Source organism: Nostoc sp. NMS4 (assembly GCF_017115095.1).
Lineage (GTDB): Bacteria > Cyanobacteriota > Cyanobacteriia > Cyanobacteriales > Nostocaceae > Nostoc.
The window spans coordinates 1-57,671 of the sequence record NZ_JABXKI010000301.1 but is presented as its reverse complement, the minus strand read 5'-3'; the positions used below and the strand labels follow the sequence as shown (position 1 = coordinate 57,671).

Genomic DNA, 57,671 nt, shown 5'->3' with positions numbered 1-57,671 from the left:
ATAAATATTTCTACACCCATTCCCAAGGCGGTTTCGTCAAAATCAAACCGGGGATGATGATGGGGATATGCTAAGCCTTTCGCGGCGTTAGCAGAACCCAAAAAGAAATAACAACCAGGAACTTCTTCTAAGAAAAATGACATATCTTCAGCAGCCATAGTTTGGCATTCTGGCACAATACCCAGAGGAGTTTCTACCACTTCTTCTGCTACAGATCGCACTAGTTCTGCTATTTTAATATCATTAATTACTGGTGGATAAAGTGACCAATATTCTAAGTCATAATTTGCACCATGACTCTGACAAATTCCAGCAATAATCTGCTCGACACGCTCCTTGAAAAAGCCTTTCAAACTAGGATTAAAATACCTGACTGTCGCACTCATTCTCGCGGTATCAGCAATCACATTGCGTTTGGTTCCAGCGTGAAGTTCACCCACTGTCACTACTGCTGAATCAATCGGATTAACATTTCGAGCGACAATGGTTTGCAAAGCATTGACGATTTGGGCAGCAACAACAACAGAGTCAACAGTTTGATGGGGTAGTGCGCCGTGTCCACCTTTGCCCAAAATTGTGCAGTTAAAGCATTCTACAGCTGCCATCAACGCTCCAGCCCGCACACCCACAGTTCCCAAAGGTAAATTATTCCACAAGTGCAAACCAATAATCGCGTCAACATCTGGATTTTTCAGAACTCCAGCTTCAATCATCGGCTTTGCGCCTCCTGGTGATTCTTCTGCTGGCTGAAAAATAATTTTCACGATCCCGGAGAAGTCTTGGCGATGCTGCTGGAGATAATAAGCTGTACCTAAAGCGATCGCTGTATGTCCATCATGTCCACAAGCGTGCATCACTCCATCATACTGGGATTTATACGGCACTTCGTTGAGTTCTTGGATTGGCAAAGCATCCATATCCGCGCGAATCGCTAAAACTTTGTCAGTGCTGAGTGCTGAGTGCTGAGTGCTGAGTTTATCACCTTTGATGGTGGCAACAATGCCAGTGTGGGCAATACTAGTTTTATGTTCAATTGCCCATTCTTGCAGCTTTTGTGATACAAACTCAGCAGTCAGTTTTTCTTGAAAACCCAACTCTGGTTGTTGATGCAATCGCCGCCGCCACTCTACTAATTGCGGTTGCAATGAGCGGATCGAAAGTCGGATGCGAGATAGGTCAACAGAAGCGGGATTGGGAAAGGTGGAAACCATTATGAAGACAAACTAGTTTAAGTACAGTTAAGTTTAACGTGACTTGGATTGAGTCTTCAGTAACAAGTTACTCAGCACTGATTGCGGTCAAAAAGCCTCTAGTAGTCTGTCCCAAAAGTTTTGAGAGGTTAGTGGTGTTCAGATCCCCGACTTCTTCAAGAAGTCGGGGATCTAGCAGCCCCGCAAAATTAATGGGACAGACCACTAGTTAATAGCTGTTAATTTTCTCTCCAGGTCAAATAAAAATCCGTGGATATACTCTTCAGTCCATTCAGCACCATAGAAGCGTTTAAACATTCCTCGTGCTGGGTCTTTTTCAGCCCGATATCGCAGGTATCGCAGTTGGGCTTGCTCAATGGCTGCTAAATTTTGGGAATCTGTTACAGCTTCGGCCTGTTCCACAAAATCGAGATAAGCTTTTAAATAGTCTTTAAAAGCGGCAAACACCTGAGTTTCTACTACAGCCGTTTCTTGGGGACGAGTCCACAGAAAAGCGGGAGAGAAAAAGGGACGTGCTTCTTCTGGGAAATCTCCTCCCCAAGAAAGATGTTGTTGATGGGCGTGGAAAATGGGCAGAATTGGTTCAGTATATTTCGCCTGATATGCTAGATCGTCTCGAAATAGGGGCTGCATATCCAAAGCAATTAGATGTCCTCCGGGCAATGTCACCAAATCTGCCCCAAAAAACGGTAAATCGTAGTTGAGGCGGGGAAAAATCACAAAATTCAGCACTTGCAGCGAATTCCCACCCTGTACATGAGCTGCACGAATTTGCCGCAATTTTGAAGTTTGAAAAGCATAACTAGTGGTGACAACCTCTTCCTGATTCTTTCCCTTGCCCACAACAGCACTCTTAGACTCAAACCCAGTGGGGATAGGATAGGGCTGTAAATCCAAACGCGATCGCATATAGGCGATCGCATAATCGAGAAATGGTTGATAAAGCGTCACTTCGGTCATCTTTTGCCGGCACCAACTGCTAACGGAACAGCATCTTCAAATAAGAATTCATGGAGGAAACGCTCTGCCCATTCATGACCAAAGTAACTGCTAAACAAACCAGATGCAGGATCGCGGTCTGCACTATATTGGTCATAGTCTTTTTGGACTTTGACAATCCTCTGGATATCTTCAGGGTCTTGGAGCGGTTCGGCATCTGCTAACATTTGCCAATACAAGTTTAAATAATCCTGAAAAGCTGCAAAGACTCGCGTTGACACTGTTTCAGGATCTGTTTTGGCAAACAATAGGTATTTAGAAAAATACTGATTGGCATCGTAAAACTTCATTTCTAAGTTTTGCGCCAAATCCGGGTATTTATCATGGAGAGATTTTAGCGGAAATATATATTTTTTTTGATAATCCTCATCCTGAAATAAAGGCTGAAAGTCTAGCACAATCAGATTTTTGACTTTACCAAAGGACAAAAAGTCAATTCCTAACAGAGGTAAATCGTAGTGATGACTGGGATAAACCACGCTGTTAAAAATTTGGGCACTCTCCCCGGCATCAATGTAGGTATAGCGAATTTTCCGCAACTCTTGACATTGGTGACACCAACTGCGAATAGTTGCTGGGTTTCTGCCGCGATCGCTAACTTTGAATTCCAAACCAGGGGGAATAACCCTACTTTGTAAATCAAATCGCTGAAATAGCTCTTTTTCTAAAAATTCCAGGAAAGGCTTATACATGGAGCATGATTTATTAACCCTTGCATGAAAATAAGTTATGGCGATCATGCACGTCTCATTTATGAGAAACAAAGCAACATTCCTTAATAGGGCGTTAGGAGTTAGGAGTTAGGAGTTTTGTTTATCTCCCTTGTCTCCCTTGTCTCCCTCATCTCCCTCATCCCCCCAGTCCCCAGTCCCCACTAACGCGTAGCACGATTACGAGCGATCATTTGCTCCAAGACTTCTTGCGAAACACAGCGACGCTCGGAACAATAAGTCATCAAGTTGATTCCGTTCATCATTCGGACTGTACTGACTCTGACACGAAAATCATCGGTAACAAACCAACAGCGTTCCTGACCTTGATTGTTGTCATAGTCAGTATCAATCGTCAGCACTCCATCATCAGCAAACCGATATCGGCTCACAACTGGAATACTCTCAACATAGCCTTGGTTGCGGATCAGTTTTCCAGAACGCCTGGTTTCGTCGGGAACATCCACCAAAATCGCAGCATTATCGGTATTTGGTAGCCTGGTATCTAGATTAGCTTGCCATGCAAAGCTAGCACCGCCTGTTGCTTTACTAGGATCTATCCCTTGGGCTTTACAAACTTCTTGGACTTTCGGATCGTTATTTTCCATGACTTTTATAATCAAATTTGACTCACCCGACTCATCCGCCGCCGAGTCAAAATGATGAACGGAGCGTTCTGTAAACCATGTTCCTTCACTCTTACGGAAGAAGTCGATCATTGTCAAAGGCGGTATTATATGCATCTGTTTTGAAACCTCTTTTATCAAATTTTGGCGTTATTAATACTGAGTGATGAGATGAAGTTCTAATTTAGCTAAAGTGTAGAATAACTCCAAAAGTGATATTTTAATCAGCTGATGACAAATAGTGAAATTCAACTTATTACAAGCGATGCCTACGGCAACGGCTTTGCCGAACGCCCCAGTCCAACTCCAGAAATCTTAACAGCCCTCAAAGCTGGAATCCCTGTGGATTCGGTAGATTTGTACCAATTCAATCTAAAGGAAGTCGATTTCCGACAAGCTAACTTGAGTAAAGCCAAGCTATTAGGAGCCGATCTCAGTGAGGTGGTCTTGAGCAATGTCGATTTGAGTGGGGCTGATTTACGAGGCGCTAATCTGCGAGGAGCCGATTTGAGTGGGGCTGATTTGCAGGGAGCCTATTTAAACCGTGCCGATCTCCAACAAGCAAATCTCAGTGGCGCAAATTTGCAAGGAGCCAAACTCCAAGTAGCGCGTTATGATTCACAAACGAAATGGCCTGAAGAGTATAACTACAAAGCTTCTGGAGCGGTAGGGCCGGGTGCTAATCTCAATGGTGCTTTTCTCAATACAGCTTCTTTACGAAATGCAGATTTACAAGGTGCTAATCTGCGTGGAGCCTATCTGAGTGGCGCTGACTTGACAGGAGCCAATTTGCAAGGTGCTTCTTTGAGTGGTGCTGATTTGACAAAAGCTTACTTGACAGGGGCTTGCTTGCGAAATGCTCGATTGACTGGAGCCGATTTGCGGGATACAGACCTGCGAGCAACTGACCTTAGTGATGCAGAGATGGAGCATCTTCTAAGTATTGCTGGGGCAGATTTTTCTCTTGCCCAAGGACTCACGGAAGCAACTAAAGCCATGCTTTCCAGTCGTCCATATTCAGAACTCGACGTTTGGAACGCCTATACCCGCACAACAACTCGTGAAAGTTTGAGTGCTTGACCAATACAGTGCTGAGTAACGTTAGCGGTAGCGGGGCGTTTAGCCCGTGCTGAGTTGTGAGTAGGAATTAAAAAGTAATTTATAGGCACTCGTCACTTTTCATAATGACTGCCAGTTCTTTTTTAGAAGCGCTAAAAATGTCGCGTATCCTTCGGAAAAACCGGGCGGATCGGGTAGAACATATTGTGGAAATTCTTTATACGATCGCCAAGGTTCCGAAGCATTATGCCGCAAATGTAAGGCACATTCTGAGGAACCTGGTAGTCGCCAAGTCATTTGACCAGTTTGGATATCAGTCACAAATGCCTCCTATTCTCGAAAAAGTTGATCTTTTCTTCAAGATTTTGGCAGATTAACCGGATATTTTGGTCAAATTTAAGGTAAAATGAAATATTAACTATTTATATGATAAGTTTTATCACAATACTGATGGCGGACAAACCCACGCCGCTATTGTGGCAACAGGTCTTCTAAAGCAGCTCCAACAACTCGGTGATCTTCATCCTGTCTGAGTTGATTCAAGGCTGCTTTAGCTTCTGGATCTTCAAATCGTTTGAGGGCATAACTAACTCGCACCCGCATCCGCCAAGATTCATCATTCACCAACGTTAGTATTTGGGATAATGCCGTAGCACTTTGACTAGAATTAGCTAGTAAGCCGAGTGCATCAACAGAGGATTCCTGAACTGTGAAATCTTCATCTTTTAAACCCTGAACGCATATATCAAATAGTTCTTCAGGGCAATCCATTTCGGCGATCGCAGCCAAAATACTCCGGCGCACCAACCAATGGTCATCCTGATAATATGCCAAAACTAGATGGGAAACTGCAACTCTCCCAAATAGCGATAAAGAATTTGCCGCCTCAGCGCGCACGTTGGGAGTATCATCAAATTTCATAATTTGCATCAAAGCCGCAAAAGATTCTGCTGATTGTTGATTACCCAAACCCCTGGCCACAAAAGAACGCACCAAAAATTCTGAGTCATGAAGTTTACTTGTTAAGAGAGGAACTGCAACTTCTGATTCATAACTATCGAGGGCAGCGATCGCCTTTAGACGATATTGAAAATCTGGATTCTTCAGTTCAGCTTGGATTTTATAGATTTCCATAAGTGCATTTGGTACAGCTATTCTTTACTTTATTTTACAGATGTCACCAAATGGCGATCGCATTCTAAGAAGATTGAATCTAATCTTTGGGCATTGGACATGAGTTATTCTCCTTGTCCCCTGCCCCCAACCCCAATGCCCCATTCGCCATTCCCCATACCCTAAATCAATGACTCAATTAAGCGAAACCGTTAAAGAATTAATCGCTAAAGCTAGAATTGTCAGCTTTGCTGAGTGGGAACAGTCCCATCCAAAAGCAGCAATTGAAATATTTCAAGCTGCGGATGATGCTTTTCGTTACCTGAATGATGAAGATTTATTGCAGATTGCAACCTTGTCACCCGATAATTCTGAGTTGATTCCTGTTGCTCAATTGTTACGCGATCGCGCAGCCGAAATCGTTGATGAAGCTAGGGAACAAGTTTTAGCAACTTATCCCGAAATTATCCAGCCTGGAGGCGGTCTTTATCCACCTGAACGCGCCCAAGCTTGCTGGCGAGATTTTTGGCATTTTCTCCGATGTATTACTTATGGCATCGCAGGAGGACACACTCAATATACAAATCCCACAGGACTGCACTATATGAATTTGCTCTATCAGGAATTACAAGTTCCATTGGATGCAATGGTTTTAGGCTTAAAAAGCATCAAGGCTGCTAGTTTGAAACGCTGCCAAAGCGATCGGCAGCAAATTCTTGCTCCTTATTTTGATCATTTAATCAGCCAACTGGCTACTTTCCAAATTCGATAACTTAAGTGGGCATGAGTAATTAAAGGTTGCTAAGTATCTAGGCATAAATAAATTTAAAGTTTGTAGTAAGGACTTTAGTCCTGATAATCCTTGCTCTGAGCGATAAATCGCTCACTACAAACTAGGAGTTTATTTTATATTTAATTATGTCTACCTACTTAGTCAGGGCTGAAGCTTTTACAAATAGACAATCTTAATAAATTTTAGATTGCGTAATATAGTTGGATTTATTCATGCCCACTTATAGAGATCGGCTTGGGTGAATCAGCACGATTAATACTCTGGCTCAAGGGAATGGGGTAATACCATTACCCATATCCCAATCGCAAATCAAATACTAAAAAAAATCTAAAACTTTTTTAAACTATTATTTAACTTAATAAATATTAATAAATATGGTTTCGGCATCGTATCAGAATATGTAAGGACAAATGATGCAAAAACTTAAAATCATCACGACTATTAAGGATTTAAAGTCTCTATGTCCTCTCCTTTGTCACCATGATGTAAAGTTTTTTAACATCTGTTGAATATCCTTCTCATAAAATTTAGTTGTTAACTGGGGGATAGTTTGAATGGCTTTTGGACCAGCATCACGATTAGGGGTCGCTCTGTTTGAAGACACCGATCCCATTGATCTGTGGCCAAGTCGCTCTAATGAGGAAGTTGAAACCGTAATTAGAACTGTCTACAAACAAGTTCTAGGCAACGCTTATGTAATGGAGAGTGAACGGCTTTCTGTTGCTGAATCCCAACTCAAACGGGGTGAAATTAGCGTTCGCGGGTTTGTGCGTCAAGTCGGGAAGTCGGAACTTTACCGTTCGCGGTTTTTTGATAGCGCCCCTCGCTATCGGGCGATTGAATTAAATTTCAGACATTTCCTTGGTCGTGCGCCATTGGATCTAGAAGAAGCGCGTACACACAGCACTACTTTGGATACGAAGGGCTTTGAGGGTGAGATTGATTCTTATCTGGATAGCGACGAATACCAAGAAATTTTTGGGGAAAACATTGTGCCTTATATTCGAGGCTACAAAACCGAAGCTATCCAGAGTTTGGTTCAGTTTACCCATTTATTCCAACTAGTACGTGGTTCCTCTAGCAGTAGCCTAAAAGGTGACTTAGCTGGCAAACAACCAAAATTAAACAGTCTGCTAATTCAAAGCACGCCTACTCCTGTGGTTTCACCTGCCAGCAAGGGGGCTGCATTCCGCAATCCAACATCTACTCCGAGGACTCGTCAAGGTGTGGGTTCTGGTGATGATGGTAAGGTATACCGAATTGAAGTCACTGGCTACAAAGCAAATGTGGTAAATAACATTTCCAAATTTCGCCGCAGTAACCAAGTCTTTTTCGTGCCATACAATAAGCTTTCACAAGAATATCAGCGAATTCACCAACAGGGCGGTGCGATCGCCAGTATTACCCCTGTCAACTAAAGAATAGAAATTGGGGATGAGAGATTAGGGATCGAGAAATAATTTCTGCTTTACTCAGTCTCTAGTCTTTAAATCCCCAGTGTTGAGCGTTCTAGGACTTACGCAAAACTACACGCGCTCAGGGGCAATATCTTGTGGTAATTATCTTCTGTGCAAGAAGCAATGCATAGTTTGCTTATCCATAAGAGTATGCATTTACATACATTGCCTTACCTGAAAAGAATCTCGGTTATTGTTTGCGTAAATCCCGATCGCTCAAAAGTTAGCCAAAGCAATTTCCGCCATCAGTTGTGATATACGAAGACATTTAACACACTTTCACAAACTAAAGTTTTACAAAAGCTAGTCAGTAGCAAAAATAACTGACAACTGATGAGAAATTCAACCTCTATAAGGGGTTGAATGCTCGGAAATTTAATTAGCGTTTTTTAGGAGATACCTCAATGTCACTTTGGGCTATTGATTCACCTAATGTTGAACTGCGTCCTAACAGCAGCGAAAGTGAATTACAAACACTAATTCGGGCAGTTTACAAACAGGTTTTGGGTAATGCTCATTTATTGGAAAGTGAGCGACTAGCCACTGCTGAATCGCAATTGCGCGATCGCAAAATCAGCGTCCGCGAATTCGTCAATACCGTTGCTAAATCAGAACTTTATCAATCCCTGTTTTTCAACTCTTCTTCTCAGTATAGGTTCATTGAACTGAACTTCAAACACCTGCTAGGTCGTCCTCCTGCCGATCAAGCAGAAATTGCCGAACACGTCCGCATCTACAACGAACAGGGCTATGATGCTGAGATCGAATCCTATATCGATAGCAACGAATATCAGCAGAATTTTGGCGAGAATATTGTTCCTTATGTTCGCAGCACCAGCTCCCAAATCGGAATTAAGAACGTTACCTTTAACCGCACCTTTAGCTTAGTGAGAGGAGTCGCTAGCAGTGATAGCGATCGCAAAGCCAAACTGATCGGCGATATCGGTTCCAATTTACCCACATCCATCAAGGCTCCTGTGGCTGGTTCTAGTGTAAACAGCACCGATAAACGCTTCTTGATTAAAGCTGTCAAAGGTGCAGGTAATCTCCGTACTCGTTTGGGGAACCTGGAATATGTAGTTAACTACAGCCAACTGTCTGGACAAGTGCAAAACATTCATCGCACAGGCGGCAAAATTATCAGTATCACTGAAGTTGCCTAAATTTGTCTAATTAGGAGGCTGGGGACTGGGGGACAAAAGAAAACTCCAAACTCTTGTAGAGACGCGATTAATCGTGTCTCTTGTGATCAAGGAGGCTAATATATAGACTAGGAGAATAACTTTCTTTTTTGCCAAGATAGCTCTTGGATTTTAAGCTACTTTTTTAAGATCACTTTTCTAATGGAAATTACTGAATTTTTTGAACTTTCAATTGGACGATGGCGATCGCAGCGTAGCGCTCATCATTTAGCATTCGCCCATTTTGAAGAAGTATTGTCTAACATTGACATTCAGTCTCTATCCACCAACGATCCAGCAGTGGTAGCAATCTGTCAATTGTATAACACTGAACCCACCAGTATCACTCACCCTTTTCGGATGACTTGGGAAGGTGAGTCAGACTGGGACGATAAACCAATCTCTGGTAGTACTGTGCTAGTACCAATTCCCGATGTCGAAAATCCTTCTAGAGGAAAACTCCTGCGGGATAAGGGGTACGCTGAAACAATCCCAGCAGTGGCTAAATATCATCTAAGTGACGACGGTATTTTTACCCTGCTAACAGAGTATGAACTCGCTGCTGCTGAGGAACGAATTTGGTTTGCTAACCCAAATCTCCGATTTCGGGTAGCGATGATTAAAACCAGTGATGGTAAAGGTGTGACAACAGCTTCTTTTTCTTCAGAAATTCGCTCTTTGTCAAGTTCAGCCAGTTAGCAATATTAGGTTAAAACATAAAAAGGATACAAGCTCGTAAATTTATTTATGGGGATTGTAATGTGTGAATTTTGAATTTTGAATTTGGAGCGAAGCGACGTGACGATAGCGCCCAGCGAATCTAGCACCAACGCTAGCGATTTGCTCACCTTAGCCTGTTGGATGGCAGGAGATTTTAGCAATTACAAGCAATCTTTTGCAAATCCGCAACTTTACGCCCACATTCACATTTATTTTCGTCCTTTACCGACTGAATTTTTTTCTGGCATCGGTTTCTATTCTGAACAAGCTTATGACCACGATTTATGGACACCCTATCGTCAAGGAGTACATCGACTAGTTGATTGCGGCGATCGCATTTACATCGAAAATTATAGCTTGAAAGACCAGATGCTTTATGCCGGTGCAGCTCGTGAACTAGATATCCTCAAAACCATCACCCCAGAAAGCATCGAACGGCGTTATCACTGTTCAATGGTTTTCCAACGAGAAGGTGATATGTTTCTAGGTAGTGTAGAACCGGGTAATCAATGTTTGATTAAACGCAATGGATGCCAGACATATCTTATCAGCGAAGTAGAAATAACCGAGCATACTTGGATAAGTCTAGATAAAGGTATGGATATTGAAACCCATAAGCAAATATGGGGATCTGCTGCTGGCCCATTACAATTTGAAAAACGACAAAGTTTTGCTGATGAATTATATGCGGTGAGCGCATTATGTTGATTCAGCTTGAATCTGTTAAAACCAAAATGTTGCCTCCACTGGCTGAAAAAAAGATGCGCTGCTGGATTCGCAGCCGCCATCTGATCTGTTCGGGTAATTTTTTTATGTTCGAGACATTAGAATATACAACCATTGAGAGATTCTCTGAATGCGTTGCTTCTTTAGGAGGGACAGTAATATCCGTTGACCCAGTTAATAAAATTTGGATGGGCGATCATCGTCAAGTAATCTTATATCAGGCAAAAGCTAGTTTACATACACCTCATCATACTTTGAAACAATACTGGATAAAATACGGTGGTTTCTACACTAGATTTGATGAGCGTGCTTGAGAGTTACTATCCTGTAGAAATTCTTCTGACAGGTGTTTACACTTCAATTCAAAATTAAGTTTTGAATTTTAAATACTCCCCAAGGGGGTTGACGGCTAATTGTTAATGTCTAATTGCTAATTTTTACTCATGATTAGCTGTTAGTTATTAATAGTTAGCCGTCTAAGTTTGTTAGAAAATGTAACTAAAAAACTCCCCAAAAGTTGATAAGTTAATATTAATAATCAGTAATTAATAAATATTAAGTAGGGGTATGTTATGGCTCATTAGTGTCAGCTTAAGCCAAAACCCTTTTAAAATATCGTTTTCAGCCTCTGGCTGGAAATGCTCGCCAGTTCGGGAGGCGGAGCCTCAATGAGGGGCATTCCCAGTCGGAGACTGGGAACGAGATAATCTGCTAAAAGCTTTTTCTAGACTGGCTTTAACCTTAAGTTGACACTAATGGTTATGGCTTTGCTATTTAGTATTGCCACCCTACTACAGAAATTTTATTTTTACTTGACAAATTAGTCACTCTTACCCACACTAACCCAACTATGCAGATATTCCTAGACGAAGAAACCAGAAGACGGCAATATCAAGCATTTCCCCAAACAGAACCCATTGAACTGTGGACTACTGCTTCAGTTGATGACATTGAAATTGTAATTAGGGCAATTTATCGGCAAGTGTTGGGTAATGCCTACATCATGGAAAGTGAGCGGCTCATAGTTCCAGAATCCCAACTCAACCAAGGTATAATCGATGTCCGTGAGTTTGTGCGTCAAGTTGCCAAATCAGAGTTGTATCGCTCCAGATTTTTTGATAACGTTTACCGCTACCGAGCAATTGAACTGAACTTTAAGCACCTGCTGGGTCGCGCTCCCGATGATTACTCTGAGACTAAACATCATAGCAGCATTCTAGATGAAGAGGGTTTTGAGGCAGATATTGATTCTTATCTTGATAGTGACGAGTATCTAGATGCCTTTGGCGAGAATATAGTACCATATTATCGGGGTTATAAAACTCAAAGGGGCAAAAAGATATTGGAATTTACCAATATGTTACAGTTGGTGCGGAGTAACTCTAGCAGTGATAAGAACTTAGCAACGAATAATGAGCCTCAACTAGTGCGATCGCTAATTACCAATGCTCCTTATGGTAGACAGAAACTCACAGATATTAGTGCATTGCTGGCTGAAATATTCAAGCCCAAGCCAGAAACTGCTACTCCAGTTAACACCTTTATTGCAACTGCTACAGCAGCCGAGCAAAGCTTGCACAAAAAGATCCAAGAGCAAGAAAGCCAGATTGCAACTTTGCAACAACAACTAGCAGACTTACGACCATTTGCCAACATCGGGACAACAAAATTTAGTAGTACTTGGCAGTCTTCCAGTTCCTCGACCAGCATAGGCGAGTACACATCTTTGCAACAGCAAGCTGACGCACAAGAAAAACAAATTGCAGCTTTGCAAGAGCAAATTGCCGATTCCCGGCGGTCTGCGACAATTGGGGAAGCCCGATTGAATAAATGGCGCAGTCGCGTTTTTAATGGCTAATTTCTCTACTGTTTCGTTGTATTGGGTGGGTTAGACAAGTTTAATTCACCCATTTTTCAATTATTTACGCCCACCTACTTAACTCATAATGAAGAATTCTAACAATATAATAAGTTTTGATAAAATTTAGCTGATCTTGGTATTTTTCAAGCTGGCTTTGGGCAAAAGACCTTGTAAGTATCTAGATACTTAGGGAATTTGCACAGGGAAAGTTAGGGTGACATGAACAACAGAGCAAGCCAAAAACATGAAAAACATCATGTAATACAATATTTCTGTATAATCAACCGAATATTGATTTTACTTGCAGAGATGTTTATGTCACACATATTTGTTGCTGGAGACATAATGCTGCGGGTGTTGCAAAATTTCCAGCGTCCCAGACTTTCCTGGCTAAGGCTTAGACACTCATCTGTGAAAACTCAAGCTGTTCTTCTACCTGACAATGAAACAGAAAGGCTCAAAGCGCTGGCAGACTACAATATTCTGGATACCCTAGCCGAACAAGCATTTGATGACCTAACTGCTCTTGCTGCCTACATTTGTAAGACTCCAATTGCTGTAATTAGCTTAATTGATAGCGATCGCCAATGGTTTAAATCTAAGGTTGGACTAAAAAGTAGCGAAACACCCAGAAATTGCTCTTTTTGCTCCCATACTATTCTTCAACCAGAGGATATATTAGTGGTTCCCAACGCCATCAAAGACGATCGCTTTAATAACAATCCCTTCGTCAGGGGTAATCTCAAAATTCGTTTTTATGCTGGTATCCCTCTAATTACACCTGATGGTCTGGCAATTGGGACATTGTGTGTTATGGATAGCGTTACTCATCACCTAAGTTACCAGCAGTTAGATGCACTGCGCCGCCTAAGTCGTCAGGCGATCGCTCAAATGGAACTTATTCAGGAAGTTCGCAACCGCAAACAAGCAGAGATAGAAGGAAGGCAGTTATCGTTAACCGATGAACTAACAGGTTTGCATAACCGACGTGCTTTTTTGCTGATGGCTGCACAGCAATTGAAAATTGCTCACCGCATGAAAGTGTCTTGCTGGGTTATGTTCATTGATTTAGATGGGCTAAAACAGGTTAACGACACCCTTGGCCATGACATGGGAGATGCCTTGATTATTAATGCAGGTAGATTACTTAAGCAAACTTTTCGCAACTCGGATATTGTCGCCCGCTTGGGTGGAGATGAGTTTATTGTTTTCATCTCTAGCTACTTTCAAGACGCTGATAGTATCCAAGCGCGTGTACAAGCAAATATCGCCAAATTTAATCAACAGCAAAACTGTAGCTACAAACTTTCGATGAGTATGGGAATAGAGCGTTACTCACCAGAAAGCAATATGTCACTAGAACAACTAATCGCCAGGTCTGACGAATTAATGTATGCCCAAAAGCGTCTCAAGCGGCAATCTCTTACGTAAAGCGGTATCCTGTCTGGGGATTCTGACTTTTCACGGAATGTGGAAAGTCAGAGTTATCTTTGTGGTCAGGACTTACGCAACTGGCACAATCGCTCTGGTGGGGCTTTGCCGCACCTTCAATATCAACCAAGGTCAGTTGACGCTCTGTCGGAGTGTTTCAGCCTTCATTATACTTTTTTCTTGGGCTTGTATTTCTAGTAGTTGGGGAATCGTCACAAATCTATAGCCTTGCGCCTTTAAAGTTGCGATCATTTCTGGTAAAGCTTTGACAGATTTTGAACGGTTTCCGCCCCCATCGTGCATCAATACGATCGCACCGGGTTTTGCATATTTAAGCACATTTTTGACTAGTCCTGGAACTTGAGGCGAATGACGTTCAGCATCTCCTGACTCTTCAGACCACATCATGACAGCGTATTTCTCGTTTTTGGCATATTCGACTAGTCCATTATTCAGAAAGCCCCCAGGAGGACGAAACAGATTAGTTTTTTCTCCAGTAGTTTGGTAAATGATCTCTGCTGTGCGATCAATTTCACTAGCAGCAGTTGCTAAGTTCATGTGACGATACCAGTGATGCCATGTATGGTTGCCGATTACGTGACCATCAACAGCCACTTGCTTGGCAACTTGGGGAAAATATTTCACCATTTCTCCAACCATGAAGAATGTGGCCTTGATATCATTTTTCTTCAAAATTTCTAAAATCTGTGCCGTATTTTTGGGGCCGGGGCCATCGTCAAAAGTTAGGGCGATGACTTTCTCGTTTGCTTTCAGTTTTGCTTGATAAACGATTGTTCCCTGAAATGCCTTTGGCACTTCATTCATCTGGTCTGTTGCTGGACTTATATTCTGTGCATCTGCACTCATCAACTTGTGATGACTAGCTTTACTACCGTCGCTTTTTGGCTTTATAATTCCCGACAAATGCTCAAATCCACTTGTGGTTAAAAGCAAACTGATACCTAAACTAGTAGCACCAGTAAGGAATGTAATAATTATTAGTTTCATTAACAATGATAATTTAGGACTGGACACATTAAATCTCCTCAAATATTGGGCATTGGGCATTGGGGACTGAAGGAGATGTGGTTCGACTTCGCTCACCAACCGGGAGATGAGGGAGATAAACAAAACTCCTAACTCCTAACTCTTGTACAAACGCGATTAATCGCGTCTCTACTTTTAACTTTTAACTCCTAACTCAGCACGAGTATTACCTTACTCGTAGGCAATTGTAAATTAAGATATTTGCTGGTAAAATAAAATACTAATAATAATGTTAATTTTTGCTATTTGTCAGCGATCGCAGTTTTTTACTATCCCTATAGAGAGGCAGAAAGCAGGAGATGGGAGGAAGGGTTTAAAGTCCTTCACCAAAATCTCCGATCTCGTATAAAAGCCTTAGCTAAATTCCAACCTCCAACCTTCTGCCTTCTTCAATCTTCGTCAAGGGCTGGGAAAGCTTCTTCAAGCTGCCACAACCGATCTTTATTTTCAACGAACCAAATACGGGTTTCTGGTGTTAATTTACTCCAAACGTCTTCAACCGGGACGTGAGGAGATGCATACTGGTAATGCTGACCGAGTGATTTGAGATTGTCCGCCACATCAACGGGAATTCCAAATTGTTCCCAGTCAACTGTGATATTTCTTCCCGAAACTCCAGCTGTGGGGTCGAAAACCAATTGTGCCGATCTGACTAAATCAGCAAAGTGTTTCGGTTTGAGTTTGGTGATCTCCTGAATTTGGAGTGATTCATTATGTTCTTGAGACATGATCGCCGCAGTGGTAAAGATTAGTGGTCTATTGAACTTACTGCCAGAGATTTTTATCCCAATATTTTTACTTTAGCGATTATGTTGCTTAATTTTCAACGATCGCGCCATTTACTTCATAACTTTCAATTTAGTGATTTGTCTATAATAGACGTATTTCCTCAGCTACTCATCTTCGATTAGAACTGTAACAGCTGCGATCGCAATCAACATTTCGTCATTTTTATCATTGAGTTCGGGAATCGCCCGCCCTTGAACTATCATCCCCCCAGATTCTACGGTAAGAGTTTTTCGACCAAATGGTAGTACAGCGAGTACCTCTTCTTCTCTAACTTGTTCGGGGTATGGTACTGCTACCTGAACCTCTATAATCATTTCATTGGGATGACTTAAACCTGCAACTTCCCAAACACCAGGTAAGGCATTATGAGCGATCGCATTTCGTACTGCCCTAGATGCTGCTACTGTTGGTTCTTGTCCATGCTGATCTATTCCCATCCCCATCTCGATAATCAAGCGTTTACGCGCCATTGCTACCTTTGGTAAATTAAATTATATATATATCTTTGACTACGAAAAAGCGGATGAATAAAATACTCCATTAAAAAATCTCCAACTTTTTAGTAGGGTGTATTACGCCGAAGTCACGCACCCTACTAAATACTAAGTATTGGAGAATTTATTTTTTTGGAATTACTTTAGACCAGACGTTGCAAGCGACTCAGACGCTCTGAGTAACTTTTCATCACCTGTAGGGCAAACACGGGTGTTTCCTGAACGGCAAAGAGAAACTCTCTTTCATCAAGGAAACCGAGTTTGGTATCCACCTTGGCAATAGCTGCGTAAGTTCTACTTTTTACTCCTACAAGTACCCCAGAACCAAAAACTTCGCCTGTTGCAATGGTTTCTACAGTCTTACCATTGACTAATATATCTACCTCTCCTTCGAGAATGCCATACATTTCATCACCAGACTGTCCTTGTTCAAAGATGACTTGACCTGCTGAAAATACTTTAGGATCGGGTTGTTTTTGAAATATACTGACTGTGACTACAGGACTTAGCATTTAGAGCAACCCCAAAATTTTTTGTTTTTAAACGAAACTTTTTGATAGCTTTAGGCAACCCAGAAAAGTATACTACTTTCTGTTGATTAACTCTCAATCTTCGCAAAATTCCTGATTAGCCCCCTAATCGTCTAAAAATCTCTGCCTGATTTCATTAGGCAAACCGCCCCTCTTCGATTCCTACGGTGTATACACAAGTCTGAAATAGCTAGATTAACCAAGGTTTTACCCCACCCTAACCGGAACCTTATCAAGGCTAAGGTGTTAATTATATATATCTATCAAAAGTATGAGATACGGATATAACAATTTCCTATATCTAGAGAAACTAAATATTTTGTATTTAATCTAAAAGTATACTTCTGACAGAGGATGTAAATAAAAATTAGATATAGTAAATTAAAATCAATATTAATTAAAGTTCCTAAACAATCCAAGCAAGTGTGCTATACACGAGCTTGGAACAGCCTAAAACTTTGTTAAAATCAGCAACACACAAACTATGAACTCTACCACCGAAAAACGTATCGCCTTGATTTCCGTCCACGGAGACCCAGCGATTGAAATAGGGAAAGAAGAAGCTGGGGGACAAAATGTTTATGTGCGCCATGTGGGTGAAGCACTAGCGCAACTAGGATGGCAAGTTGATATGTTTACCCGCAAAGTGAGTCTGGAGCAAGACTCGATTGTTCAACATAGCGAAAATTGTCGAACTATTCGTTTAAAAGCTGGCCCCCTTGAGTTTGTGCCGCGAGATGAGATTTTTGAATATCTGCCAGAATTTGTGGATAATGTTCTTAAATTTCAAGTAAAAAATGATCTTACATACGAGTTAGTTCACACTAACTATTGGCTCTCTAGTTGGGTGGGGATGGAGTTAAAGAAAATCCAAAATAGTAAACAGGTTCACACCTACCACTCATTAGGAGCAGTCAAGTACAACACGATAGAAGATATTCCTCTGATTGCAAGTCAGCGATTAGCAGTGGAAAAACAGGTGTTGGAAAATGCAGAGCGAATTGTGGCGACAAGTCCGCAAGAACAGGAACACATGCGATCGCTAGTTTCCACAAAAGGCAATATCGACATCATTCCCTGCGGTACAGATATTCAGCGATTTGGTTCAATTGCACGAGAAGCAGCCAGGGCAGAATTAGGAATTGACAAAGAAGCCAAAGTCGTATTATATGTAGGACGTTTTGACCAACGCAAAGGTATAGAAACCTTGGTGCGCGCAGTAAACGAATCTGGGCTACGCGATTCCAACAATCTCCAGCTAATAATTGGTGGTGGTAGTACTCCAGGTAATAGCGACGGGATTGAGCGCGATCGCATTGAGCAAATCGTTAACGAATTGGGGATGAACGACTTTACCATCTTTGCAGGTCGTCTGAGTCAAGATATTTTACCAACCTATTACGCAGCTGCCGATGTTTGCGTTGTTCCCAGTCACTACGAACCCTTTGGACTAGTAGCGATCGAAGCGATGGCAAGCGGTACACCAGTCGTAGCAAGTGATGTCGGCGGACTTCAGTTTACTGTAGTTAATGAAGAAACTGGTTTATTAGCTCCAGTGCAAGATGTAGATGCCTTTGCCTCTGCTATTGACCGAATTCTCTTAAATCCAGAATGGCGAGATGAATTGGGTAAAGCTGGAAGAGTGCGCGTCGAAAATAAATTTAGCTGGGATGGTGTAGCAAATCAACTGAGTGGACTTTACACCCAACTGTTGCAGCCACAACCATTAGCATCAACAACAAAAGAACTAGTGCAGTCAACCGCCGAACTAGTGCAATCAACAGCACAAGAACTAGTGCAGTCAACCACAGAACTAGTACAATCAACTGCGAAAAAGGCAGTTTTGATTGCTAAATAATGCTTTTGCATAACAGATAATGGTGAGTGAGTAACTCAGATAATATTTTGGGTTTAACAAAACAGAATTCAGGAGTCAGGTGGTAACTGAGCGTAGTCGAAGTGAGCTACAGAATTGAATTCTGTCAGACTTGTAGAGAACATCGCGTCTGAATAAACGGGTTTAAGTCTCCCACGAGAGTAATTCTGACTCCTGAATTCTGATTCAACTTTGGCAGCGTAGGCGTTGGCGTAGCCTCTCGTAGAGAAGCCCACCGTAGGCATCGTCAGAGCTTGGAAAACTCAACACCAAGAACAAACTGGATAAAAAACTAACTTATCACTTAAACGCAGAAGCTTATCTGATGATAATTTCTGTGTTTTTTTATTCGCCGCGATCGCCAAACCAAGTAACCGCTATGATAGTTGAGGTCTGTCATGCTTTAACTAAACAAAAATAAAGCTATGGCGATCGCTACCATTTGAATATTAAAAACTAATCGCTTTGCAACCAGTTGACTTTACCACTCTCACAGCTGCTTGTAGCGAAATCCGCGCTAACTGGCTACCATCACGCTTAGAACAGGTTTACCAGCGCGATCGCTACACGATTGCAATGGCATTACGCACTCTAGAACAGCGAGATTGGCTACAGGTTTCTTGGCATCCCCAAGCTGCACATATTTGTATTGGAGATCCACCACCGCGATCGCCAGATACGTTTACATTTAGCCAACAATTAATACATCAATTGGGTGGTTTAGCACTGGTAGCGATTGAAGCGATCGCACCTTGGGAGCGGGTGATTGATTTGCAATTTGCCCGTCGTCCGGGAGAAAGCGCCCTATATCATGTCTATGCAGAAATCATGGGCAAATATAGCAACGTCATTCTCACCGACGCTAACAATATAATTATCACCGCCGCCCATCAAGTCAGTCAGCAACAATCTAGTGTCCGTCCCATCCAAACCGGACAACCTTATGAAACGCCACCAAAACTAACTGGAACTGTCCCCAGTTTGAGCGAATCTCAAGAACGTTGGCAAGAACGGATAAGTTTAGTACCAGGAGCAATTAAACGGCAATTACTCAAAAGTTATAGTGGCTTGAGTGCCGCATTGCTAGAGTTAATGCTGCTAGAAGCAAATATCGCACCAGAAACATCTACCGATACTCTCAACCCCGACGACTGGCGACGGTTGTTTGAGCGTTGGCAAGAATGGCTGCAAGCCTTAGATTCCAACACATTTCAACCCGCTTGGACAAAAGATGGTTACACCGTCATGGGTTGGGGTGTAGTTGAAAAGGTCAAAAATATTCAGGAGTTACTCAACCGCTACTACAGTAACCAGATCGATCAACAGTTATTTTCGCAATTGCGCCATCAGTTGAGTCAGAAATTAAATAATATTCTGGCGAAATTACGGAATAAAGCTCAAACCTTTAAGACACGCTTGCAGCAATCAGATCAAGCCGATGAGTATCGGCAAAAAGCTGATTTATTGATGGCTCATTTGCAAAACTGGGAACCGGGGATGAAAGAAATTATCCTTGCAGATTTTGAGACAAATTTGCCAATTGCGATCGCACTCCAGCCAGATAAAAATGCCGTCCAAAATGCCCAAAGTCTTTACAAACAGCACCAAAAGCTCAAACGCGCTCGTGCTGCCGTCGAACCGCTATTATTAGAAGTGCAGACAGAAATTGAGTATTTAGAACAAGTAGAAGCTGCGATCGTTCAGATAGACACCTACCAAACAGCAGAAGATTTGCGAGCTTTAGAAGAAATCCGCGAAGAGTTGATTGGGCAAAAGTATTTAGAAGATCCAGGATATCGCAAGAGCAGCGCCAACGACCCCCCCAGCACCAACTTTCATCGTTACCTTACTCCCAGTGGTTTTGAAGTATTAATCGGTCGTAATAATCGCCAGAATGACCAATTAACCTTCCGTGTAGCGGGGGATTATGACTTATGGTTCCACGCTCAAGAAATTCCAGGGAGTCATGTCTTACTGCGTCTAGAACCGGGTGCTGTTGCAGAAGAGGCTGATTTGCAATTTGTAGCTAATCTTGCCGCCTACTACAGTCGCGCCCGTCAGAGTGAGCAAGTACCAGTAGTTTACACTCAGCTAAAACACGTCTACAAACCCAAAGGAGCCAAACCGGGAATTGCTATTTACAAACATGAGAGCATACTTTGGGGAAAACCACAATTAACAATTCAAAATTCAAAATGACGCTCTCTACTTCACCAAAACCTAAATCAGTTATTTTAGTTTTCTCCGCTTGCTTTTTTCTCTTGGTGCAAATCGATTAAATAAATCAGCTTTGAGTTGCTCATAGACATTAGCAGTTTCTTTTTCTTGGTTATGCACCTGCTTTTTCTAAATGGGAATTTACTGTGCCTTCAAGATGATGTATTTTTTGATTTTGAACATATATAACAGCTTGCTCAACTTGCTTACTGCCCAAAGAGAATATACCATATCCTTCTTGCCAAGCAAATTTTTCTGATGTCGGGCAAATATTGTGGTTGAAATGGTGAGAACTACTTCCTTTAATTTTTTTTACAAACTCTGCGATCGCTATTGTTGGCGGGATAGATACTACTAAATGTATGTGGTCTTCAATACCTCCAATGGCATGGAGTCTACAATTTAAACTATTGGATTTATTAATGATGTAATTATAAAGCTCAGTTTCTTTATCAGAGGTAATTAGAGGTTGGCGTTCTTTTGTCGCCCAAACAATATGATAATAAAGTCGCCACAGAGACATAATATTTTTTAAATTTTATATTTATTTACATAGATTTATGTTTCCCATATTGCTGGAAAAAATTATCATATTAGCAGTGTCCGTCAGCCAGTCAGCCAATCAAGAATCAGCCAGTTTACGAAGCCAGCCAGAAGCCAGTTTACGAAGCCAGCCAGAAGCCAGTTTACAAAGCCAGCCAGAAGCCAGTTTACAAAGCCAGCCAGAAGCCAGGGAATGAAATTCCCTGTCTGAAAGCTAAAGTCGTCTGAAGACGACTATGTAAAACTAGTGAACAATTAAACCAAGTTTTTTCTAGTCCTCTTCTAGAGGACTTGCACTATTAGACAGGGAATTCTATTCCCTGGCTGGCGGTCTGGTTGGTAAACGAATGAATTTGGTTAGCGGGATGGTAGGATAAATTGTTTACAAAGCGACTCTCAAAGAGCAGCCAGGGAATGAAATTCCCTGTCTGAAAGCTAAAGTCGTCTGAAGACGACTATGTAAAACTAGTGAACAATTAAACCAAGTTTTTTCTAGTCCTCTTCTAGAGGACTTGCACTATTAGACAGGGAATTCTATTCCCTCTGAATACCCCTCCTCTCAATTCGGCAAACCCTCAACCCGCATCAAATCTAATTCGTGTTCAAATATTTCATCAATTGGCAACATTTGACCATCAACAGTCATAAATTTATGATCTTTTGTTGCCCGAATTATTGAACCATCTTCCAAACAATACTCAAATACCTCTTGTTCTCCGCGATCGTGCCACTGTGCCACAGGTTGCGTGTAAATATTCCCATTATTATCAACACTATAAACACTACATTCAATACCTTTTTCGACAATTTTCCCAATCGGCATTAATCCATATTCTACTGTCAATATTTCCGTGTCATAGCTTAAACAATATTCAGCAAACTTCAACATTTGCTCAAATAATTCATCCGCAACCTTTTTCTGAACGCCATTTTTCGCCGCGCCATCCACGAACTTTTCTCGCTGCTTTTGCATCTCAGAAACTTTCTTTTTACCCATCGCCCGACGCAGCAAGTCAGCTTGTCCTAAAGAATATCCCGCCATATCTTGAGCAATTTTCATGATTTGCTCTTGATAGACCATAATTCCATAGGTTTCGTCTAATATTGGTTCTAGAATTTGGTGTTGATAATCAATATTTTCTCGCCCATGTTTGCGGTTAATAAATTTAGGGATTAGCCCCGCATCTAATGGGCCAGGTCGATAAAGTGCCAAAATTGAAGAAATATCTTCTATATTAGAAGGTTTCAAATCTCGGACGATTTGACGCATCCCAGAAGATTCTAATTGAAATATCCCTTCTAACTCACCTGCTTCTAATAATTCATAAGTTTTTTGGACATCTTTAGGTAAACTGGTATGTTCGCCTTTGGCTAATATCCTCTGGGCTTTTCTTTCATCACGAGGAATTTCATCAGGATCGACCCGATATCCTCTGGTTTCTTGAATCAAATCCACAGTTTTTTGAATCAGCGTCAGGTTCCGCAAACCCAGAAAATCCATTTTCAATAAACCCAGTGATTCCAAGTCTTCCATGAAATATTGGGTAATCACAGAACCGTCGTTATTCTTCTGTAGCGGCACAATTTCATCCAGGGGATCGGCAGAAATTACCACACCCGCCGCATGCACACCAAAGGTTTTGTTAGTTCCTTCAATTCGCATCGCCATATCAAGCCAATGGCGGACATGGGGTTCTTTATCATATTTCTCTTTAAACTCTGGTTCTGGAGTTTTATCGGAAACCATCACCTTGAGTTTAGTTGGTTTCCCCCGCACCACAGGAATTAATTTCGCCATTTTATCAGCTTCCCCGTAGGGAATATTTAATACTCTGGCGACATCTTTTAAAACTGCTTTAGAAGTTAAGCGATTAAAAGTAATAATTTGGGCAACTCTATCTGCACCATATTTTTCAGTTACATATTCAATCACTTTATCTCGTTGTTCGATACAGAAATCTGTATCAATATCAGGCATTGATTTACGTTCTGGGTTCAAAAAACGTTCAAATAGTAAGCCATGATGCACAGGGTCAATATTAGTAATTCGCATTGCATAAGCAACTAATGAACCAGCCGCCGAACCCCGACCTGGCCCCACAGGAATGTTGTTATCTCTAGCAAATTTGATGTAGTCCCATACAACTAAAAAGTATTTGGAAAAACCCATCTGCTGAATCATTTTTAGTTCGTATTCCAATCTTTCTTTATAGACGGAATCGACTTCTTGGCGAGATTTGCGATTTAAGCGTTCTAAAAGTCCACTCCATGCAACATCTTCGGCATAAGTATCAGCAGTATGACCAGAGGGAATGGGAGGTGTAGGAATCTGAGGCTCACCCATAATATGATAAGGCTCGACTTTATCCGCCACTTCTTCAGTGGTAGCGATCGCTTCGACAATCACATCATCCGGCAAATGGTCACGAAATAGCTGCTGCATCTCCTCACCAGATTTGAGATACTCTGTACCGCTATAACGCATCCGCTTATCTTCAATAATTAATTTGCCCGTTTGGATACATAGCAAAGCATCGTGGGCTTCAACGTCAAAACAAGAAATAAAATGCGAATCATTGGTAGCAACAATTTTAATCCCTAGTTCCCGCGCAATCTTTACTATTTCTACATTCACAATCCGGTCTTCTTGGGAACCGTGGTCTTGAATTTCTAAATAATAATCATCACCAAATACATCTTTATACCACTGAGCAACTTTCCGGGCGGCATCTGGTCTATTACTAAGAATCGCTTGGGGGACTTCTCCACCCAAGCAAGCACTAGTAACAATCAAGCCTTCATGATATTGTTTTAATAAATCTTTATTAATACAAGGACGAGAAAAAATTCCTTTGCCTTGAACACCTTGAAGGTGAGAAATTGTGGTTAATTTGACTAAATTTTTGTAACCTTTAGTATTTTTAGCTAAAACAACTTGATGATATTTGGGGCGGCGTTCTTGTTTTTCAATATCGCCGTTAATAATATACATTTCATTGCCGATAATCGGCTTAATATTTTGACTACGGCAGATTTTGATCAGTTCAACCGCACCATACATGACACCATGATCGGTAAGGGCGATCGCTTTCATTCCCAGTGCGATCGCTCGATCCACCAACTCTGGAAGCTGACTTGCTCCATCAAGTAAACTGTAGTCACTGTGAATATGTAAAGGCACAAAGGACATAAGCATCTCCAACCACAAGCCAAGATATCTCTAGGGGTCTACCTTGTGGTATACCCTTTCGAGCCAGATTTTGTAAACCAACGGAATCTTAGATTAACAGTTTTTAACCAAAATTAAAGCTGTTCTTTTTCGGGAATTATTACTATTATTAGTGTTGTTTTAATAATTACAGCAGTTAACCAGTATCTAGCCAATGAGTCAAACAGAGAGAACTACTTCGCCTGAAACCAAAGCTAGCCCTTGGTGGCAGCGTATCCCTCTCACGTTACAAATTCTCATCGCCTTAGTAGCAGCAGTCAGCGTCGGCATTGCCCTTGGTGCGGGGAATCCTAATCCCAGCAACGCCACTTTAATCAACAATTTAGCAATTCCGGCGGAATTGGTACTAAAGGCTCTCCGCGCCTTAGCTACACCCCTAATTTTTGCAGCCGTGCTACATACCTTGATGACTACTAACATCCCTGGTACAGCCGGACGGCGGTTAGCAGTGTTACTTTTAACTAACACTACCGTAGCTATTTTAGTGGGACTTTTGGTAGCGAATGTGCTGCGTCCCGGGACTTGGGGCAATGTAAGCACTTCAACGACTACGGCAATAACTCCTCAAAGTCTCGATCCTTGGGGAATACTCAAAGATGCTGTACCAGAAGCCGTCCTCAAGCCCTTGGTTGATAATAATGTCATCCAACTGATTGTGATTGCTCTAAGTTTTGGCATCGTTCTGCGGGCATTAAAATCTGAACAAATCGCTCAAGGCAAGAATGGATTCCAGCCGATAGAGGATGTCATCGGAATTTTATTTGAAGCAGTAGTCCGTATCCTCAACTGGGTAATTGCCTTAGTGCCGTTCGCAGTCTTTGGGATTGTAGCTAAAACTATTGCAATGCAGGGCTTTGCACCGTTTAAATCTTTGGGTGCATTCATCGTAGCGGTATTATTAGCGCTGGTATTGCAAGCGTGCTACTATCTCACCAGAGTCAAATTTGGTTCTTGGGTACACCCATTAAAATTTCTCGCTGGCGGTTCTGATGCCTTTTTGACAGCTTTCTCAACTTCTTCCTCGGCGGCAGCAATGCCTATAACTTTTGAGGTTTTGCAAACAAAAGTCGGTTTAAGGGAATCTTCTGCTGCTTTGGGGGCATTAGTTGGGGCAAATTTCAATAATGATGGTACTGCGCTTTATGAAGCAATGTCTGCGTTGTATATTTCCCAACTGATTGGGCAACATCTAAGTCTGCCACAGCAGTTAATTGTCATCCTTACGTCAATTTTTGCATCTGTCGGGGCGGCAAACATTCCCAATGCGGGACTGGTAACAATGACACTAGTATTCACTTCTGTCGGCTTACCTACCCAGTACATCGCTTTGCTAGTTACTGTAGATTGGTTTCTCGATCGCTGCCGCACTGCCATTAATGTTATGGGAGATATGACTGTCAGTGCTTTACTTGACGGCAAAAAGCCTCGTTCTATGGACGAGGCTTAGTTTGCCAGCTTTTTAGATATCTAATGCTGTTGAGGCCCTTTAGCGTCACATTCTTTAGTCCAGCAACGTTCTAAAAGTTGCAGACGCCAGATTAATACAAAGCGTTGGGGATTCAATACTAATTTAGTATCGCTACTAAATAAGGGCTGGTTCAGATACTGCCAAATAGGAAATTTAATTTTGGTGTGTTTTGGAGTCATAAGAACAAGAAAATAATATAAAAGTTTTGTCTAGCAATTGCCTGATACTGCTTTTCTAGTTAAGGCTACACTGCGGTTTTACGATTGTCCTGGTGGCAATTGCGGAATTTCGGCAAGTGGATTTATGTTGTTTCCGCTTTAATACTGAGAATTGCACGCACCATTTTTCTGATTTAGTTTCACAAGTCTTGAAGTCTATTTGTCGCTTAGACTACTATTTTTTCTTTTTCAGGGATGACTATAAGTTTGGGACATATTGGAATGACCCTTTGAATTGCTTAAGTTTTGCTGATTCAGCATAAAAAAACTGGGACGGGCAAGATGCCTATCCCAGGAAAAAAGAGAATTTTTGTCATCAAACGCCTTAGCTCTATAGCGAAGGCGATTTTGTTGTATCTAATAATGAGTGCCGGTTTTGCGATGGTTAATGGCAGTCACAGCATCAGGCTTGAGTAATTTCCCTTCGTCCACAGTTGCATACACAACCCAATGATCGCCACATTCCAGACGTTGGTTGACTGAACATTCCAAATATGCTAGCGCGTCGGTGAGGACAGTACAACCGTTATCTGCAACTGCTGTACTAAAGTTGGCAAATCGATCTTCCCCAGGCGCGAAAGATTTACGGAAATGCTTCATGTACTCTTGATGGTTGCCTTCAGGTAGAATATTTAAGGCAAACTTACCGCCTGGATACATCAAAGATTCGATCGCTCGTTCTTTAGCGATCGCAACTGTGATTCCGGGTGGGTTAAAGGTGGCTTGAGAAACCCAAGCGCCTAACATTGCGGTAGACACTTCTCCAAGTTTTGCTGTCACCACACAAACGGAACCAACAATCCGACCAACAGCCTGTTCCACTGGAGTCGCGGCTTGTTGTGGTAGGCGTACCTTTTTAGCTTTTTTCAGTGCTTGGGCAAAGTCTGTACCGAGTTCTTCACAAAATTTGAGAGTGACATCATCAGGTTTAAACTTCACCTTCAAGGTGTCAAAACCAAAGCGATATCCAGCATCCCGGAGTTTACCTTCAATTAAGTCAAAGGCTTCGCCACTCCAGCCATAGGAACCAAAAACCCCAGCGAGTTTGCTGTTGTCACCACTCGATAGCACAATCCCTAAAGCAGTATGAATGGGAGTTGGTGCATGACCACCAATGGTAGGAGAACCGATGATAAAACCCTCTGACTGTGCTAGGCTGATGCGAACTTCATCAGGTGTGGCAAATTCGCAGTTAATCGATTTTACCGCGACTCCACCTTTAGTTAGTCCCAGAGCGATCGCTTGTGCTAAAGTCGCCGTATTCCCGTAAGCTGAAGCGTAAAGTAGGGCAACGGAAATCTCGCGATCGTTGTGAGAACGGCTCCATTCTCCATAAGCTTTGGTGAGTTCGATTAAGCTGCTGCGTACCAAAGGCCCGTGACCCACAGCATACATTCTCACCTGCAAATCTGATATTTTCTCTAAAGCTGCTTGCACATGAGGAATTTGGGGAGCCATCAGGCAGTTAAAGTAGTAACGCTGGTCTTCTTTGAGCGCTTCCCAATTATCATCAAATACTTCATCACCACAGAGATGAGTTGCAAATAACTTATCTGTGTAGAGAATTTGAGTTTGCTGATCGTAGGTACAAAGTCCTTCCGGCCAACGCGGACTGGGAGTGGGCAAGAATTTCAAAACATGACCCTTGCCTAAATCCAGAGTTTCTTTCCCCCGCATTACCAAGACATTTAAATCTTGGTCTAAGAAAGCCGCACGCAAATTGTTCGCACCAGGAAGAGAACAGACAAAAGTTACCTGTGGTGCTAATTCTAAAATTGCTTTGAGGGTTGCAACTCGATTGGGGCTAAAATGACCCAGGATTATATAATCCAAACTTTGTAAATCTAAGGTCTGCCGCAATGCCTCTAAATAAATTTCGGTAAAGCTTTCTGGCGGTGGATCAATAAGTGCGGTTTTATCAGCTTCAATTAAATAGCAATTGGAGGTAGTACCTCTTTCAAGTGCATATTCAATTTCAAACCGCAGACGTGACCAACTACGCGCTCTGATAGCTTTAGTATTTGTAGCAATTGGTAAAACTTGTACGTCGCGTGGCTTGGAATTGGTCATAGCTGTTGGATAAAGTTAGGGAACAGGGAATAGGGAATAGGTTATAGGGTATAGATCATAGGAAACAGGGGATAGTTTTCTTTGCTTTCCCCTGTCACCTGTTACCTCTTGTTTCTTTCTTAGTAGTAATTACCTACTTTGCGATGGCGAACGGCTGTCAATCCATCGTTTTTGGAGACACGACCTTCTTGGACAGTGCAGTATAAAATCCAGTGGTCGCTGCATTCCATGCTGGTCTGTATTTCACATTCCATGTATGCCAAAGCATCTGCCAGAATCGGCGAACCGTTTTTTGCGGTTTGAGTTTTCACTCCTGCAAAGCGGTCAGCACCAGGATGCAAGCGCTTGAGGAAGTGTTTTTTGAGTTCTTGATAATTGCCTTCTTCCAAAACGTTGAGGACGAAGCGATCGCCTACTTGCATTAAGGAATCAATGGCGCGGTCTTTGGCAACAGCTATTGTGAATCCTAATGGTTGCAAACTCGCTTGCGTTACCCAGGATGCCAGCATTGCACTTGAGACATTATCTTTTTTCGTGGTGACTATATATAGTCCACTACTAATGCGACCCAGTGCCTTTTCCATGTTGACATCAAGGGACTTGATTTGCTTGATGTTGCGATCGCGCACTAGCAATTGTCCGATGTCTTTACCCGCTTCTTCACACAACTGGAATGTTGATGCTGTGGGAGCCTCTTTAATCCGAATGGGTGGGAAGGCTTCTTTGATGCCAGAGTCAAGAAATTGTCTGCGGAGTGTATCAATGGGTTCATCATCCCCACCGTAACATTCAAACAGCCCAAGAAATTGCTTGTTCTTGGCGACAGCTAGCACTGAACTGATACTGGCTTGGGCGGCGGCGGAAGTAGTCGGGGGCATCCCGATAATGATCCCAGCTGCTCTCCCGGCTAGTTCTTGAATTTCTTGGCTCCCAGCAGTACTCAAATCTAGTACTTCTACGCCAACGCCAGTTTTCAGAATACCTTCGGCAATTGCGTGACCAAGGCGCTCGCCATATCCATATTCTGAGACAAAAAACAAGCCAACTGTTGTTTCTGCTTTAGCTTGTTTTTGGCTCCAATTTTCGTAGCACCCGGTTAAAACATCTAAATGGTGGTATAATAGTGGGCCGTGACCATTTGCGATAATATTAATCTTTCCGAGATCGCCCATCCGCTTCATCGCATTCAGCAACGAACGAGCGTTAGGACCCATTAAGCAGTCGTAGTAAAATCTAAAGTCAGCTTCGATCGCTTCTAAATCTTCGTCAAAGGTGCGATCGTCACAAAAGTGCATCCCAAAAGCATCACAGGTGTAGAGAATTTGGGTTTTGCGGTCAAAGCTAAAGATTGTATCCGGCCAGTGCAGGTTAGGCGCACTCACGAATTCCATTTCGTGTCCTTTGCCGATATCGATGCGATCGCCAGTTTTCACAACCCGCTTGGAAAAAGGGTCGTGTACCAATCCCTCAAGGAATTGCAGCGCAACTTTTGAGGCTAAGACGGTGGCTCTAGGAGCTAACTGGAGGACATCTTCTACTAAGCCGCTATGGTCTGGCTCTGTGTGGCTAACAATTATGTAATCAATTGTTTTGGGGTTAACAAGACCTTTAAGAGTCTCTAAATACAGATCGCGAAACTTCTGGTGAGAAGTATCAATCAAAACTGTTTGTTCGCCCCTAATTAGATATGAATTATAGGTTGTGCCGTTTTGCAGTCCGAATTCGATATCAAAGCGATCGCGATCCCAATCAAGAGAGCGAATCGCCGTTGTGTTAGGGGCAATTTCTACAGTTTGTATAGTTAGCCGATGTTGAACGTTTTCTGCGTTGGCCTTGCCGGTCGTAGACATCGATACCATTATTCGTCTCCGAGCGCAAATTAACAGGTTTTTCTTCTGCCCCCATTGTCTCTATTATTTAATGTTGAAGTTGTAATGAATATCAGTTTTTGAGAAATTTAACTTGTATCAATTATTGCTGTTTTTTAGCCAAAAACATGACTCAAAAAATATCCTAAATATTAATTGATTCTTAAGGCTTACTGAGTATTTAATTTGGCTATTTATCTAGTTTGATTCTAATTCAAAAATATCATACCAATTATATTTTTTAACCAGAAAAGCATAATCTAAACAATATTGTATTGTTGGTTGATCTACTAACCCTAAATTACTTGTAATACTTGATGCTGTCAGAGTACATATTGATATGTGAAGTAGACAAATTTACTTTTTCGGCATACTCCCTTAATTAGAAAGGTGGGAAAGGTAGGAAAAGTAGGAAAAGTAGGACAAACTTTCTTAGGTTTTTAATAAGCATCACATAAGCTGTTAATATTGGTTTATCCAAGGGTATTGAATATGTTTTTGATTAAAACAAAAACATGGTGATGTAGAATATAAACTTTATGTAAAGTTGAGAAAACAGATATTTTTTTGGAGATTAATCAAGGCAACTTTCCAGAGACTAGTTTAATGAAAAGAAACTAGGCTTGTATATATTTTTTTGCTCATCTCAATGGAAACTAGCATAAAAATAATTTTTAAAGTTTCGATAAACCTCCGTAAGCATAGGAATAATCTCAGGAATTTAATGATACAGTCCTTTATTATCGACTTTAGGCATTAATCAAGATAACGCCAACAAATTTTTCTTGTCATAGTTATAAGCTACAGCTTCCGGCTACAGAATAAATTTGCCTATATAGGTTAATGGTGTCATCTCCGATCTGCCTAACTTTTTATAAAAATCCATTGTTGATGAAAAATTGCAACCTTTGATAGTATTCTCAAGCCAATACTTATCACGTAGCAATACAGGCGTAAATAGATCCAAAAAATGACAAAAATTGATTGTGTAAAGGGTTATTGTTTATGGGATGCCGATTAAAAGTCTTTCTAACAGAACAAGAAAAGCTGACTTTAGAAGAGTTGAGAAAAGCCAAAAATGTTCCTCAACGTACCAAGGATCGCGCTCAAGTTTTACTACTGAATGCTCGCGGCTTAAAAAATGAGCAAATTGCAAAAGGTTTGAACTGGGCGATTTCAACAATCCGTCAAACCCTTCATCGCTGGGAAAAGATGGGTTTAGCAGGTTTATGGGATGCTCCAGGTCGAGGAGGAAAACGCCGATATTCGGAATCAGATTTGGTTTATCTCGAAAATTGTTTAGCTCAAGAGTCAGAAACTTATAACTCTAAACAATTAGCAAAAAAACTGGCATCTGAGCGTCAAGTTAACTTGAGTGCAGATAGACTACGACGGGTACTGAAAAAAAGGGAAAGGAGTTTGGGAAGCACACGCACACAAACCCAGGAACAGCAGATAATTAGCTGAAAGGTATTAAGAACACCTGGTTGACATACTTGCGAATGATATAAATTCTAAATTCTGCTGTATGATGGCAGTTTTCTATAAAACAAAGTCCACTTACACATCAGAGTGTCAAGTGGACTTGTTAGCTATTTTTAGTGGATCCGAGCAGAGTCGAACTGCTGTCCAAATTGGGTATTGACCCCCCGCTCATTCACAGGTTTAGCCTTTCTGACCCTCAAGGCGGGAATCGTTCATTATCCCGAACGTAGGATGCTCTGATTTGATCTTAGCCAGCAAGCCAACCAGAGAACGCTTGCTAGAGCATCCGTTGGGGTTTGGTCTTCAGTCCTTAACGGAGTCAAACTAAAGACGCTCGAACCTGTAAGAGGTGTTTTAGGCTGCTACTAGAGCATCCTTACGAGCAAAGCTAACGATGTTATTCGCATTTACTTTTTGTTTGAGCCTTTGATTTCCGAGAGGAGACTCACTCTCGACCTGAATCACAGAGCAGCGTTCGCCAACCTGTCGAAACCGTGACGGACCCATGCGCTATATATATATTATAGTTTGCTGTTAGGGATATGTGTCACAGGATGACAAAGAAATATTAAACTCTTATTACTTAGGCTTAAGTGTCATGAGTCAGACTACAAGCAGAGTTCGCTGGACAATTCAAGATGTTGCAGCATTACCCGATAACGAATTGATTCGTTATGAGATTATCGATGGAGAATTGTTTATGACGCGATCGCCCCACCATAAACATCAGCACGTAATTGGATGTATCTTTTCAGTGCTAAATACTTGGTCTATAGATAGTGGTTTGGGAGAACCCTCCATTATGCCAGGACTGATTTTTTCAGACTCTGATAATGTAGCTCCCGATGTGGTGTGGGTAAGTTATGAACGGTTGGCTGAAATTCAAGATGAAGCGGGGCATTTTCACGGAGCGCCGGAACTGGTAGTGGAAGTGCTGTCAAAAGGAAAAGCAAATGTTGACCGCGATCGATTAGCTAAATTGAAATTGTATTCGGTTCAGGGAGTCAAGGAGTATTGGATTGTCGATCGCATCGCTCAAAGAATTGAAATCTATCGACGGGATAATGCTCAGTTAAAACTGGTTACAACATTACTAGTAGATGATGTGATGACATCACCATTGCTGCCTAACTTTGCCTGTGAAGTAGCACGTCTTTTTGTGTCACGAAGTTAGGGGCGATTAGATATTGATTTTGTAGTTGCTTGCGATCGCTGAATATATTTTGAATCGCTATACTTGTACAATAAACAGTACAAGAATCAAGTAAATGAAAGTTGTGTCTTTTAGCGAAGCGAGAAATAACCTCAAGGCTGTTTTAGACCGAGTGGTGGAAGATGCCGACTATACCATCATCACCAGACGGGATGCGGAGGATGCCGTAGTGATGTCGCTAGAGTTATTTGATAGTTTGCTAGAGACTGTGCATTTACTTAAGTCTCCCGCTAATGCCACCCATTTGGAGCGTTCTATTGCTCAGTTCAAGCAGGGAAAAGTGGTGGAGCGCAATTTGTTGGATGACTAGAAAGCTAGCATGGACGGATGAGGCTTGGAATGATTATTTATATTGGCAAGGGCAAGATAAGAAAACGTTAAAACGAATTAACAAGCTCATTGAGGCAACAATCCGACTACCGTTTGAGGGAATCGGAAAGCCAGAAGCGCTGAGGGAAAACCTAGTCGGCTTTTGGTCGCGGCGAATTGATGATACGAATCGGTTAGTTTATGCGGTGGATGATGAGTATTTAACAATTATTGCTTGTCGATACCACTATTCTGATTGACACCGAACTTTGCTCAGTAAAGCTGCTTTCGAGAGCGATCGCTTTACCAATCTACTATTATACTAGAAGCTGCTACAGTTTCAGGAATAGCGATCGCTCAAAACCAAAAATAGCTAATCGCTAGTTTTAAAGTTACCAGCAATTAGCTATTAGTAATAATTACCAATTGAATTCTAAGTTAGTGCTTCAGCACCGCCTACAACCTCAAGTAGTTCTTGGGTAATTGCAGCTTGTCGCGCTTTGTTGTAAGACAGGGTGAGGGTGTTAATTAGTTCACCGGCATTTTCACTGGCATTACTCATGGCTGTCATCCGCGCTGCTAGTTCACTAGCTGCCGATTCTTGCAGCGCCCGCAATAACTGGTTACTCAGATACAGGGGCAATAGAGAATCGAGAATCTGCACGGGATCTTGCTCGAAAATCATGTCAGGAGCCAATGGGCGGACTTCCTTAGTCACTTTCTCCCGTTCGACTTCAAATTTACCACCACGGGTTGTCAAGCGGAAGATTTCATCATCACCGACTTCTAGACCTTGTGGATCGAGTGGCAGTAAGGTTTGGATTACAGGACGGGAGCTAACCAAGGAAAGGAATCTGGTATAGATTAATTCGATGCGGTCAACTTCTTCGGAAAGGAACAAGGAAAGTAGTTGGTCGGCAATCTGATTGGCTTCTGCGGCGGTGGGAATTTGCTCTAAACCGGTATAGGTGGCATCAATGGGCTGATTGCGGCGTTGAAAGTACTGCGTAGCTTTGCGTCCGACGAGTACAAATTGATAGTCTAAACCTTCTGCCTTGATTTCTTTGGCACGGTTTTCTGCACGACGGATGACGTTATTATTGTAGCCGCCGCATAGACCGCGATCGCCTGAAATAACCAACAACCCAACTGACTTAACTTGGCGTTTTTTCAGTAGTGGTAGGTTTGCTTCTTCAAAGCGCAGACGGCTTTGCAAACCATATAATACTTGTGCCAAGCGATCGGCAAAGGGACGAGTTGCTAGCACTTGTTCTTGCGCCCGCCGCACTCTAGCCGCAGCTACGAGACGCATGGCTTCTGTGATTTTTTTGGTGTTTTTGACCGACTGAATGCGATCGCGTATTGCTTTTAAATTGGCCATAACTTTAAGTTCTGAGTCCTGAGTTCTGAGTCCTGAGTGGTAGAAAGTGCTGAATGCCAAGCTTCATAGGAATTGGAAATGTGAGAACTTGTAAGCATCATGCTCATGTATCTTCACTCTTGACTCCTCTTCTCACTCAGCACTCAGCACTCAGCACTCAGCACTCTATTAAGCTGTCGCTTTGAAGGTCTTCTTGTATTCAGTAAGTGCTTCCTTCAAAGCAGCTTCTTCTGCGTCACCTAATGCTTTAGATGCTTGTACTCCTTGGGCATACTGGGTTTTACCAGTCTTTAAGTACTCACGTAGACCAGAGGTGAAGTTGGTTACTTGATTTACAGGTACATCATCTAAGTAGCCATTAATCCCAGCATACAAAATTGCTACTTGCTCGTATACTGAGAGTGGCGAATTTTGTGGCTGCTTGAGGAGTTCGCGCAACCGTTGACCCCGTGCCAACTGGTCTTGAGTGGCTTTATCTAAGTCAGAAGCAAATTGAGCGAAGGCTTGCAGGTCGTCAAATTGGGCTAATTCCAATTTAATCTTACCGGCAACTTTTTTCATTGCCTTGGTTTGGGCGGCAGAACCCACGCGGGATACGGAAATACCGGGGTTTACAGCCGGACGGATACCAGCGTTAAACAAGTCAGAAGATAGGAATATCTGACCATCGGTAATGGAAATTACGTTGGTGGGGATGTATGCTGAAACGTCACCAGCTTGGGTTTCGATAATTGGTAGGGCGGTCATACTGCCTTTACCTAATTCGTCACTCAGCTTCGCGGCTCTTTCTAACAAGCGGGAGTGAATGTAGAATACATCTCCGGGGTAAGCTTCGCGTCCTGGTGGACGACGCAGCAGTAGGGACATTTGGCGATAAGCTTGGGCTTGCTTGGAAAGGTCATCATAAATTACCAGGGTAGCTTTGCCTTTGTACATGAAGTACTCAGCAATAGTTGCGCCTGTGTAGGGAGCTAGGTATTGTAGAGTTGCAGGTTCACTGGCGCTAGCGGCGACGACGATGGTGTAATCCATCGCGCCTTTTTCTTGCAATGTTTGCACGACGTTAGCAACTGTGGAAGCCTTTTGACCGATCGCAACGTAGACACAAACTACATCTTCTTCCTTTTGGTTAATGATGGTGTCGATGGCGATCGCAGTTTTACCGGTTTGGCGATCGCCAATAATCAATTCCCGTTGACCACGACCGATGGGAATCATTGAGTCAATAGCTGTGATACCCGTTTGCATGGGTTCGTGTACAGACCGACGGGCAATGATACCGGGTGCTGGAGATTCAATTAAACGACTTTCTGAAGACTTGATGTCTCCCTTACCATCGATAGGACGACCCAAAGCGTCTACAACTCTTCCAATTAAGGCTTCTCCTACTGGAATCTGAGCAATTCTACCAGTAGCAGTTACAGAACTACCTTCTTGAATTTCCAGCCCTTCACCCATCAACACCGCGCCCACGTTGTCTTCTTCTAAGTTCTGGGCGATGCCAATTGTGCCATCTTCAAATTCCAAAAGTTCCCCAGACATAGCCTTTTCCAGACCATAAATCCGGGCAATACCATCACCAACTTGGAGAACAGTACCAACGTTAGCAACTTTGACCTCTTGATCGTATTGCTCGATTTGTTGTTGGATAATGCTGCTAATTTCGTCAGGTCTAATTGATATGCTCATGTGTCTATCTTTTTTGCTTTCGAGACTGAATTCAGTGCTGAGTGCTGAGTGCTGAGTTAAAAAAGCAAAGGTTAAAAGTCAAAATAAATTAGTATTTACTTAACTCCTAACTATTGTACAGACGCGATTAATCGCGTCTCTCCTAACTCCTAACTATTAGTTAAGCGCAATGAAAGGCGGCGCAATTGACCCCGGATACTAGCGTCAATTACTTGTGAACCTACTTTAATAATCACACCACCAATTAACTCGCTGTCTACCCTGGTTTCTAGTTCTACCTGGCGAGCATTTGAGATGGCAATGACCTTTTGGATGATTGCTTGCTGTTGAGCTTCTGTGAGGGGAACGGCTGAAATTACTTCCGCTAATACGGTTTGATTCAGCTGCCGCAACAGCGCCAGATATTGTTGAAAAATTGATTCCAAGAATGCGATGCGCCGTTTATCTACCAGGATCAGCAAAAAATTGCGTAAGTAGGGGTTAGCGCCTTCACCGAGTATTTGTTTGATCAGAGATTTTTTGTTCTCAGCCTGAATAAACGGGTTGCTGAAGAAGTTGTGTAGCTGTTTGTCTGCCCTGAGTAGTCCCAGGAAAGTCCGCGCATCTTCCCCGAATTCTTCTGTCAAGTTTTTCGATTGCGCTATTGACAAAAGTGCCTGTGCGTAAGGTTGGGCAACCTCGGCTGCCGCTACCTGACTTGTCATACATTGCCTCCCAGTTGTGCGATGCTGCGGTCAATTAAACTTTGTTGAGCATCGTCGGCAATCCCGCCTTTAAGTTGTGATTCGACTTTTTGCAATGCTAGTGTAGCAACTCGTTGCCGCAGTTGAGCGATCGCTCGATCGGTTTCGGTGTTTAAATCTGCTGCTGCTGTTTGTTTCAAGCGTTCTACGTCTTGCACTGCCTTCGCTAACAAGGCTTCTTTCGTCTTTTGGGCGTTTTCTGTAGCAGATTGGCGGATGCGTTCTGCCTCTGCCTGAGATTGCTTTAATTGCTCTTGCGCTTGGGAAAGGGCAGTCTTTGCCTCTTTTAAGCGCCCTTCTGCTTCCTGAATTGCAGTGGCAATATTGGATTGTCGCTCGTTCAGGATATTGCTTAAAACCTTACGTCCGAAGTAGAATAGTATGCCAATCAGAATCGCTAGATTAATCAGATTGGTTTCAAAAATGTCTAAGTTTAGACCGAAACCACCTTCTGCTGCGCCTTCTGCCAATTCAGAGTGAACAGCGTTCGCTTCTGCGGCAAGTAATAAGAATGTCCCCATGATACCCATTTACAAGTGCGCTGCTCGCTTGCTAATACGTTGTATTTTCCCTGAAGGAAATTAAGTATCTTTTCCCCGAAGGGAAATTTAAGTATCTTTTCCCCGCTAGGGAAATTAAGTATCTTTCCCCAGATGGGGAAAAAGTGCCTTTCTTGACACTTAAATTTTGCGCTCTGGACTAGAGACCAGTTGCGCGTATGCTTTCACAGAACCAGTCTAGTTAGCTTATCTAACTGGAGTTGGCCCCAATAGTTTTTCTAGAATCTGCCTACTTAGAGCATCAACTTGTTGCTCTAAGGTGCGAAAAGCTTCCTGCTTTTGTTGTTCTATTTCAACAGCAGCTTGTTCTCGTTGAGTCTGAGCTTCCTTTTGGGCCTCAGCAATTTTCTCAGCAGTAATTTTTTTAGCTTCCAGTTGAGCTGCTTCTACAGTCGCTTGCGATTGTCTGCGAGCGTCTGCGAGTTGCTGCTCATACTCGGCGGCTAAACGCTCGGCTTTAGCCAAGCTCTCCCGCGCTTCCAGGGTATTCGTTCGGATATAATTATCGCGATCGTCTAGTACCTTGGTCAGTGGCTTATAGAAAATTGCATTCAACAAAGCTGCTAGTAGCAGGAATTGCAATGCCATGAAGGGCAAGGTAGCATCGAAATCAAACATTTGTCTCCTCTTTGGCTGGAGTAGCAGTTTTCGTGGCTAGCAACATCATCCAACCTTTCATATTTTAGAGACCCATAGCCAATAAGGGTCAACTGAACATTAGAACTATTAAGATACCCAAAACATTTCGATTGTAGAGGCGTGATGGTTCACGTCTCCACACTCACAAAAATTTCAGGTATTAGGCGAAGGGGTTAGCAAACAGCAATACCAGGGCAATTACTAGACCATAGATAGTCAAAGATTCCATGAATGCCAAGGTTAATAGCAGAGTACCGCGAATTTTTCCTTCTGCTTCAGGTTGACGAGCAATACCTTCTACTGCTTGTCCAGCAGCGTTTCCTTGACCGATACCAGGGCCAATTGCAGCTAAACCAATCGCTAAAGCAGCAGCGAGAACTGAAGCAGCCTGAACTAATGGATCCATGTTGATTTTCCTTGCTTTGATTACAAAACTAAACAGACATTACGTTAACGATTAGAAACGTGGTTTTCACGCTGCACTCGCTTCTTTGAAATCGCGCTTTGCGATGTTTTGAGCGAATATGCTCTTCTTGACTGTGCTATCAACTGAGAAGTTTAATGCTCCTCATGTTCTTCTCCACCATGTCCCTCCATTGCCTCATGAATATATGCTCCGGCTAGGGTGGCAAAAACCAGGGCTTGAATGGCACTGGTAAATAAACCCAAGGCCATTACAGGGAGAGGTACAAATAGAGGAACTAGCAGCACCAACACCGCTACTACCAATTCATCCGCCAAAATATTACCAAATAGCCGGAAGCTTAGGGAGAGGGGCTTGGTGAAATCTTCAAGAATTGCGATCGGCAACAAAATCGGTGTTGGCTCTATATATTTCTTAAAGTAGCCTAAACCGCGTTTGCTAAAACCTGCGTAAAAGTACGCCAAGGAAGTTAGCAGTGCCAATGCAACAGTCGTATTGATGTCATTGGTGGGAGCTGCCAATTCACCCGAAGGTAGCTTGATGAGCTTCCAGGGAATTAGCGCCCCTGACCAGTTCGATACGAAAATAAACAAGAACAATGTGCCAATAAATGGCACCCAAGGGCGATACTCTTTCTCACCGAGTTGGTTTTTGGCCAAATCACGAATAAATTCTAGGGCGTATTCCATCAAATTTTGGATGCCCTTGGGAATTCTTTGTGCGTTTCGAGTAGCAGCGATTGAAGCCACTACTAGAATACTAATCACAAACCATGAGGTGAGAAAAACTTGCCCATGAATTTTAAGATTGCCCAACTGCCAGTAGAAATGATGTCCTACTTCTAATTCGGCGAGGGGAAAAGAATTAAAGGCGTTTAAGACACTAAGCATTTGCATTCTTCAAGCATTTTCCCCAACGAGCGAGGATGGGATTACTATCTTTGTGAGCCTGACTTTTTAAGAATCAGGAATGAAAGCAATTTGCACCATATAGACGAAGAGCGTGGCTTTGTAAGTTAGAAATCCCAAAAAAATGGGGAGAATCTGTAGCTCACGCCATTGAGTTGCCACGATCATCACTCCCAAAAATACAGCAAAACGAGTTTTGCTCAGACTGGTTTTCTCACTACCAAGCTGCTCAACGTCTCTAGCCAACATTTTTAAGTAAACCACACCTGTACACGCCCCAATTAAATAATTTAGGGCAATGTTTAAGGAATAAAAAATCCACACAGAGATAAAAATAACCCCCGTCAAGACAAGCGTGATTACCAACAATCGCTGGAAGAGTTGATAGAACTCTTGCATGGAGTTACCTGATTCTGTGTCTCCAGAACCAGTTTTAGCATCTTGTTGCGTTGTCGGAGTGGGCGCAATTGATTCGTCAGACAAGCTCACGGGACTTGAAACCAGTACAGTTAAATATGATGACTGCACATTCAGTCAGCTGAATCATATCACGATGCGGTAACAATACTTTAGGAAAAAACAATTAACTTCTTGTCAACATCAGAGAGTAAGTGCCGACAGACTAAAGCCTACAGCACTTTCACCAAGTCCGCCGAGGTGGACTTGGTGAAAAAGTAAGATTTTTATAGGATATTGATAAACTGAGGACAGGCAAGATGCCCGCCCCACAAGAGTCTTGGGTTGAATTATACCTCAGGGTTAAATTATCTTGGCAGTCCGCAGACCGAACAGCAAACCTACAGATAAGCCAAAGAATAAACCCAAGAAGACGACATAAGATACAATTGCAAACATTTATTGCTCTCCAGAATACTTCCTAAATCTATTGAATCATTAGTTGTTGGGTATTGGGCGGCAAAACAGTTCCGTTAGTGGAAAGCTAAGGTTTAGCCTGTGCTGAGTCAGATTCCCTACTCCCCATTTCCTAGATTGCGATACAATACAGCCCACAAGCGCTTGTTTGGGGTTGGGCAATGACTTCTGTAATTAATGTAAATTTACCAGAGCAGTCTTATGAGATTGCGATAACTTCATTGAGCTACGCGATCGCACCTTCGAGTTTAGATCAACTGGGTCAACAGATGGCCAGTCTTAAGCTAGGCAAGAAGGTTTTGCTGGTTTCTAATCCGACGATTTTTAAGCATTTTGGGGAAAGAGTAATTACATCCCTAACATCTGCTGGATTTGAAGTTGCTAGCTGCACTCTACCGCCTGGTGAACGCTACAAAACCCTCAATTCCATCCAAAAAATCTACGATGTTGCCTTGGAAAACCGTTTAGAACGTTCTTCGACGATGGTAGCTTTGGGCGGAGGTGTAATTGGGGATATGACTGGCTTTGCAGCCGCAACTTGGCTGCGCGGTATTAATGTTGTCCAAGTGCCTACCTCTTTGTTGGCGATGGTAGATTCGGCAATTGGTGGCAAAACTGGTGTAAATCATCCCCACGGGAAAAACTTAATTGGGGCATTCCATCAACCGCGTTTGGTTTTGATTGACCCAGATGTGTTAAAAACTCTACCTATGCGTGAGTTTCGAGCAGGGATGGCAGAAGTTATTAAGTACGGTGTAATTTGGGATGCTGAATTGTTTGCTCTGTTGGAAGCAAGTAAACGCCTCGACCAACTCCGCTATGTCAAACCTGACTTAATAACCAGTATATTAACGCGCTCTTGTCAAGCTAAAGCTGATGTTGTTGGCAAAGATGAGAAAGAAGGCGGATTACGCGCAATTCTCAACTATGGACACACCATCGGTCATACAGTCGAAAGTTTGACTGGTTATCGTCTAGTAAATCATGGTGAAGCGGTGGCTATTGGTATGGTAGCAGCCGGTCAAATTGCTGTGGATTTGGGACTGTGGCAAAATGTTGACACAGAACGTCAAAATGCTTTAATTCAAAAAGCGGGTTTACCAACTCAATTGCCAGATGGGGTAGATATTGAAGCAATTATTGAGGCGTTGCAGTTAGATAAGAAAGTCAAAGCCGGGAAAGTGCGGTTTGTTTTACCAACAGAGATTGGTGTAGTAACAATTACTGATGAAGTGCCATCGGATATTATTCGCCAAGTGTTGCGGGGAATGCAAACGATTTGAAGAAGAATTCAGGAGTCAGAATAAAAATTAGTTGCTCTGTACTTCAATTACGAATTACGTTAGCGAGTTAGACGCTCTTACGTCGCTAGCGCTTCTCTACTAGACGCTTTGCGAATGCTATCGAGCGTCATTACTAATTACGAATTATTGAGCCTGTATCAAAATTTTAAGTGTTGAAAGGTTTGCCTAGCTTTAATAAGTTGCTTGAGTAACTTGTCTGCTTTTTTGAGATGGTAGCTGGATTTTTGCTGTGTTGTACTAATAGTTTAGTTGATTAATTCATCCATTTGTAGGAGGTAATTAGCAACCCAATAAGTATACTTTGCTTATAATCAGACCAACACAAAATGGTTTGAGGCAGAATTCACGTAACAGATGTATCAATCATGTTAAACCTGATATTAACCAGATATATAAAAATAAAACCCTTGGTGCTTTCAACAGCTTTTTTCCTGGCTATACAGACTTCTGCCAAGGCTCAACAAGCTGTTCCTAGTTTGACACCAGCACAAGCTCAACATTTATCCCGTGATTTGGTTCCATATAATTCTCAAAACTTTTTTAGGCAAGGAAAAGATTCTATTGAGACAGAAATTCAAATTCTGAGGGAAAGACAACAGCGCCCAATTAAACCTATTCTTAAGATTTATGCAGTACCGGAGATTAAAAGACCACATCCCCAGCAAAAACCCCAACGGCTTATCTAAGTAAGAATCATCATCCTTTCTATGACTCTTGAAATCGCTATTTATTGTAGTGTTAATTCTTGAGATATAGCACATAAACTACGTTCCCAGGTATCAGAATCACTATGTTCTGCTTTTGAGTTACAGAGGTTTTGTGTTTTCAAAAAATTTTGCAACACAAATTTACAATTTTAATCGTCTAGCAAACTCATCAAGGCTTGAATTTCAACGTCTTGTGGCTCTGACAATTCATTTTGTAACTTTAATAATTCATGTTGTAATGCTTCTGCAACATAAATCATATTAGATTCTTGGGCAATTTTTAGCTGATTCTCTTTAATTTTGATTTGTTTAAGCAAGTTATTTTCAAGATGAATTGAATTGTAATGTTGAGCAATCATAGCTTTACATTTCTTATCAATCGATGGAGTGCAATTAAATTTACCACCTATGCATTATTCCACACTTTTATCATTTTTTAAATATAGTACTTTTCGCTTTGTGAGCTAGAAGAACCCCACTCTCAACTCACTAAGTACAGCTTTGCATAAAATCGTGGCGAATTGAGGTTGAAATTTAAACGCGAAGGGGCGCAAAGGTAAGCGCAGAGGAACGCAGAGAATTAGCGGACTTCCAAGAAATAAATTATCCAAATAAACGAACCACAGAGACACAGAGGATACTGAGAAATGAGAGTTTGAGAGACCCCTCAAAAAGGGAAGAACTGGAGCAATACTGAGCCAATACTTCCCAAAAAGTCAACGAAACTGGGTTTACCGGTACTTATTTTCTCATTGACGGGTGTTTGTAGTTCTTTAATAAAAGCTTGGGCTGTTAGGGTTCCAGTGCTGTTGTTTTCGGATGTAAACAGTTTTTCTGCAACTTGAGCATCTTGGAATGCACCTTGTCTATCTAGTACTTGGTAACGGGCGACACCACGAGCTAGATAAGCATCGGCATATTCTGGTTTAATAGCGATCGCTTGATTAAAATAACTGATTGCTTGCTGTTGGTTGCCTTTTTGCCCTTCTGCTATACCCAAAGCATAAAATTCTGCCGGTGAAGCAATTTGTGATGGTATAGCAACTGCACCTTGCAAGTTAGTCCCATTCAAGTAAGCACCAGTCAGTTCTGCATTTGCTAAATAAGTATTTCTCAAATCAGCACCCGCCAAATTTGCCCCATTAAATTTGGCTTCGCTCAGGTTAACGCCAAATAAACTCGCGCCACTTAAGTTTGCACCCCGCAAATCTGCACCGCTTAAGTTTGCACGGCTGAGGTTAGCACCTGTGAGATTAGCACCGCTCAAATTGGCTCCAGATAAGTCAGCCATTACTAAACCTGCATTCGTCAAATCACAGTTTTGACATTGTTTGGTTGCTAATAAGTGTTTAACATCTTCAGAATTTGCCGCTTGTACGATTGTTGTCAAACTAATTGTGGTTAAAAATGCAGCTGCACTTAGAATTAGGTTTTTCATATTTGTGTAATATTTTTTACTGAACACCAATGTTAACTGAGACGGATTTATACCTCAGCATTATGATATGAGCAATCTCAACAATTTGCCCTCTGTAGTTGCCTATATCAGTTATAAATTAGCGATACCTTTCCTGTATAAGGCTATGCTAAAGGATTGTAGAATAGCCTTGAAGCTATCAATTGAGCCGATATTAAGACTGATAACCCCAGTAACAGGGGTAAATGAGCATCATTCGTCAAGATAAATGATACACTTCATTATGGGCGAAACTGATGTCAAAAAATTAAACTCACTGCAAAATATTGCTTTAAAAAAAGTATCTGTAACATCCAAATAATTAGTATTTTTTAAAATCAAGTAAATTAGGGAGCATTATCCCAGCCAAAAGCTTACCCTGATAACTGGACTAGCCATTGTCATCAGGGATGCTTTCACTCAGGAGCAAAATGATCGTTTTGCTTTTGTACACCCTGATTTTAAATAAATATGAGACTATAGAAACATTAAGACAGTCATAAAAACGTGAGTCAGCAAGACAAACTCTTAGAAAAAATCCTCTCTGGGACTTCTGATACAGACATCCCTTTCGCTCAACTGTGGCAACTTTTATATACACTAGGCTTTGAAGAACGGATTCGTGGCGACCATCGTATTTTTATCAAAGCCGATGTTGATGAAATCTTGAACCTACAACATAAAAGAGGAAAAGCCAAAAGCTATCAAATTAAACAAGTTCGGGCAGTGATTCTGAAGTATAAGCTAGGAAGTAAAAATGATGTTTCGGTATGAAATTATTCTCTATTGGAGTGAATTAGATCGAGCCTTTATTGCTGAAGTACCAGAGTTATCAGGCTGTGCTGCTGATGGTGATACTTATCAAGAAGCTTTGCATAATGTAGAATTAGTTGTGCAGGAATGGATAGAAACGGCTAAGGATTTAGGCCGTCCAGTTCCTGAACCTAGACCGCGTTTGATGTATATTTAATTGATATACAAGCTAATTCAAAAAGTTTTTCTTCTCCGTAAATGGAGAGGCTTGAAAACTTTTTTAGATTTCAGATTTTGACTTTAATCTAAAATCTAAAATCTAAAATTATCTCGGTCAACGACACCGACGCAACGCCGCAAGGTAGCTTGATATCTGGGCATCTGCTTTAACTTGACACCAATGGCTATTTTTTCTTCTCTCTGTTCCCTCTGCGGTATCCTGCGGGAAGCCGCTTCTCTACGAGATGCTCCGCGAATGCGTCTACGTTAAAAAAATTGGCTTTGATAAAGAGTTTGAGCCTTAACCCAAGCGTATTGAGGTATAAAGCGTGTTTTCTCCTGAATTCTGAATTCTGAATTCTTCTAATAACTACTCATTTTTAATTAGTACAGTGAAGATACTACCATTTGGCTGATTATCTTCGATGGTAATTGTACCAGAATGTGCATCGATCGCCATTTTGCAGAAAGCCAATCCTAAACCAATTTGCGAAACTTCTGGCATCGGGGTTCCAATTTCATACTTCTCAAAAATGATTTTTTGTAACTCCAGACTTATTCCCGAACCAGAATCAGCGACTTGCACTTTTACACCACCGGCTGGCAAATACTCTCCCCGTAAGGTAACTTGAGACTTGGACGGGGAGAACTTAATGGCATTGGAGAGCAAATTATCTAACACTCGACGAAAGATAACTGCATCGAGTGCAACAATCCCACCAGGTTCGGGTAGTTCACGTATCAGCGTCAGGTTCTTTTGATTAGCGATCGCTTCAATACCTGCCAATGCTGACATACATACCATACAAAGGTCTACTTCTGTGTAGTTGAGAACCATTTTTCCAGATTCCAGCTTTGCCATGATTAGCAAGCTATCAATCAATGATTGTAGTTGGTGTCCAGCAAGTAAAATTTGCTCGACTTTCCCTTTCTGTTGTTCAGGTGACAAATCTGATACCCGTAGAATCTCTGCGCCTAAAATAATACTGGTAAGTGGATTTCGCAGATCGTGGACAATCATATTGACCATATCTTCTCGCAGTTTGAGCAATGCTTGCACACTGTCGTATTGCTGCTTAATCCGTAACATGGAATGAACTCTGGCTCGTAATTCTACACCATTGACGGGTTTACTAATGAAGTCATCTGCACCCGTCGCCAGACATCGAGCCAAATCTTCTTTATCAGTTAATGCTGTCACCATAATGATCGGCAGTGCTTGCCATTGTGGATCTTTTTTAATCCGTCGGCAGACTTCTATCCCATCGAGATCGGGCATCATCACATCTAATAAAATCAGATCGGGCTGAAAACTATCGAGGCGATTTAGAGCTTGTTGACCACTAGGAGAGTAGTATAGCTGGTAGTTTTCACCATCCAGCAAGGTTTCAACAACGTCAAAGTTATCGGGTTCATCATCGATTACTAAAATAGAGGGTTGGCTATCCATTGAGAATTTCCGCTACCTTCCTAAAAGATGTTGAATTGTGGTTACAAGCTGTTTAAGTTTTACGGGTTTGGTCAAATATTCGTTAGCACCGGCTGCTAAACAAGTTTCGCGATCGCCGGGCATAGCTAACGCCGTTAGTGCAATCATTGGAATATGCCCAAATTGGCGATCGTTACGGATGCGCTGGATTGCTTCTAACCCATCCATTCCCGGCATTTGAATGTCCATCACAATTAAGTCGGGGCGTTGAACTCTCACAAGATCGATCGCTTGTTGTCCATTGTTTGCTAAAATGAGATTATACCCTCGACTTTCAAGATAGGCAGACATAGTATCAATATTTGCTTGATTATCTTCTGCCAGCAAAATCAAAGGAGTGTCCAGAAGGACCTCTGGCACTACAATTAAATTTGATAAATTTGGCGAGTCAGAACGGCCAGGATGTTGTAGTTTCTCTATAGTTAGCTGAAGTTGAGCGCGGGTAATGGGTTTGACCAGATATTCAAACGCTCCCTGAGCCAGTCCTTTGCTATGCTCATCCATAACAGAAATGATGATTGCTGGGATATCTTTGGTTTTTGGATTGGTTTTGAGTTGATTTAGCACCTCCCAACCCGATAGGTTCGGTAGTTGCAGATCGAGAATAATTAGAGCAGGTTGAACTCGCAGCACTTCTTCTACGGCTCCTTCACCTTGAGAATAGATGAGCGGTTGCATTCCCATTTCGTTGAAGTAACGAGTAATTTGCTCGGCTGCTGCAACTGAATCTTCGATAATCAAAACTTGAGCATTTTCAGCAAGTAAAGGATAGCTGGGTAATGAAGTAGTTACCTGCGTTCTTCTGAGAAGATTATCGCTGATCCGGTAGGGAATGTGGGCGGTAAAACAACTTCCTTTTCCAACTTCACTGCTAACTAAGACCGTTCCTCCATGTAGGTTAATAATCTTTTTTACCAGTGCTAAACCTAAACCAGTGCCATTGTACTGGCGGTTAAGGCTGCTATCAAGCTGAATGAAAGGCTGAAACAGCTTGCCAATTTCTTCAGAGGCGATACCGATGCCGGTATCAGTGATATGGAAGCAGAGATTTTGGGAAGATGAGGCAGAATTTACTTCCCCCGCTCCCCCTGCTCCCCTGCCCCTCTGCCCCTCATCCCCCTCCAGCACCACTTCTAGCGTTACAGATCCCCCTTCTGGTGTGAACTTGACAGCGTTACTCAGCAGGTTGATGAGTACCTGACGCAATCGGCGATCGTCTACTTGGATGCTGTCAATATTGTCAGAAATATGAGTATTAAGACGAATATTTTTTTTCAAAGCCATCTGTTTGACAAAAGCAAGGCTGATATCACAGAGGTTCCTGACAGAAACATCACTTAGTTGCAATTCCAGTTTGCCAGATTCGATTTTAGATAAGTCTAGAATGTCGTTGATTAGTTCTAGCAAATGTCTGCCACTGCGTTCAATAGTGGCGATCGCTTTTGCTTGTCTTTCATTGATAGAGCCAAACACACTTTCTTCTAAGCCCTCTGACATACCCAAAATCGCATTCAGAGGTGTTCGCAGTTCATGGCTCATGTTTGCGAGAAATTCGTCTTTCAGGCGAGTGGCGCGGGCAAGTTCCACGTTGGCGTTAGCAAGCTGCTCGTTAGTCTGCCGCAGTTGTGCTTCGGCTTGTTTGCGTTCTGTGATATCTTCGTGAGATACTAGTACGCCAATCACCTCACCTACGCTATTGGTCAGGGGAACTTTATTAGTTCGTAGCCAGAGTTGTTCGCCATTAGGCCCTTCCAATGGCTCCTCATAGCCTAGTTTAGGTGTTTGGGTGTTCATCACCATTGCATCGTCTGCACAGTAGAGGTGTGCCATCTTTGCCCAAGGTAATTCAAAGTCGGTTTTGCCGACGATCTCATCGGCTGTTAGTTGAGAATGGCGGATAAATGCGGGATTGCAGCCGATAAACCGCGATTGGCGGTCTTTCCAGAAAACACGCTGCGGAAATGTATCTAGTACCGTTTGCAGCATTTTACGTGATTCTTCTAGTTCTTGCGCGGTTTGTTTGCGCTCACTGACATCAAACATGGTGCTGCGGCTGTATAGATAGTTCCCATCAGCATCCTTGACGGCAGTAGCGCTGATCAGCACTGGCAAAACTGTGCCATCTTTACAAATCATGTCAAACTCCAAATCCTTCACCGAACCCTGCTTTTTGAAGCGAGGATAGTTTTGGGCAAAGGCCAAGCGACTGGCTGGAGTGAAAAAATTTAGCAGGGATTGGCCAATCATTTCTTCACGGGTATAACCCAACCAGTGCAATTCAGTCTCGTTTACCTTGAGCAATCGGCCTTCGCTGTCGAGGGAATGGTAGCCACAGGGAGCATTATTGTACAAATCTTCGACCTCGTAGGCATATTTCGCTAATGCCTCCTGTGCCTGTTTCCATTCGCTGATATCAGTGATCCGTACTAGATGCATGGTATGTCCAGCTACAGTAATGGGCTTGACTGCAATATTTCCCCAGAAAATCTTACCCTGAAGACTAACATATTCAATCTCTAGGCTCCAGACACCTTTTGACCGTATATCTTTGATAATCGCATCCGTTTCGCTGGCAGTGAATGGACGGAGTTGGAGTGTCTGCCCACTGATATTGATTAATTCAGCTTTGTCAACCGCCTCAAACAGTTCTACTGCCCGCCGATTGCAATCCAGAGTTAGCAGCGTTTGCGGATCGACCAGAAAGATGGCATCAGCAGATTCGTTAAAAATGGCTTCTCGTAAATCCCGATTGTGGATGAGTTCTTGTTCGGCTTGTTTGCGTAAGCGTTCGCGTAGCGTCTCGTAGAGAAGCTCGTCGCAGATATCGCTAATATCATAGTTAACCCCGATCATCCGCAAAAGTTCACCCTGCTGGTCAAGCTTGAGAATACCATAGCCTTTAAGATAACGAATTTCTCCACTTGGTTGAACGATGCGGAACTCAACGTTATATTCTTGTTTTCCTTGCAGAACTTGCTCGATAGTTTCCAGCATATAAGGGCGATCGCCTGGGTGCAGACAGTCTAACCAACCATCAAAAGAACCGCTAAAATTAGTGTTGCTCACTCCATACAGTTCGTACATCCGATCGTCCCAAATCATCTTTAGCTGGACGAAATCATATTCCCAAATCCCAAATCCTCCAGAGCCGATTGCTATGGTTAGCCGTTCAGAGACCTGATGCAGCTGTTCTTCTGCTTGTTTGTGTTGTGTAAGGCGTTTTGCCAGTTCTGTCTGTACTTGCTGATATGCACTTCCCTGTTGAATGGCGATCGCTATTTGTACCGCAAGTTGATCCAACAAATCTAGTTCTACTGATTGCCAGTGGCGAGATCCACTACATTGGTGAGCAATTAATAATCCCCACAATTGCTCTTTGACCAAAATAGGTACTACCAGATTGGCTTTGACTTCAAATTGTTCTAGAAGTTGCAAATGACAATTCGTTAAACCAGCTTGAGAAATATCAGCGATTGCTCGTTTTTTGCCTTGGCGATAGTCACTTCCGGCTCCCTGTTGAAAGCAGGTGTCTAAAATCTGCTTTCCTAGAGCCACCGTCCAACCAGGAAGTACTGACTCTGCGACAATTGTACCGCTCATATCCGGCTGGAATTGATAGATCACTACTCGGTCTGCTTTGAGAAACTGCTGCACTTCTGTAGCTGTGGTATGCAGAATCTCCTCTAGCTGAAGAGACTGACGAATCCGCAAAGCGATCGCGGCAATCAGTTGTTGTTGTTCCCGACTTTCTTCTAACTGTCGAGTCAAATCCATCCGTTCAATGGCATGATGAATTGCACCTTGAAGAACTTCAGGTGTGAGTTGATTTTTAACTAGATAATCTTGAACACCAGTTGTCATCGCCCGGATCGCACTGATTTCATCCCTTTTTGCTGTCAGCGCAATCACAGCAGTTTGGGTATGGCTATGACATTCCCGAAATTGCTGAATAAACTGTAGTCCATCGCCATCGGATAGGGAAAAATCCAGCACAATCACATCTGGTATCTCCTGTTGAGACCATTTCAGTGCTGCGATTAGCGTCTCAAACTCCAAAATGCGATAGGTATGTAAGCTATCCTGCTGCAAGAAGTGAGACAATTCCAAGCGATTTTCGGCGCAATCATCAATCAGCAGGATCGTCAGGCAGGAAGGATGAGTCATAAAATTCAAAATACAAACGCGATCGCGTTCCCAACAAATTATACCTTGATAATCATCATGTAAATAGCCTGATTTCAATCGAGTTACACTTGGACAAGGGAGATAGAGAACAGACAAAATGCCTGAGATATGTTTAACATTGCCCTTCAGTACGATGTTACACACAAGTCCTAAAAACCTACCTAGCTTCATAAGACCTTCCTCGTTCCCAGTCTCCGACTGGGAATGCATTCATTGAGTCTCTGACTCAATATCTGACTAAAGGCAGCAGCCCCTAATAACCCAATCACCCAGATAAACGAGAGAAGAAAGAAAAATCGAGTTTTTTTAGACTTGTGTGTACGGGAGCATCTCAATGAGTGCAAATATACCTGGCGATTAGAAATCGTGGCTACACAAACCAAGTCCGCCTACGCGGACTCAAATAAAGAAATCTAGTTCCCTCCCCTTTGCAAGGGGAGGGTTAGGGTGGGGTAAAACCTTGGTTAATCAGCTATTTCAAGACTTGTGTGTACACCGTAGCCATGAGCAACTGGCGCGCGAATTCCATTCGCCAAGGCAAGATGTTTTTACACAGATGGAGATGCTCCCTGTGTGTACACCATTAACAGCCGCAAGAGCAATATCAAAATCTTTGTTTTGCAGCGTTTTTTTATTATCAACCAAATTGTTCTTCAATGCTGGCATTTTATTGAAATCCTAAATACTAAAACTAGTAAAAACAACAATTAGCAATAAATCTAGCTGATTATAAATGCTATAAAAGTTCTCTAAAAAATTGTAATAAAATTAATCATAGAAAACACTGATGCTTTTTGATTAATTCTAAGTAAAGATATTATTTATATCTTTTCTTAAGATAATTTTATTCCAGGCATCCATACATAATGTTCATTAACTCACTCAGTTCTGATAATTTACAACAGACTATCATTCGCCATCCGCTCATTGTTAACTCTGAGACTATGCTTCCAGACGTGATTGCCCTAATCAATGAAACATCAGGTAATTATGATACCTTGCCAATCCCAAATACCAATTATTGGAAGAACTCAACTAAAGATATAGCTAGCAACACATCTCAATCGGCCAGTTGTGTTCTAGTTATGGAAAACTCACAGTTAGCGGGTATAATTACACAGCGAGATTTAATTAAGCTGACAGCACAAGGCAAGAATCTAGAGGAAATCAGTGTTGCCCAAGTGATGACAAGGGAGTTAGTAACACTGAATTTAAGAGATTTTAAAGATGTTTTTAGTGCGTTACATTTGCTAAGGCAACATCGGATTTGCCATCTGCCTATTGTAGGGGATGGAGGAGAATTAATTGGATTAGTTACTCCTACCAGTCTGCTGGCAGTTTCTATTGTACAAGCCGAACTTTACAATCATACACGAGTCAAACTTGTAGAACGTCAGAAAATCGAAGCAGAACTGAGACTAGAGCGTAATTTTGTTTCTACCGTTTTGAATCTAGCAGATGCTTTAGTGATTGTATTAAATTCTCAGGGGAAAATTGTTCGTTTTAATCATACTTGCGAACAAGCTACAGGTTACACATTTGATGAAGTGAAAGGAAAATTCATTTGGGATGTATTGCTATTACCTGAAATAACACAATGTATTAAAGATATTTTTAAATCTTTAGCCGAGAAAGAATTTCCTCAACGTTACGAAACTTCTTTAGTTACAAAAGATAGCGATCGCCGCTTAATTTCTTGGTCAAATAAGGTCTTACTTAACCCCGATCGTCAGGTTGAATATATCGTCTGTACAGGCATTGACATTACTGAAAGCCGAAAAGCACAAGAGGAACTCCAGCAGACTCGCAACTTTTTACAGTCGATGATTAATAATTTACCTGTAGCCGTATTTGTTAAAGATGCTAAACCAGAAAGTTTTGGAAAATTCAAGCTTTGGAATCATACTTGCGAAAATATTTTTGGCATTACAGCAGAACAGGCTATTGGCAAAACAGATTACGAATTATTTCCAAAAGAACAAGCAGATTTTTTCTACCAAAAAGACCTAGAAATTTTTGCAAGCGGTGTACCTCAAGATATTTCTGAAGAACTTATTGACAGCCCCAGCATTGGCAAAAGAATTTTACACACGACTAAAATTCCTTTATATGACAAAAATCAACAACCCGAATACTTGTTATATATTTCTGAGGATATTACAGAATACAAACGAGCAGAAAAGAGTCTGCAACAAGCAAAAGAGCAATTACAAACGGTTTTAGATGCAGTACCTGGGTTTGTTTCTTGGGTAAGTTCTGATGGATATTATTTAGGGGTTAATCACCATTTAGCTAAAAGTTTTAACTTGACAACCGATGCTTTTATTGGTCAAGAATTAGGCTTTATGGAAAACAGCCCGCAATTTACAGAATTTATGCGGGAATTTTTAGCTAGGCAAGATGTAGCAGACTCTAAAGTTATTGATACCCAAATCAATGGTAAGGTATGCAATTATTTGCTCGTAGCTCAAAAATATCAACAAAATACAGCCGCCGTTGCGATCGGAATCGATATTACAAAACGCAAACAAGCTGAAATAGCCTTACAAAGTTTGATAGAAAGTACAGCTTCGACGACTGGACGTGACTTTTTTCCAGCATTAGTTGAGCATATTTCTTCTACTTTAGATGTTCGTAATACCTTAGTAGCTGAGTTAATTGATGGGAAAGCTCATACTTTAGGATTTTGGTCTGATGGGCAGTTACAACCCAATATTTGCTATGACCCAAAATCAACTCCTTATGAAATTTTACTCAAGCAAGGATTTTATCACTGTAGTTCGGCAATTCAACAACTCTTTCCTAATGCTAAAAGATTAGTTGCTATGGAAGCAGAAAGTTCTATGGGAGTTATTTTGAGCGATGATTTTGGCCAACCAATTGGCTCATTATGCATAGTAGATGACAAACCCATACCCGACCAACATAAATTTGAAGGAATTCTCAAAGTATTTGCAGCCAGAGCATCTGCTGAATTGCAAAGACAACGAGCGCAAGAAGCTCTACAAAAACTCAATCAAGATTTAGAAGTTAGGGTTAAGCAACGCACTTTAGATTTACAACAAAGTGAGGCAGAACTTAGGGCTATTTTTAATCAAGCAGCTGTCGGAATTAAACTAGAAACTTTAGATGGTAATTTTCTGAAAGTTAATCAAAAGTTCTGTGAAATTTTAGGCTATAACCAAGAAGAAATACTAGAGAAAAACTTTAGAGATATTACACATCCAGAGGATATAGAAATCCATCTAAATGAGATGGAACAATTAATCACAGGAAAAATAGAAACATTTTCTATAGAGAAGCGCTATTTACATAAAAATGCTAATGTAATCTGGATAAATCTAACGGTTTCTCTAATTCGAGATCCCATTGGTAAACCGATTTACGTAATCGGGGTAGTTAAAGATATACGCGATCGCAAACAAGCTGAAGAAAATATTTGTAAAGCTTTAGTTAAAGAAAAAGAACTCAGTGAGTTGAAATCTCGTTTCATTTCTATGACATCGCACGAGTTCCGAACTCCTTTAGCTGTGATTGCTTCCTCTGCTGGAATTTTAAAAAGTTTTAGCCATAAACTAGATGAACAACAAAAGCATAAACATCTCCAGTGCATTCAAACTTATATTCAACACACTACTCAACTATTAGATGATATTTTGCTAATTAATAAAGCTGAAGCTGGGAAATTAGCATTTGAACCAACTTATACTAATTTGATTAATTTCTGTCGTTCTTTGGTAGAGGAAATTCAACTTAGTTCTCCCAAACATACCTTAGCATTTTCTCCCCAGTATTTGGTGAATTCATCAACAGATGATTGCTTGATGGCTTGTATAGACAAGAAGCTTTTGCGACAAATATTGAGCAATTTGCTTTCAAATGCTGTCAAATACTCACCAGATAGTAGGAATGTTCAAATTGATTTATTAGTTAAAGATGAAAGTGCAGTTTTTCTAATTCAAGATGAGGGTATTGGTATTTTACCAGAGGAGCAACAGAAATTATTTGAACCATTCTACCGAGCTAGTAATGTTGGCAATACGCCAGGAACTGGATTAGGTTTGGCCATAGTCAACAATTGTATAGAGCTTCATAGAGGAAGAATTACCTTCGCTAGCCAGGTGGGAGTAGGTACGACATTTAGAGTGGAAGTGCCACTAATTAAAAGTAACCTTCTCAATTAAAAACATCTCATGTGTTATTAATAAATGTTTTTAGGGAACAATAAACTACATGAGATTGTTTGGAATCTAATTGTAGATTCCCAAGGCGTTAATCTGAATAATCTATTGTAGCGACTGTATTTACTGCATCTAATCACCAAAACACCCAGTTTAAATTACTATTTAAACCAACCAATGAACAAAAAAATATTAGTAATTGAAGATGAAATCCAAATTTGTGCAAATATTCAACAGATTTTAAGTTTCTCCGATTTTAATACTATTACTGCAAATAATGGTTTAGAAGGATTACAACTTGCTAAAACAGAAAAACCAGACCTTATATGTTGTGACGTTATGATGCCTGGGCTTGATGGTTACAGTGTACTGACAGCCTTACGCCAAGACCCATTAACTGAATCTATTCCAGTAATTTTTCTGACTGCAAAAGTAGACCGTGGTGACTTCCGCCAAGGTATGGAGTTAGGAGCCGATGATTATCTGACAAAACCTTTTTCTATGGAAGAACTTTTGAAGGCGATTAAGGCTAGATTGGAGCGGGCAGAAAAACCAAGTTTAATTAAACAATAATCTGAAGAGGAAAAATACTCCTAGTTAACATGGAAATATTTCAGCGTTTATACTTAGGAAATTAATATTATTATACAGTATTATTGAAAGTTAGTTTTTCTTGTTTAGCAAGATAAGTTTTATATGGATACCATATCATGCTAGACCAATAAAACTGATATTTTTATCTTTACTAATCATAGATGAACACTATTTTGATTATAGAAGACGAACCCCAAGTGAGGGAAAACATTCAGGAAATTTTACAGCTTTCTGATTTTAAAACTTTGATAGCTGTAAACGGTAAGATTGGATTAGAAATTGCTCAAAAAAACTTACCAGATTTAATTATCTGTGACATTATGATGCCTGAACTAGACGGCTATAGCGTGCTGTCTGCTTTACGCAAAAATGAAGCAACTATCAATATTCCTTTAATATTTGTTACTGCTAAAGCAGAACGTTCAGATTTTCGTCAGGGAATGGATTTTGGGGCTGATGATTATTTGACTAAACCATTTACTCCTGAAGAATTACTCAGTGCGATCGCGTCTCGTCTTGAGAAATACGCTTTGGTTGAGCGCCAAACTCAAGCCAAACTAGATGAACTGAGAATGAATATTGCTCACTCATTACCTCACGAACTGAATACTCCTTTAAATGGTATTCTCGGTATGTCACAGTTGTTAGTAGAAAATTGTGGTGTCATCCCTGCTTCGGAAGAAGTTGAAATTGCAGAATTAATTTATATATCTGCTAATCGCTTGAATGCATTAGTTAAAAGATTTTTGTTATATAGTAATCTGGAATTGATCGCCAAAAATCCTGAAAAAATCCGTCAAATCGAAGAAAAAAAAGATAGATGTTTTGCGAAGAAAATTATTAGTGAAGTCGCTCTCCAAAAAGCTATAGAAAACTGTAGGCAAAAAGATTTAAAGCTAGATATCGAAGAATATATAGTACAAATACCAGAAGAAAATTTGAGTATTCTTATAGAAGAATTACTTGAGAATTCTTTTAAATTTTCTTTACCAAGCAGTGAAATTCAAGTTATTAGTAAGAGAGAAGGTAATAGATTTAATTTATATGTAATTGATAATGGCAAAGGGATGACAATTGAAGAGATTAATAAAATTGGAGCTTTTATACAATTTAATCGAAAATTATGGGAACAACAAGGCTCTGGTTTAGGGCTGGCTATTGTTCAGCATATAGTGAAATTATATGGTGGTAAATTTATAATCGATAGCATTCCTGAAAAAGGAACTATTGTAAGTATTAGTTTGCCTTGTTAGGGTGTACTTGTAAATATAACTACAGTAAAATAGACAAGTTATATTCAGTGGTTTAAGTAAGGTTTTTTAACACCAGGTTTGCACAACATGACCCTTCAACTGTTGTCCTAACCAAGGTGTATTTTGTGAAAGTGTATAAAGACTTTTCCGTTCGACTTTCCAGGTTTGTTGGGGATCAAATAAAGTAAGTTCTGCTGGTTGATGAGGTAGAATTGCACTTACTTTTTGCCCCAAACACTCTGCTGGACTGATACTCAATGCTCGCCATAATTCTAAAGCTGTAAATTCCTCTGTTTCAACGAGATATTGCCATAAAAGAGGTAATGCTAATTCTAAACCAATTGCTCCTGGAGGTGCTTCGGCAAAGGCTTGGACTTTTTCTTCGTAGCTGTAGGGTGTGTGATCGATAGCGATCGCATCGATCGCACCCGCACGTACCCCTGCACGTAACGCTACCACATCACTGGGATTACCTAAAGGCGGGTCTAAATGCAAGCTGGTGTGATAACTCTTAACTGCTTTGGTATCAAGTAAAAGGTGCATCCAGGTGGTGCTAGCGGTGATGGGTAAACCAGATGCTTTCGCTGAGGCGATTAATTCGACGCTGCGAGCTGTAGAGACACGCATGATATGGACTGGTGTGCCGATGGTTGCAACCAATTCAAGCATAGCTGCGATCGCACTAGTTTCAGCGCTGGCGGGTATTGGGGGTAAACCAAAACGTAGAGCATCTGTCCCTTCTCTCATTACACCATTAGCTGTTAACTGGCGATCGCTAGGCCAAAATGCTACTGGTTTGCTCAACGGCTGGAGATACTCTAACACTCGCCGCACCAGCGCCAAATTTTCTAAGGGTTTACCATCAGTAAAACCAACAACTCCAGCCGCCGCTAAATCTGCCAATTCCGTCATCTGCTTCCCAGCAACATCTAGGGTGATAGCACCCCAAATATGAAGCAGGGGGAGAGGAGGAGACAAGGGAGAGGGGGGAGACAAGGGAGAAAAAGAAAAATTGCCTCCTTGTCCTCCTTGTCCTCCTTGTCCTCCTTGTCCTCCTTGTCCTCCTTGTC

52 protein-coding genes, 1 other RNA gene and 1 pseudogene (1 of these 54 running past the window's edge) are annotated in these 57,671 nt (G+C 41.6%); 24 read left to right on the top strand and 30 right to left on the bottom strand.

Translation table 11 applies throughout. The annotated features are described in order from the left end of the window. The 4 genes from HWQ37_RS28650 to HWQ37_RS28635 form a co-directional block, all read right to left on the bottom strand. Positions 1-1,211 carry the 5' portion of a M20 family metallopeptidase gene (locus tag HWQ37_RS28650; protein ID WP_292753808.1) on the bottom strand. The gene continues 28 nt to the left of window position 1, outside the view, so 1,211 of the gene's 1,239 nt are visible here — the first part of the coding sequence; it begins with the start codon at positions 1,209-1,211; the stop codon falls past the left edge of the window. 204 nt (positions 1,212-1,415) lie between these two features. After that, positions 1,416-2,162: a phycoerythrobilin:ferredoxin oxidoreductase gene (locus HWQ37_RS28645; RefSeq protein WP_363318203.1), complete on the bottom strand. Its 747-nt coding sequence runs from the start codon at positions 2,160-2,162 to the stop codon at positions 1,416-1,418. A 5-nt stretch (positions 2,163-2,167) separates the two neighbouring features. After that, positions 2,168-2,902: a 15,16-dihydrobiliverdin:ferredoxin oxidoreductase gene (locus HWQ37_RS28640; RefSeq protein WP_292753806.1), complete on the bottom strand. Its 735-nt coding sequence runs from the start codon at positions 2,900-2,902 to the stop codon at positions 2,168-2,170. A gap of 182 nt (positions 2,903-3,084) precedes the next feature. After that, on the bottom strand, positions 3,085-3,663 hold the full coding sequence (locus HWQ37_RS28635; RefSeq protein WP_292753805.1) for a phycobiliprotein lyase: 579 nt from the start codon (positions 3,661-3,663) through the stop codon (positions 3,085-3,087). 114 nt (positions 3,664-3,777) lie between these two features. Here HWQ37_RS28635 and HWQ37_RS28630 point away from each other — a divergent pair, with 114 nt between their 5' ends. Then, positions 3,778-4,626 (top strand): pentapeptide repeat-containing protein, encoded by an 849-nt coding sequence (locus HWQ37_RS28630; RefSeq protein ID WP_292753804.1) that lies wholly within the window; start codon positions 3,778-3,780, stop codon positions 4,624-4,626. A gap of 99 nt (positions 4,627-4,725) precedes the next feature. Here HWQ37_RS28630 and HWQ37_RS28625 read toward each other — a convergent pair whose 3' ends face one another. Beyond that, entirely contained in the window at positions 4,726-4,926 is a 201-nt protein-coding gene (locus HWQ37_RS28625) for a hypothetical protein (protein ID WP_292753803.1), read from the bottom strand. 150 nt (positions 4,927-5,076) lie between these two features. After that, positions 5,077-5,739 (bottom strand): HEAT repeat domain-containing protein, encoded by a 663-nt coding sequence (locus tag HWQ37_RS28620; protein WP_292753802.1) that lies wholly within the window; start codon positions 5,737-5,739, stop codon positions 5,077-5,079. Positions 5,740-5,908: 169 nt separating this feature from the next. Between HWQ37_RS28620 and HWQ37_RS28615 the strand changes: the two genes are divergently transcribed. From HWQ37_RS28615 to HWQ37_RS28580, 8 genes are all read left to right on the top strand, one after another. Then, positions 5,909-6,490, top strand: a complete 582-nt coding sequence (locus HWQ37_RS28615; protein ID WP_292753801.1) for a globin family protein — start codon at positions 5,909-5,911, stop codon at positions 6,488-6,490. A 575-nt stretch (positions 6,491-7,065) separates the two neighbouring features. Further along, positions 7,066-7,929, top strand: coding sequence for a phycobilisome linker polypeptide (locus HWQ37_RS28610; RefSeq protein WP_292753800.1), 864 nt, complete (start codon positions 7,066-7,068; stop codon positions 7,927-7,929). A 443-nt stretch (positions 7,930-8,372) separates the two neighbouring features. Further along, positions 8,373-9,131, top strand: coding sequence for a phycobilisome rod-core linker polypeptide (locus HWQ37_RS28605; RefSeq protein ID WP_292753799.1), 759 nt, complete (start codon positions 8,373-8,375; stop codon positions 9,129-9,131). A 180-nt stretch (positions 9,132-9,311) separates the two neighbouring features. After that, positions 9,312-9,848 (top strand): phycobiliprotein lyase, encoded by a 537-nt coding sequence (locus HWQ37_RS28600; RefSeq protein ID WP_292753798.1) that lies wholly within the window; start codon positions 9,312-9,314, stop codon positions 9,846-9,848. Between the two features lie 99 nt (positions 9,849-9,947). Beyond that, positions 9,948-10,577: a chromophore lyase CpcT/CpeT gene (locus tag HWQ37_RS28595; RefSeq protein ID WP_292753797.1), complete on the top strand. Its 630-nt coding sequence runs from the start codon at positions 9,948-9,950 to the stop codon at positions 10,575-10,577. Further along, positions 10,571-10,909, top strand: a complete 339-nt coding sequence (locus HWQ37_RS28590) for a CpeR family transcriptional regulator (RefSeq protein ID WP_292753796.1) — start codon at positions 10,571-10,573, stop codon at positions 10,907-10,909. Before HWQ37_RS28595 ends, HWQ37_RS28590 begins: the two co-directional genes overlap by 7 nt. A 536-nt stretch (positions 10,910-11,445) precedes the next feature. After that, positions 11,446-12,453 (top strand): phycobilisome rod-core linker polypeptide, encoded by a 1,008-nt coding sequence (locus HWQ37_RS28585; protein WP_292753795.1) that lies wholly within the window; start codon positions 11,446-11,448, stop codon positions 12,451-12,453. Between the two features lie 318 nt (positions 12,454-12,771). Further along, complete coding sequence (locus HWQ37_RS28580) at positions 12,772-13,887, top strand: sensor domain-containing diguanylate cyclase (RefSeq protein ID WP_292753794.1); 1,116 nt, start codon at positions 12,772-12,774, stop codon at positions 13,885-13,887. Positions 13,888-14,019: 132 nt separating this feature from the next. Here HWQ37_RS28580 and HWQ37_RS28575 read toward each other — a convergent pair whose 3' ends face one another. The 4 genes from HWQ37_RS28575 to HWQ37_RS28560 form a co-directional block, all read right to left on the bottom strand. Then, on the bottom strand, positions 14,020-14,955 hold the full coding sequence (locus HWQ37_RS28575; protein WP_292753809.1) for a polysaccharide deacetylase family protein: 936 nt from the start codon (positions 14,953-14,955) through the stop codon (positions 14,020-14,022). A 368-nt stretch (positions 14,956-15,323) separates the two neighbouring features. Then, entirely contained in the window at positions 15,324-15,662 is a 339-nt protein-coding gene (locus HWQ37_RS28570) for a hypothetical protein (RefSeq protein WP_292753793.1), read from the bottom strand. 165 nt (positions 15,663-15,827) lie between these two features. Beyond that, positions 15,828-16,193: a Lin0512 family protein gene (locus HWQ37_RS28565; RefSeq protein WP_292753792.1), complete on the bottom strand. Its 366-nt coding sequence runs from the start codon at positions 16,191-16,193 to the stop codon at positions 15,828-15,830. Positions 16,194-16,360: 167 nt separating this feature from the next. Beyond that, positions 16,361-16,729, bottom strand: a complete 369-nt coding sequence (locus tag HWQ37_RS28560) for a Crp/Fnr family transcriptional regulator (RefSeq protein WP_292753791.1) — start codon at positions 16,727-16,729, stop codon at positions 16,361-16,363. Between the two features lie 502 nt (positions 16,730-17,231). Here HWQ37_RS28560 and HWQ37_RS28555 point away from each other — a divergent pair. Together HWQ37_RS28555 and HWQ37_RS28550 are read left to right on the top strand one after the other, a co-directional pair. Next, a pseudogene (locus tag HWQ37_RS28555) lies at positions 17,232-18,467 on the top strand (glycosyltransferase family 4 protein); the annotation flags it as partial. Between the two features lie 621 nt (positions 18,468-19,088). Continuing rightward, a complete protein-coding gene (locus tag HWQ37_RS28550; RefSeq protein WP_292753789.1) occupies positions 19,089-20,822 on the top strand; it encodes an Rqc2 family fibronectin-binding protein in 1,734 nt (577 codons plus the stop codon). 130 nt (positions 20,823-20,952) lie between these two features. Here HWQ37_RS28550 and tnpA read toward each other — a convergent pair whose 3' ends face one another. Continuing rightward, on the bottom strand, positions 20,953-21,363 hold the full coding sequence (gene tnpA / locus HWQ37_RS28545) for an IS200/IS605 family transposase (protein WP_292753788.1): 411 nt from the start codon (positions 21,361-21,363) through the stop codon (positions 20,953-20,955). A gap of 37 nt (positions 21,364-21,400) precedes the next feature. On the opposite strand from tnpA, the gene HWQ37_RS28540 reads away from it, so the two are divergent. Continuing rightward, complete coding sequence (locus HWQ37_RS28540) at positions 21,401-21,580, top strand: hypothetical protein (RefSeq protein ID WP_292753787.1); 180 nt, start codon at positions 21,401-21,403, stop codon at positions 21,578-21,580. A 362-nt stretch (positions 21,581-21,942) separates the two neighbouring features. Here HWQ37_RS28540 and HWQ37_RS28535 read toward each other — a convergent pair whose 3' ends face one another. Then, complete coding sequence (locus HWQ37_RS28535) at positions 21,943-24,573, bottom strand: DNA polymerase III subunit alpha (protein WP_292753786.1); 2,631 nt, start codon at positions 24,571-24,573, stop codon at positions 21,943-21,945. A gap of 193 nt (positions 24,574-24,766) precedes the next feature. Between HWQ37_RS28535 and HWQ37_RS28530 the strand changes: the two genes are divergently transcribed. Then, on the top strand, positions 24,767-26,059 hold the full coding sequence (locus HWQ37_RS28530; RefSeq protein ID WP_292753785.1) for a dicarboxylate/amino acid:cation symporter: 1,293 nt from the start codon (positions 24,767-24,769) through the stop codon (positions 26,057-26,059). Between the two features lie 20 nt (positions 26,060-26,079). Here HWQ37_RS28530 and HWQ37_RS28525 read toward each other — a convergent pair whose 3' ends face one another. From HWQ37_RS28525 to HWQ37_RS28515, 3 genes are all read right to left on the bottom strand, one after another. Next, entirely contained in the window at positions 26,080-26,259 is a 180-nt protein-coding gene (locus tag HWQ37_RS28525; RefSeq protein WP_292753784.1) for a hypothetical protein, read from the bottom strand. Between the two features lie 396 nt (positions 26,260-26,655). Further along, positions 26,656-28,368: a diflavin flavoprotein gene (locus HWQ37_RS28520; RefSeq protein ID WP_292753783.1), complete on the bottom strand. Its 1,713-nt coding sequence runs from the start codon at positions 28,366-28,368 to the stop codon at positions 26,656-26,658. Between the two features lie 119 nt (positions 28,369-28,487). Beyond that, the gene (locus HWQ37_RS28515) at positions 28,488-30,227 is read right to left on the bottom strand and encodes a diflavin flavoprotein (RefSeq protein WP_292753782.1); all 1,740 of its coding nucleotides are present in this window, start codon (positions 30,225-30,227) and stop codon (positions 28,488-28,490) included. Between the two features lie 1,014 nt (positions 30,228-31,241). On the opposite strand from HWQ37_RS28515, the gene HWQ37_RS28510 reads away from it, so the two are divergent. Then, on the top strand, positions 31,242-31,703 hold the full coding sequence (locus HWQ37_RS28510; protein ID WP_292753781.1) for a helix-turn-helix domain-containing protein: 462 nt from the start codon (positions 31,242-31,244) through the stop codon (positions 31,701-31,703). 132 nt (positions 31,704-31,835) lie between these two features. Here HWQ37_RS28510 and ssrA read toward each other — a convergent pair. Beyond that, positions 31,836-32,226: a transfer-messenger RNA gene (gene ssrA, locus HWQ37_RS28505) on the bottom strand. Positions 32,227-32,319: 93 nt separating this feature from the next. Here ssrA and HWQ37_RS28500 point away from each other — a divergent pair. The 3 genes from HWQ37_RS28500 to HWQ37_RS28490 all read left to right on the top strand — a co-directional run bounded on the left by HWQ37_RS28500 (position 32,320) and on the right by HWQ37_RS28490 (position 33,503). Continuing rightward, positions 32,320-32,895, top strand: a complete 576-nt coding sequence (locus HWQ37_RS28500; protein ID WP_292753780.1) for a Uma2 family endonuclease — start codon at positions 32,320-32,322, stop codon at positions 32,893-32,895. A gap of 94 nt (positions 32,896-32,989) precedes the next feature. Next, positions 32,990-33,244 (top strand): type II toxin-antitoxin system Phd/YefM family antitoxin, encoded by a 255-nt coding sequence (locus tag HWQ37_RS28495; RefSeq protein WP_292753779.1) that lies wholly within the window; start codon positions 32,990-32,992, stop codon positions 33,242-33,244. Further along, positions 33,237-33,503 (top strand): Txe/YoeB family addiction module toxin, encoded by a 267-nt coding sequence (locus HWQ37_RS28490; protein ID WP_292753778.1) that lies wholly within the window; start codon positions 33,237-33,239, stop codon positions 33,501-33,503. Before HWQ37_RS28495 ends, HWQ37_RS28490 begins: the two co-directional genes overlap by 8 nt. Before the next feature lie 173 nt (positions 33,504-33,676). Here HWQ37_RS28490 and HWQ37_RS28485 read toward each other — a convergent pair whose 3' ends face one another. The 9 genes from HWQ37_RS28485 to petL form a co-directional block, all read right to left on the bottom strand. Further along, positions 33,677-34,624 carry a F0F1 ATP synthase subunit gamma gene (locus tag HWQ37_RS28485; protein ID WP_292753777.1) on the bottom strand — a complete coding sequence of 316 codons (948 nt, stop codon included), beginning with the start codon at positions 34,622-34,624 and terminating at the stop codon, positions 33,677-33,679. Between the two features lie 168 nt (positions 34,625-34,792). Next, the gene (gene atpA, locus HWQ37_RS28480; RefSeq protein WP_292753776.1) at positions 34,793-36,313 is read right to left on the bottom strand and encodes a F0F1 ATP synthase subunit alpha; all 1,521 of its coding nucleotides are present in this window, start codon (positions 36,311-36,313) and stop codon (positions 34,793-34,795) included. Between the two features lie 149 nt (positions 36,314-36,462). Further along, on the bottom strand, positions 36,463-37,017 hold the full coding sequence (gene atpH / locus HWQ37_RS28475; RefSeq protein ID WP_292753775.1) for an ATP synthase F1 subunit delta: 555 nt from the start codon (positions 37,015-37,017) through the stop codon (positions 36,463-36,465). Then, positions 37,014-37,586, bottom strand: coding sequence for a F0F1 ATP synthase subunit B (locus HWQ37_RS28470; RefSeq protein WP_292753774.1), 573 nt, complete (start codon positions 37,584-37,586; stop codon positions 37,014-37,016). Before HWQ37_RS28470 ends, atpH begins: the two co-directional genes overlap by 4 nt. Before the next feature lie 216 nt (positions 37,587-37,802). Continuing rightward, positions 37,803-38,234, bottom strand: a complete 432-nt coding sequence (locus HWQ37_RS28465) for a F0F1 ATP synthase subunit B' (RefSeq protein ID WP_292753773.1) — start codon at positions 38,232-38,234, stop codon at positions 37,803-37,805. A 181-nt stretch (positions 38,235-38,415) separates the two neighbouring features. Then, positions 38,416-38,661 (bottom strand): ATP synthase F0 subunit C, encoded by a 246-nt coding sequence (gene atpE / locus HWQ37_RS28460; protein WP_013192016.1) that lies wholly within the window; start codon positions 38,659-38,661, stop codon positions 38,416-38,418. A gap of 152 nt (positions 38,662-38,813) precedes the next feature. Continuing rightward, positions 38,814-39,575, bottom strand: a complete 762-nt coding sequence (atpB, locus tag HWQ37_RS28455; protein ID WP_273762315.1) for a F0F1 ATP synthase subunit A — start codon at positions 39,573-39,575, stop codon at positions 38,814-38,816. A 60-nt stretch (positions 39,576-39,635) separates the two neighbouring features. Then, positions 39,636-40,076 (bottom strand): ATP synthase subunit I, encoded by a 441-nt coding sequence (locus HWQ37_RS28450; RefSeq protein ID WP_292753772.1) that lies wholly within the window; start codon positions 40,074-40,076, stop codon positions 39,636-39,638. Between the two features lie 270 nt (positions 40,077-40,346). Further along, the gene (gene petL, locus HWQ37_RS28445) at positions 40,347-40,442 is read right to left on the bottom strand and encodes a cytochrome b6-f complex subunit PetL (RefSeq protein WP_084227316.1); all 96 of its coding nucleotides are present in this window, start codon (positions 40,440-40,442) and stop codon (positions 40,347-40,349) included. A 179-nt stretch (positions 40,443-40,621) separates the two neighbouring features. Here petL and aroB point away from each other — a divergent pair, with 179 nt between their 5' ends. Further along, positions 40,622-41,743, top strand: a complete 1,122-nt coding sequence (aroB, locus tag HWQ37_RS28440; protein WP_292753771.1) for a 3-dehydroquinate synthase — start codon at positions 40,622-40,624, stop codon at positions 41,741-41,743. Between the two features lie 386 nt (positions 41,744-42,129). After that, positions 42,130-42,450 carry a hypothetical protein gene (locus HWQ37_RS28435; RefSeq protein WP_292753770.1) on the top strand — a complete coding sequence of 107 codons (321 nt, stop codon included), beginning with the start codon at positions 42,130-42,132 and terminating at the stop codon, positions 42,448-42,450. Positions 42,451-42,620: 170 nt separating this feature from the next. Here HWQ37_RS28435 and HWQ37_RS28430 read toward each other — a convergent pair whose 3' ends face one another. Together HWQ37_RS28430 and HWQ37_RS28425 are read right to left on the bottom strand one after the other, a co-directional pair. Then, on the bottom strand, positions 42,621-42,830 hold the full coding sequence (locus HWQ37_RS28430) for a hypothetical protein (protein WP_292753769.1): 210 nt from the start codon (positions 42,828-42,830) through the stop codon (positions 42,621-42,623). A 308-nt stretch (positions 42,831-43,138) separates the two neighbouring features. Continuing rightward, entirely contained in the window at positions 43,139-43,909 is a 771-nt protein-coding gene (locus HWQ37_RS28425; RefSeq protein ID WP_292753768.1) for a pentapeptide repeat-containing protein, read from the bottom strand. A gap of 525 nt (positions 43,910-44,434) precedes the next feature. Between HWQ37_RS28425 and HWQ37_RS28420 the strand changes: the two genes are divergently transcribed. Both HWQ37_RS28420 and HWQ37_RS28415 read left to right on the top strand, forming a co-directional pair. After that, complete coding sequence (locus tag HWQ37_RS28420; protein WP_292753767.1) at positions 44,435-44,701, top strand: type II toxin-antitoxin system HicA family toxin; 267 nt, start codon at positions 44,435-44,437, stop codon at positions 44,699-44,701. Further along, the gene (locus tag HWQ37_RS28415) at positions 44,685-44,897 is read left to right on the top strand and encodes a type II toxin-antitoxin system HicB family antitoxin (protein ID WP_099103575.1); all 213 of its coding nucleotides are present in this window, start codon (positions 44,685-44,687) and stop codon (positions 44,895-44,897) included. The genes HWQ37_RS28420 and HWQ37_RS28415 overlap by 17 nt, the downstream gene beginning before the upstream one ends. Before the next feature lie 372 nt (positions 44,898-45,269). On the opposite strand, the gene HWQ37_RS28410 is transcribed toward HWQ37_RS28415, so the two are convergent. Together HWQ37_RS28410 and HWQ37_RS28405 are read right to left on the bottom strand one after the other, a co-directional pair. Next, positions 45,270-46,349: a hybrid sensor histidine kinase/response regulator gene (locus tag HWQ37_RS28410; protein ID WP_292753766.1), complete on the bottom strand. Its 1,080-nt coding sequence runs from the start codon at positions 46,347-46,349 to the stop codon at positions 45,270-45,272. A 12-nt stretch (positions 46,350-46,361) separates the two neighbouring features. Continuing rightward, positions 46,362-50,744, bottom strand: coding sequence for a response regulator (locus HWQ37_RS28405; protein WP_292753765.1), 4,383 nt, complete (start codon positions 50,742-50,744; stop codon positions 46,362-46,364). Between the two features lie 695 nt (positions 50,745-51,439). On the opposite strand from HWQ37_RS28405, the gene HWQ37_RS28400 reads away from it, so the two are divergent. From HWQ37_RS28400 to HWQ37_RS28390, 3 genes are all read left to right on the top strand, one after another. Then, complete coding sequence (locus tag HWQ37_RS28400) at positions 51,440-54,757, top strand: PAS domain S-box protein (RefSeq protein ID WP_292753764.1); 3,318 nt, start codon at positions 51,440-51,442, stop codon at positions 54,755-54,757. Positions 54,758-54,931: 174 nt separating this feature from the next. Continuing rightward, on the top strand, positions 54,932-55,327 hold the full coding sequence (locus tag HWQ37_RS28395) for a response regulator transcription factor (protein ID WP_363318202.1): 396 nt from the start codon (positions 54,932-54,934) through the stop codon (positions 55,325-55,327). A gap of 182 nt (positions 55,328-55,509) precedes the next feature. Beyond that, the gene (locus HWQ37_RS28390; RefSeq protein ID WP_292753763.1) at positions 55,510-56,601 is read left to right on the top strand and encodes a hybrid sensor histidine kinase/response regulator; all 1,092 of its coding nucleotides are present in this window, start codon (positions 55,510-55,512) and stop codon (positions 56,599-56,601) included. Between the two features lie 66 nt (positions 56,602-56,667). Here HWQ37_RS28390 and HWQ37_RS28385 read toward each other — a convergent pair. Next, positions 56,668-57,671 (bottom strand): dihydroorotase (locus tag HWQ37_RS28385; RefSeq protein WP_292753762.1); only part of this gene is annotated, 1,004 nt, incomplete at its 5' end.

Coding starts and splice junctions, on each gene's coding strand:
- HWQ37_RS28640 (WP_292753806.1), bottom strand. CDS start 2,902: ATGTATAAGCCTTTCCTGGAATTTTTAGAAAAAGAGCTATTTCAGCGA.
- HWQ37_RS28635 (WP_292753805.1), bottom strand. CDS start 3,663: ATGCATATAATACCGCCTTTGACAATGATCGACTTCTTCCGTAAGAGT.
- HWQ37_RS28630 (WP_292753804.1), top strand. CDS start 3,778: ATGACAAATAGTGAAATTCAACTTATTACAAGCGATGCCTACGGCAAC.
- HWQ37_RS28620 (WP_292753802.1), bottom strand. CDS start 5,739: ATGGAAATCTATAAAATCCAAGCTGAACTGAAGAATCCAGATTTTCAA.
- HWQ37_RS28615 (WP_292753801.1), top strand. CDS start 5,909: ATGACTCAATTAAGCGAAACCGTTAAAGAATTAATCGCTAAAGCTAGA.
- HWQ37_RS28610 (WP_292753800.1), top strand. CDS start 7,066: ATGGCTTTTGGACCAGCATCACGATTAGGGGTCGCTCTGTTTGAAGAC.
- HWQ37_RS28605 (WP_292753799.1), top strand. CDS start 8,373: ATGTCACTTTGGGCTATTGATTCACCTAATGTTGAACTGCGTCCTAAC.
- HWQ37_RS28600 (WP_292753798.1), top strand. CDS start 9,312: ATGGAAATTACTGAATTTTTTGAACTTTCAATTGGACGATGGCGATCG.
- HWQ37_RS28590 (WP_292753796.1), top strand. CDS start 10,571: ATGTTGATTCAGCTTGAATCTGTTAAAACCAAAATGTTGCCTCCACTG.
- HWQ37_RS28585 (WP_292753795.1), top strand. CDS start 11,446: ATGCAGATATTCCTAGACGAAGAAACCAGAAGACGGCAATATCAAGCA.
- HWQ37_RS28580 (WP_292753794.1), top strand. CDS start 12,772: ATGTCACACATATTTGTTGCTGGAGACATAATGCTGCGGGTGTTGCAA.
- HWQ37_RS28575 (WP_292753809.1), bottom strand. CDS start 14,955: ATGCCCAATGCCCAATATTTGAGGAGATTTAATGTGTCCAGTCCTAAA.
- HWQ37_RS28570 (WP_292753793.1), bottom strand. CDS start 15,662: ATGTCTCAAGAACATAATGAATCACTCCAAATTCAGGAGATCACCAAA.
- HWQ37_RS28565 (WP_292753792.1), bottom strand. CDS start 16,193: ATGGCGCGTAAACGCTTGATTATCGAGATGGGGATGGGAATAGATCAG.
- HWQ37_RS28560 (WP_292753791.1), bottom strand. CDS start 16,729: ATGCTAAGTCCTGTAGTCACAGTCAGTATATTTCAAAAACAACCCGAT.
- tnpA (WP_292753788.1), bottom strand. CDS start 21,363: ATGTCTCTGTGGCGACTTTATTATCATATTGTTTGGGCGACAAAAGAA.
- HWQ37_RS28540 (WP_292753787.1), top strand. CDS start 21,401: ATGTTTCCCATATTGCTGGAAAAAATTATCATATTAGCAGTGTCCGTC.
- HWQ37_RS28535 (WP_292753786.1), bottom strand. CDS start 24,573: ATGTCCTTTGTGCCTTTACATATTCACAGTGACTACAGTTTACTTGAT.
- HWQ37_RS28530 (WP_292753785.1), top strand. CDS start 24,767: ATGAGTCAAACAGAGAGAACTACTTCGCCTGAAACCAAAGCTAGCCCT.
- HWQ37_RS28525 (WP_292753784.1), bottom strand. CDS start 26,259: ATGACTCCAAAACACACCAAAATTAAATTTCCTATTTGGCAGTATCTG.
- HWQ37_RS28520 (WP_292753783.1), bottom strand. CDS start 28,368: ATGACCAATTCCAAGCCACGCGACGTACAAGTTTTACCAATTGCTACA.
- HWQ37_RS28515 (WP_292753782.1), bottom strand. CDS start 30,227: ATGGTATCGATGTCTACGACCGGCAAGGCCAACGCAGAAAACGTTCAA.
- HWQ37_RS28510 (WP_292753781.1), top strand. CDS start 31,242: ATGGGATGCCGATTAAAAGTCTTTCTAACAGAACAAGAAAAGCTGACT.
- HWQ37_RS28500 (WP_292753780.1), top strand. CDS start 32,320: ATGAGTCAGACTACAAGCAGAGTTCGCTGGACAATTCAAGATGTTGCA.
- HWQ37_RS28495 (WP_292753779.1), top strand. CDS start 32,990: ATGAAAGTTGTGTCTTTTAGCGAAGCGAGAAATAACCTCAAGGCTGTT.
- HWQ37_RS28490 (WP_292753778.1), top strand. CDS start 33,237: ATGACTAGAAAGCTAGCATGGACGGATGAGGCTTGGAATGATTATTTA.
- HWQ37_RS28485 (WP_292753777.1), bottom strand. CDS start 34,624: ATGGCCAATTTAAAAGCAATACGCGATCGCATTCAGTCGGTCAAAAAC.
- atpA (WP_292753776.1), bottom strand. CDS start 36,313: ATGAGCATATCAATTAGACCTGACGAAATTAGCAGCATTATCCAACAA.
- atpH (WP_292753775.1), bottom strand. CDS start 37,017: ATGACAAGTCAGGTAGCGGCAGCCGAGGTTGCCCAACCTTACGCACAG.
- HWQ37_RS28470 (WP_292753774.1), bottom strand. CDS start 37,586: ATGGGTATCATGGGGACATTCTTATTACTTGCCGCAGAAGCGAACGCT.
- HWQ37_RS28465 (WP_292753773.1), bottom strand. CDS start 38,234: ATGTTTGATTTCGATGCTACCTTGCCCTTCATGGCATTGCAATTCCTG.
- atpE (WP_013192016.1), bottom strand. CDS start 38,661: ATGGATCCATTAGTTCAGGCTGCTTCAGTTCTCGCTGCTGCTTTAGCG.
- atpB (WP_273762315.1), bottom strand. CDS start 39,575: ATGCAAATGCTTAGTGTCTTAAACGCCTTTAATTCTTTTCCCCTCGCC.
- petL (WP_084227316.1), bottom strand. CDS start 40,442: ATGTTTGCAATTGTATCTTATGTCGTCTTCTTGGGTTTATTCTTTGGC.
- aroB (WP_292753771.1), top strand. CDS start 40,622: ATGACTTCTGTAATTAATGTAAATTTACCAGAGCAGTCTTATGAGATT.
- HWQ37_RS28435 (WP_292753770.1), top strand. CDS start 42,130: ATGTTAAACCTGATATTAACCAGATATATAAAAATAAAACCCTTGGTG.
- HWQ37_RS28430 (WP_292753769.1), bottom strand. CDS start 42,830: ATGATTGCTCAACATTACAATTCAATTCATCTTGAAAATAACTTGCTT.
- HWQ37_RS28425 (WP_292753768.1), bottom strand. CDS start 43,909: ATGAAAAACCTAATTCTAAGTGCAGCTGCATTTTTAACCACAATTAGT.
- HWQ37_RS28415 (WP_099103575.1), top strand. CDS start 44,685: ATGATGTTTCGGTATGAAATTATTCTCTATTGGAGTGAATTAGATCGA.
- HWQ37_RS28410 (WP_292753766.1), bottom strand. CDS start 46,349: ATGGATAGCCAACCCTCTATTTTAGTAATCGATGATGAACCCGATAAC.
- HWQ37_RS28405 (WP_292753765.1), bottom strand. CDS start 50,744: ATGAAGCTAGGTAGGTTTTTAGGACTTGTGTGTAACATCGTACTGAAG.
- HWQ37_RS28400 (WP_292753764.1), top strand. CDS start 51,440: ATGTTCATTAACTCACTCAGTTCTGATAATTTACAACAGACTATCATT.
- HWQ37_RS28395 (WP_363318202.1), top strand. CDS start 54,932: ATGAACAAAAAAATATTAGTAATTGAAGATGAAATCCAAATTTGTGCA.
- HWQ37_RS28390 (WP_292753763.1), top strand. CDS start 55,510: ATGAACACTATTTTGATTATAGAAGACGAACCCCAAGTGAGGGAAAAC.